This window comes from Rhodoferax sediminis, assembly GCF_006970865.1.
GTDB lineage: Bacteria > Pseudomonadota > Gammaproteobacteria > Burkholderiales > Burkholderiaceae_C > Rhodoferax_A > Rhodoferax_A sediminis.
The window spans coordinates 780,860-835,824 of the sequence record NZ_CP035503.1 but is presented as its reverse complement, the minus strand read 5'-3'; the positions used below and the strand labels follow the sequence as shown (position 1 = coordinate 835,824).

Genomic DNA, 54,965 nt, shown 5'->3' with positions numbered 1-54,965 from the left:
AAAGTCTCCAGCTCAGTGCGCGGCGAAGGTGATGCGAGCCGGCACCGGCTTGGGCGTACCCAGGCGGCTCCACCACGGCATCAACAGGAAAAAGCCGAAGTAATAAAACGTTCCTGTCTGCGAAATAAGATTGAGTGTGGGCGACGGCGGTACGGTCCCGATGTAGGCCAGCACCGCAAAGTAGACGACGAAGACCGCATATACGTACTTGTGCCAGCCCGGACGGTAGCGAATCGACTTGACGGGGCTACGGTCCAGCCAGGGCAGGAAGAACAGGATGACGACCGCGCCGCCCATGACCATGACACCCCAGAACTTGGCGTCGGTGTTCAGCATCGCGGCCACCAGGCCGGCGGCCACCAGCACGAGGATGCCCTTGAACAGCGCAGGCATTTTGGTCTTGATGACGCCAAACGCCGCACCCGCTACCACGCAGGCCATCAGCGCATACACCATCTCGCTGGTGACGGAGCGCAGCATCGCGTAGAACGGCGTGAAGTACCACACGGGCGCAATCTCGGCCGGCGTTTGCAGCGGGTTGGCGGGAATGAAGTTGTTGGCTTCCAGGAAGTAGCCGCCGACCTCCGGCGCAAAGAAGATGATGGCGCTGAACACCATCAGGAACACGCTGACGCCGAAGATGTCATGCACGGTATAGAACGGATGGAACGGAACGCCATCGAGCGGGTGGCCGTTGGCATCCTTGGGCGCGTTCGGGCCCTTGATTTCCACGCCATCCGGATTGTTCGAGCCGACTTCATGCAGCGCGATGATGTGCGCCACCACCAGCCCGAGCAGCACCAGCGGCACGGCGATCACGTGGAAGCTGAAGAAGCGGTTGAGCGTGGCGTCGCCGACCACGTAGTCGCCGCGAATCCACAGCGCCAGGTCAGGGCCGACAAACGGGATGGCGGAGAACAGGTTCACGATCACCTGGGCGCCCCAGTAGCTCATCTGGCCCCAGGGCAGCAGGTAGCCCATGAAGGCCTCGGCCATCAGGCACAGGAAAATCGCGCAGCCGAAGATCCACACCAGCTCGCGCGGCTTGCGGTAGGAGCCGTACAGCAGGCCGCGGAACATGTGCAGATACACCACGACGAAGAACGCCGAGGCACCCGTGGAGTGCATGTAGCGGATCAGCCAGCCCCACGGCACGTCGCGCATGATGTACTCGACCGAGCCAAACGCCAGCGCGGCGTCGGGCTTGTAGTTCATCACCAGGAAAATGCCGGTAACGATCTGGATCACCAGCACCAGCAGGGCCAGCGAACCGAAGATGTACCAGAAATTGAAATTTTTCGGCGCGTAGTACTCGCTCATGTGCTCTTTGAAGAGCTTGGTCGCCGGGAACCGGTTGTCGATCCAGTTCATCAGCTTTTCGCCAGCGCCGGCATTGGGGGAAACTTCCTTGAATTCAGCCATGTTGTGCTCCGGGTCCCGCGGGTTCAGGCTTTTTTGTCCTGGCCGATCAGCAGCTTGCTGTCGGAGAGGAACATATAGGGCGGCACTTCCAGATTGTCCGGTGCCGGCTTGTTCTTGAACACGCGCCCGGCCAGATCGAAAGTCGAGCCGTGGCACGGGCACAGCCAGCCGCCGCGCCAGTCCTCCGGCAACGAAGGTTGAGGCCCCGGCGTGAACCGGTCCGACGGCGAACAGCCCAGATGCGTGCAAATGCCCACCAGCACGAGGATTTCGGGCTTGATCGAGCGCCATTCGTTGCGCGCGTACACGGGGGTGAATTCGTCTTGGTGACGCTCCGACTTGGGGTCAGCCAGTTCCGGGTCGTTCTTCGACAGGCCCGCCAGCTCCTCGGGGGTACGCCGGACAATCCAGACCGGCTTGCCACGCCACGCCACGGTCATTTTTTCACCGGGTTTGAGGCCGGAAATATCGGCTTCCACAGCGGCACCGGCGGCTTTGGCCTTTTCCGAAGGCTCGAAACTCTCCACAAACGGGACGGCCGTGCAAACGGTGCCCACGGCACCAGCGCATCCGGAAGCAATCAGCCATGTTCTTTTACTGGTGTCGACTTGGGTCTCACTCATGGGAATCCTCAATATACATCGCAACTTGGGGGGTTAGCCGACGATTGTAGCTGACCGTCTCCGGCCATTTCTACGCCAAAGCGGCACTTGACAGCCCGATTCGATAGGGAATACTGCTTCCTGTTCAATCCACCAAGAAAGCAAAGCCATGGGCATGATGCAGGAATTCAAGGAATTTGCCGTCAAGGGCAACGCGATGGATCTGGCGGTCGGTGTCATCATCGGCGCCGCCTTCGGCAAGATCGTCGATTCGATCGTGGGCGACCTGATCATGCCGGTCGTCAGCAAGATTTTCGGCGGGCTCGATTTCTCCAGCTACTACATCGGCCTGTCGGGCCAGGCGGCCGGGCTCTCGCTGGCCGACGCCAAGAAGGGCGGCGCGGTGTTTGCCTACGGCAACTTCATCACCGTCGCGCTGAACTTCATCATCCTGGCGTTCATCATCTTCATGATGGTCAAGCAGATGAACCGTCTCAAGAAAGAAGCCCCGCCCGCCGCGCCCGCCGCCACGCCGGAAGACGTGTTGCTGCTGCGCGAGATTCGCGACAACCTGAAAAAGTAAGCGCTGCTACGGGCTTCGTAGCAATCAGGCCTTACAGGCTATGGGCTTCAGGCATTTTTCATGCACAAAGCTGGCGCGCCATGTGGATCGCCGCGATCAGGCTGGCCGCATCGGCCGCGCCGCTGCCGGCAATGTCGAAGGCGGTGCCGTGGTCCGGGCTGGTGCGCACCAGCGGCAGGCCGAGTGTGACGTTCACGCCCTTGTCCACGCCAAGGTACTTGACCGGGATCAGGCCCTGGTCGTGGTACATCGCCAGCACCACGTCGAACTCGCCCGGCTGGCCGTCCCTGGCACGCGCCCGCATGAACACCGTGTCGGGCGCAAACGGCCCGCTCGCGTCGATCCCGTCCCGGCGCGCCGCGGCAATCGCCGGCGCAATGATGTCGATCTCTTCACGCCCGAACAGCCCGCCCTCGCCGGCGTGCGGATTCAGCCCCGCAACGCCGATACGCGGCCTGCGGTGTCGCGTCGACCCAACAGGTCCGCGCACGAATTGGTGGGTCAGCCGCAAGGTTTGCAGCACGTTGTCGAAGGTCACCGCCTCGATCGCGGCGCGCAGAGAGACATGAATGCTGACCAGCACGGTGCGCAATTCGTCGTTGGCGAGCATCATGCGCACCGGCACGTCCTGCACGGGTTTGCCCAGAAAAGCCGCCGCCTCGGCCTGGAGCAGCTCGGTATGCCCGGGGAACGCGATGCCCGCGGCGGCCAGCGCCTCCTTGTGCAGCGGTGCAGTAACCAGGGCCGCGATCTCGCCGCGCAGCGCCGCGCGCGCCGCCCAGGTGACGCAATCGGCCGCGAACTTGCCAGCCGCACCGCTCACCCGCCCCAACGGGACGGGCCCGGACAGGCTTGAGATTTGCAGCACCGGGATGCAGCGCGGCGGCGCAAGCAAGGCCTCTGACGGCGCCTCGATCACGGCCACCGGCAAGGCAACCTGCCCCGCGCCGCTGATGAAGGACACCGCACGGCGCAGCGTCGCCACGTCGCCGGCGACAAAGCAGCCGCGCGTCGCGTGCGGCGCGTCGCGGAACGCCTTGGCAATGATTTCGGGGCCGATGCCGGCCGCGTCGCCCAAGGTGATAGCTATCGGTTTGTTCATGCCGGGTTGTCGATGTCGATGAACTCGTGCGCCAGGCCGAACTGCGCGGCCACGTGCGCCGCCACCGCCGGCGCGCCATAGCGCTCGCTGGCGTGGTGGCCGCAGGCCAGGTAGGCCACGCCGCACTCGCGCGCGTAGTGCGCCTGGGGTTCGGAAATCTCGCCGGTGATGAAGGCATCGGCCCCGGCCGCAATGGCCGCCTCGAAATAGCCCTGCGCGCCGCCGGTGCACCATGCTATTTTTTTTATAGTGCCCGGCGAAGCACTGACAAGGACTACCGGCCGATTGAGCACATGCTGGAGGTAATCGGCGAGACTGCGGGCGCTGCCAAAGCTGCCGCCTTCCACGCGCCCGCCCAGAAAACCCAGGTCCTGCTCGCCAAAGCGGCCCGCAACGCCTTCCAGCGCCTGCAATCCGAGCTGGAGCCCGAACTGCGCGTTGTTGCCCAGGAGCGGATGCGCGTCCAGCGGCAGATGATAGGCGAACAAGTTGATGTCGGCCCCCAGCAGCAGCGCCAACCGCTGCTTCATCCAGCCAGTCACCGTGCCGTCCTGGCCGCGCCAGAACAGCCCATGATGCACAAAAATCGCATCGGCCCGGGCCGTGATGGCGGCCTCGATGAGGGCCCGGCTGGCCGTCACGCCCGAGACGATTTTGGCGACGCTGGCGCGGCCCTCGACCTGCAGGCCGTTCGGCCCGTAGTCCTTGAAGCGCGCGGGCTCCAGCAGGGTGTCGAAGGCGGCGAGCAGTTGGTGGCGGTGAATCATGCGGTGCATCAAAAGGGACAGGGTTTTGCCATGATTGTGGGCCAAAGTACGGCCCGGTCGTGGACAATTGCGCCATGAAACGTTTTTGGCTCCTTTTTTCGCAAACCGTCACCGTGCTGCTGGCGGCCTACTTCGTGACGGCGACCCTGCATCCCGAATGGCTGGGCAAGACGGCCTCGGGCGGCGGCGCGGTGGCGGTGATCGAGGCGCCGGCGGCGAGTTCGTCACTTCCGGCGACCGGCAGCTTCAGCGCCGCGGCAAAGAAGGCCGCGCCGGCCGTGGTCAGCATCAACACCAGCAAGGCCGCCGAGAAGAATCCGAACGGCGACGACCCGTGGTTCAAGTTCTTTTTTGGCGACCGCGGCGACGAGCCGCAGACCAGCCTGGGCAGCGGCGTGATCGTCAGTCCCAGCGGCTACATCCTGACCAACAACCATGTGGTGGAGGGCGCCGACGAAATCGAGGTCATTCTCAACGACAGCCGCCACGCCCAGGCCAAGGTGATCGGCACCGACCCCGACACCGACCTGGCCATCCTGAAGATCGACCTGGATCGCCTGCCCGTGATCGTGCTGGGCAATTCGGATGCGCTGCAGGTGGGCGACCAGGTGCTGGCCATTGGCAATCCGTTCGGCGTCGGCCAGACGGTCACGGGCGGCATCGTGAGCGCGCTCGGGCGCAACCATCTGGGCATCAACACCTTCGAGAACTTCATCCAGACCGATGCCGCCATCAACCCCGGCAACTCGGGCGGCGCGCTGGTGGACGTCAATGGCAATCTGATGGGCATCAACACCGCCATTTTTTCGCGCTCCGGCGGCAGCATGGGCATCGGCTTCGCCATTCCGGTGTCGACCGCGCGCCAGGTGCTCGACAGCATCGTGAAAGACGGCCGCGTCACGCGCGGCTGGATCGGCGTGGAACCCAACAACCTGTCGCCCGAACTGGCGGAAACCTTTGGTTTGAAGCTGCCCAAGGACGGCAACCCGGATGCGCTGGCCGGCGTGATCATCACCGGCGTGCTGCAAAACGGGCCGGCGGCGCAGGCGGGCATCAAGCCCGGCGACGTGATCGTGAGCGTGGCTGGCAAGCCGGTGAGCAATGTGGGCGAGCTGTTGACCAGCGTGTCGGCGCTCAAGCCCGGCACACCGGTCAAATTCGCACTGCTGCGCCAGGAGGCCCGGATTGAACTCGACGTGACCCCCGGGTTGCGGCCCAAGCCCCGCAAGGAGGAGCGGTAGCCGCCTCGTCTGCTATCCGACAGATAGCTGACGGCGCATATTCCATAAGGGCGCGGGGGCTATTTCACTGAACTTCGGAAGCCTTGGCCTCCTCGTCGGGCGCCTTTGTGTGCTTGATGAAAATCTGGGCCGACCAGATGCCCACCTCGTACAACATGTACATGGGCAGCAGCAGCGCCAGCATGGAGACCGGATCGGGCGGCGTGACCAGACCGGCCACGCCCGCAGCGCCCACCAGAAAGTAGGCGCGCCAGGACTTGAGCTGCGCCACCGTCACGAGCCCCATGCGCGCCAGGATGACGACGATGACCGGCACTTCGAAGGCCACGCCAAAGGCCAGGAACATGGTGATCACGAAGTCCAGGTAGGCCTCGATGTCGGGCGTCACCGCCACCGAGTGGGGCGCCAGCCGCTGGATCGCCGGGAAGGCCTGGCCGAAGACAAAAAAGTAGCAAAAGGCGGTGCCCAGGTAGAACAGGATGGTGCTGGCGGTGACCAGCGGCAGGACCAGGCGGCGCTCGTGCTTGTACAGCCCCGGCGCCACAAAGGCCCAGATCTGGTACAGGATCCAGGGCAGCGCAATGCCCACGGCGACCAGCACGGACACCTTGATCGGCACCAGGAACGGCGACACCACACCCACCGCGATCATCTTGGAGCCTTCGGGCAAGGCCTTGACCAGCGGCATGGCCAGCAGGTCGTACAGACGGGACGGGCCCGGGTAGAAAAACAGCACCACCAGCACGATACCGACGCCATAGCACGAATACAGCAGCCGGTCGCGCAACTCGATCAGGTGCTGCACAAACGGCTGCTCGGTGCCAGCCAGTTCGTCTTCTTTACTTTTTTCGGGGTCGGACATGATGGGAATTGATTGGGATCACGCCCAACATACCTTGGAGCGAACAGGCGGCAGCAAACCGCCTGCAGTTAATTGAACTTGTGCGGCCGGTAGCGGGCCACGCGCGCTGCGCCGGACAGAGCCTTGGTGCGGATGCCCGCACGCGCCTTGTACCACTGCGGCGTAGCGCCCTGCTTCAGCCGCCATTTCTTGCCCGGATGGCGATACTGCGGATAGCTGGGTGCGACATCGCCGGCGAGGCTGGACGCCGGCGTGTCGCTGGTGGCATCCGACCACTGTTTTTCGAACTCGCTGGCCCCGGTCTTGATGGATTGGCCGACATCGCGCGCCGCGTCTTCCATCGTTTCCTTCATCTTCTTGAGCTCGTCCAGGTCCATCGAACGGCTCACCTCGGCCTTCACGTCCGCCACGTAGCGCTGCGCACGCCCCATCAGGGTGCCGATCATGCGCGCCAGCCCCGGCAGCCGCTCGGGGCCGATCACTACCAGCGCGATACCGCCAATGATGGCGAGCTTGGTGACGCCAATATCGAGCACTTACGCAGCCCCCCGTGGTGCCTGCATTTCAGCTCTTGGTCTTGGCTTCGACGTCGATGGTCTCTTTGCCCACCGGCGCGGCGGAGCCGACCTGCTGTGTCACCGCTGCGGTGGCCTCGGCAGGCTTGTCGGCCGTGCCGTCCTTCATGCCGTCCTTGAAGCCCTTGACCGCCCCGCCGAGGTCGGAGCCGATGTTTCTGAGTTTCTTGGTGCCGAAAATCACGATGATGATGACCAGAAAAATAAGCAGATGTGTAGTCGATAGTCCCATGAGTTTCTCCTGACGAATAACGTTGATTTTAGATGGTGCAATGCCCGGGGTAAACCAGGCAGTCCCGATTGACCCCACTCAGCCCCTGCGCCACGGCCGCGGCCCGCCGATCACGTGCATGTGCAGGTGGTGGACCTCCTGCCCGCCCTGCTCGCCGGTATTGACCACGATCCGGAACCCCCCTTCGGGATACGGCTGGCAGCCCGCCTGCAGCGCCAGCTGCGGCGCCAGCACCATCATGCGCCCCAACAGGCCGGCGTGCTCGGGGCCGACCTGGGCCATCGACGCAATATGCAGCCTGGGCACCATCAGGAAATGCACGGGCGCCCACGGGTGGATATCGTTGAAAGCAAAGAGTTCCTCATCTTCATAGACCTTGGTCGAGGGGATCTTGCCCTCGATGATCTTGCAGAAAAGGCAATTCGGGTCGTGTGTCATAGGGTATTGCCAACCGGCTGGCTGTCGTTCATGGCCACCATGCCGCGCACGATGCGGTACAGGAACCAGATGGAAATAAGGCCCCAGGCGATCCAGCCCGGCACGACGAACAGCAGCCACAACGGGATCGTGATCACATACAAAATGCCGGCCCACAGGACGGAGCGGATGCGCCACGAGAAATGGCTGGCCTGCCAGCTACCCCCAGCGTCGCCCTTTTTGACCAGGTCGATCACCAGCGCCACCAGCAGCAGGGCCAAGCCGACCTGTGCACCCGGAATCACGGCACCGATCGCCACGATGAGGTGCAGGATATAGCTGACCCAGCCCACGGTCTTGAGCGATTCGGCCTTTTCTTTATCGCTCATATTGGCATCGATGATGTCGTTCATGGCTTTCTCCCTGGTGCAACGGCACTCGCTTCATGTTCTCGCGCGCGCACCTTGCGCAGTGCCTTTTCCTCGATGCCGCTGGTGCCTTCGCGGCGCTCCAGTTCGGCGATCACGTCCGCGGGCGCCAGGCCATAGTGGGCCAGCGCGATCAGGCAGTGAAACCACAGATCGGCCACCTCGCCCACAATTTTGGACGGGTCGCCGCCATGCTCGGCATCCTTGGCCGCCATTACCACTTCGGTGGCTTCTTCGCCGATTTTCTTCAGGAAGGCGTCCGGCCCGCGCTCCAGCAGGCGCGCCACATAGCTTTTTTCGGGGTCGCCGCCATGGCCCGGTTTGCGGCTTTCAATCACGGCGGCGAGCCGCGCCAGCGAATCGTTCGAGCTCATGGCACCCTATTTGTAGATGGATTCGGGGTCTTTCAAGACCGGCTCGGTGACCTGCCAGGTGCCATCCTTGTAAAGGCTGAAAAAGCAGCTGTGCCGGCCAGTGTGGCACGCAATGCCCGGCGTGTGGCCGAGCTGCGTGACCTTGAGCAGGATCACGTCGTTGTCGCAGTCAATACGCAGCTCATGCACCGTCTGGATGTGGCCGGATTCTTCGCCCTTGAACCACAGCTTGGCGCGCGAGCGGCTGAAATACACCGCGCGGCCCAGTTCGGCCGTCTTTTGCAGCGCCTCGCGGTTCATCCAGGCGAACATCAGCACGTCGCCGCTGCCCACCTCCTGCGCGATCACCGGGACCAGCCCCTGGGCGTCCCATTTCACTTCGTCAAGCCAGTTCATGAGGAGATTGTCGGGTATTTCGGGATGCTATGAAATTCATAGTCATCAAGACCCCAGCTACGAGGACTTGGGGTGGAAAAGCTTTAGAGACGCACCGGAATGCCGCGCGCCGCCATGTGCCGCTTGGCTTGGCCCACGGTGTACTCGCCGTAGTGGAAGATGCTGGCGGCCAGCACCGCATCGGCGCCGCCGATCTGGATGCCGTCGGCCAGGTGATCGAGGTTGCCGACGCCGCCCGAGGCGATCACCGGCACGCTGACCGCGTCGCTCACCGCGCGCGTGAGGGCCAGATCGAACCCCGACTTGGTACCGTCGCGGTCCATGCTGGTGAGCAGGATCTCGCCCGCGCCGCGGCGCGCCATCTCGCAGGCCCAGGCCACGGCGTCCAGGCCGGTGTTCTTGCGCCCGCCGTGGCTGTAGACGTCCCAGCCCGGGCCGCGCGTCCTGGCGTCTTCCCCGGAGCGCCGCTTGGCGTCGATCGCCACCACGATGCATTGCGCGCCGTATTTGGCCGAGGCCGCCTCGATCACATCGGGATTGGCGATCGCCGCCGAGTTGAAGCTGGTCTTGTCGGCGCCCGCGTTCAGTAGACGCCGCACGTCATCCACGGTGCGCACGCCGCCGCCCACGGTCAGCGGAATGAAGACCTGGCTGGCCACCGCCTCGATGATGGGCAGGATCAGGTCGCGCCCGTCGCTGGTGGCGGTGATGTCCAGAAAAGTCAACTCGTCGGCGCCCTGCTCGTTGTAGCGCGCGGCGATCTCGACCGGGTCGCCGGCATCGCGCAACTCGACGAAATTGACGCCCTTGACCACGCGCCCGCCGGTGACGTCGAGGCAGGGAATGATGCGTTTCGCTAACAAGATTCGCTACCAACAAAAGCCAGGTTTTGCCGCCGGGCCGCCCCAAGGCAAAATGCGGTCCCCTCGGGGGGCAGCGAAGTACACGAAGTGACGAGCGTGGGGGCCATCATTTCATCCGTTGAACTCGTCAGCCAAGGTCTGGGCGCTGGCGAAGTCGAGGTCGCCGCTGTAGATGGCGCGCCCGCAGATCACCCCCTCGATGCCCTGGTCTTCGACTTCACACAGTTGCTCGATGTCGGCGATGCTGGACAGGCCCCCCGAGGCGATCACGGGCACCGTGAGCGCCTGTGCCAGCTTGACCGTGGCGTCGATGTTGATGCCTGTGAGCATGCCGTCGCGGCCGATATCGGTGTAGATGAACGACTCGACGCCGTAGTCTTCGAACTTCTTGGCCAGGTCGACCACCTCGTGGCCGGTGAGTTTGCTCCAGCCGTCGGTGGCGACCTTGCCGTCCCTGGCGTCGAGCCCGACGATGATGTGGCCGCCGAATGCGGTGCAGGCGTCCTGCAGGAAACCGGGATTCTTCACGGCGGCCGTGCCGATGATCACGTAGCGCAGGCCGGCGTCGAGGTAGCGCTCGATGGTGTCGAGGTCTCGGATGCCGCCGCCGAGCTGCACGTCGATCTCGCCGCCTACTTCGCGCAGGATCTTGCGGATGGCGAGCTCGTTCTTGGGTTTGCCCGCGAACGCGCCGTTCAGGTCCACCAGGTGCAGGCGCCGCGCGCCCTTGTCGACCCAGCTGCGGGCCATTAGGGCGGGATCTTCACCAAAGGTGGTGGACTGGTCCATGTCGCCTTGTTTGAGGCGCACACAGTGGCCGTCTTTGAGGTCAATTGCGGGGATCAATAACATGACTGGGAAGAAACGTGATGCCGTGGGCAGCGGAGAAGAACTAGGGATTCCAGTACAGGAAGTTGCGGTACAGGGCGAGGCCGTGGTCGGCGCTTTTTTCGGGGTGGAACTGGGTGGCGAAAATATTATCGCGTGCAATCGCCGCCGTAAAGCTTCCGCCGTAGTCCGCCACGCCCGCGCTGTGGCGCGCATCCGACGGTCGGACGTAGTAGCTGTGCACGAAATAGAAGTAGCTGTTGTCGGGCACGTCGCCCCAGATCGGGTGCCGCCCGGTGCCCGGGTCCAGCTGGTGCACCTGGTTCCAGCCCATTTGTGGCACTTTGTAACGGCTGCCGTCGGGCTGCAGGCGCCCCGCCAGCTCGAACTTGATGACGTCGCCATGGATCAGCGCGAGGCCCGGCGTGTTGCCTTCGTCGCTGCGATCCAGCAGCATCTGCATGCCCACGCACACGCCGAACAGCGGCTTGCCGGCGGCGGCCTCCAGCACCGACGCCTGCAGGCCCGATTCGCGCAGCTCGCGCATGCAGTCGGGCATGGCGCCCTGCCCCGGCAGCACCACGCGCTCGGCCGCGCGCACCTCCTCGGGGCGCGACGTGATGATGACCTTGTAACCGCTGCCCTGCGCCGCGGCCTGCACGGCCTGCGACACCGAGCGCAGGTTTCCCATGCCGTAGTCGACGACGGCGACGGTCTTGTTTGCTACTGAATTCATAGCTGATTACGCCCTATGGACGCCGGCTGGAGGCCACTTTGTCATGAAACCCGCTCAGAGCGACCCTTTGGTGGAAGCAATGGTGCCGGCCGCGCGCGGGTCGATCTCGAGCGCAAAGCGCAGCGCCCGCGCAAACGCCTTGAACACCGTCTCGGCCTGGTGGTGCGCGTTCTCGCCCTTCAGGTTGTCGATGTGCAGCGTGACGAACGCATGGTTCACGAAGCCCTGGAAGAATTCGTGTGCGAGCTGGCTGTCGAAGGTGCCGATCATGCCGCTCTTGAACGGCACGTTCATGACCAGGCCGGGGCGGCCCGAAAAATCGATCACCACGCGCGACAGCGCCTCGTCGAGCGGCACGTAGGCGTGGCCGTAGCGGCGGATGCCTTTTTTGTCGCCCACGGCCTTGTACACGGCCTGGCCAAAGGTGATGCCCACGTCTTCTACCGTGTGGTGGCCGTCGATGTGCAGGTCGCCCGCGGCCTGGATGTCGAGGTCGATCAGGCCGTGGCGCGCGATCTGGTCCAGCATGTGGTCGAAAAAGCCGATGCCGGTGGCCAGATGCGACACACCCGTGCCATCCAGGTTGAGCTTGACGGTGATCCGGGTCTCGGCCGTTTTGCGGGAGACTTCGGCGGTGCGTGCAGTGGGAGGCGAGGTGGTCATAGTGATTCTTTGAGCGCTGCCAGCATTTTGACGTTTTCCTGCGCCGTTCCGACGGTCAGGCGCAAACAATTCGCCAGCAAGGGGTGCATTTTAGAAACGTTCTTGACCAGCACGCCCCGCGCCTTCATGCCGTCAAACGTTTGGGCGGCCCGATCGCCCTCGCCCAGCACGCGCACGAGGATCATATTGGCGTCGCTGGGCCAGGCTCTAATGCCCGGCAAATCCTGGAGCACTTCAAAAAGAATAGCGCGCTGCGCACGCAGGTCAAGGGCTTGCGCCGCAAATACTTCAGAATGTTCAAGCGCAAACAAGGCGCACTCGTAGTTCAGCACGCTGATGTTGTAGGGCGGACGCACCTTGTCGATCTCGGCAATCAGCGCCTTCGGCCCCATCATGTAGCCCAGCCGCACACCCGCCAGGCCGAACTTGGACAGCGTGCGCATCAGCAGCACGTGGCCGTGGTGATTGACGCGGTCGATGTAGCTCTTGCTGGAAAACGGCTGGTAGGCCTCGTCCAGCACGACCAGGCCGCCCTGACGGCCCTGCGCCACGACGATCTTCTCGATTACCGCGTCGTCCCACAGGTTGGCCGTCGGGTTGTTCGGGTAGGCGAGATACACGATGGACGGCCGGTGCTCGCCAATGGCCGCCAGCATCGCGGCCTCGTCGAGCTCGAAGTCGGCCGTGAGCGGCACGCCGTGGAAGGCCATGCCCTGCAGCTGGGCGCTCATGGCGTACATCACGAAGCCCGGCACCGGCGCCAGGATGCTGGCCCCCGGAATATCGCAGGCCAGTGCCAGCAGCGAGATCAGCTCGTCCGAGCCGTTGCCCAGCATGATGTCGAAGCCGTCGGGCATCTTCGCGTAAGCGGCCAGCGCGGCGCGCAGGTCGTTCACGCGGCCGTCCGGGTAGCGGTTCAGCGCCAGCGCGCCGAGCCGTTGGCCCAGTTCGGCCTGCAGTTCGGGCGGCAGGCGGTGCGGGTTCTCCATCGCGTCGAGCTTGACCATGCCCCTGGCGTCCTGCACGGCGTAGGCGTGCATGGACTGGATGTCCTGGCGGATACGATTTTTGGGTTGGGAATCAAGCGCTGTCATATAAGTGGTTTCAGCCGTTCAGGGCCGGCGTCGAAAGGGGTGATGACCTGCACGGTGTCGCTTGGGACTATAGCAAGAGCGTCGCGCCGCACAAATTTAGTGTCTGTGTCAATTCAGCGCCGCCGTCCTCGCCCGAGCCCGCCCGCCGCGGGCCGAAAACCATGGTATTTTCCACGGGCACTCCAGACAACCGATTGAAAGACTCCCATGGCATCAGGCAAATCGAAAATCATTTACACCCTCACCGACGAAGCGCCGTATCTGGCCACGTGTGCTTTTCTGCCCATTGTTCGAAGCTTCGCGGCGCCGGCCGGCATCGAGGTCGCCGAGAGCGACATCTCGGTGGCGGCGCGGATCCTGGCCGAGTTCCCGGAATTCCTGAGCGACGCGCAGAAGGTCCCCGACAACCTGGCCGAGCTCGGCCGCCTCACGCTGGCGCCGGACACCAACATCATCAAGCTGCCCAACATCAGCGCCTCGGTGCACCAGCTCGTCAGCGCGATCAAGGAATTGCAGTCGCGCGGCTATCCGGTGCCCGACTACCCCGAGGATCCGAAGACGGATGCGGACAAGGCGATTCGCACCCGCTACTCGAAGTGCCTGGGCAGCGCCGTGAACCCGGTCCTGCGCGAGGGCAACTCCGACCGGCGCGCGCCCAACGCCGTGAAGAACTACGTGCGCAAGCACCCGCACAGCATGGGCGAGTGGAGCATGGCCTCGTGCACCCACGTGGCGCACATGAAGCACGGCGACTTCTACCATGGCGAAAAATCCATGACCCTCGACAAGGCGCGCGACGTCAGGATGGAGTTGGTCACCCCTGCTGGCCGGACCATCGTGCTCAAGCCCAGGGTGTCGCTGCTGGACGGTGAAATCATCGACAGCATGTTCATGAGCAAGAAGGCCCTGCTTGAGTTCTACGACGAACAGATGGAAGACGCGCGCAAGACCGGCATGATGTTCTCGCTGCACGTGAAGGCCACCATGATGAAGGTCTCGCACCCCATCGTGTTCGGCCACGCCGTGCGCGTGTTCTACAAGGAAGCCTTCGAAAAGCACGGCAAGCTGTTTGATGAACTGGGCGTGAACGTCAACAACGGCCTCGTCAACCTTTATGACAAGCTCGAAACCCTGCCCAGCAGCAAGCGCGAGGAAGTCATCCGCGACCTACACGCCTGCCACGAGCACCGGCCCGAACTGGCGATGGTGGACTCGGCCAGGGGCATCTCCAACCTGCACGCCCCGAACGACGTGATCGTCGATGCCTCGATGCCGGCCATGATCCGCCTCGGCGGCAAGATGTGGGGTGCCGATGGCCGCCCGAAGGACACCAAGGCGGTGATCCCGGAGAGTACCTTCGCGCGCATCTACCAGGAGATCATCAACTTCTGCAAGACCAACGGCAACTTCGACCCCGTAACCATGGGCACCGTGCCCAATGTGGGCCTGATGGCCCAGCAGGCCGAGGAATACGGCTCGCACGACAAGACCTTCGAAGTGGCCGAGGCCGGCCACGCCAACATCGTCGACATCGCCACCGGCGAAGTGCTGCTGTCGCAGAACGTGCAAGCCGGCGACATCTGGCGCATGTGCCAGGTCAAGGACGCGCCGATTCGCGACTGGGTCAAGCTGGCCGTGAACCGCGCGCGCAACTCGGGCATGCCGGCGCTGTTCTGGCTCGACCCGTACCGCCCGCACGAGGCCGAGCTCATCAAGAAGGTGCAGCGCTACCTGAAGGACCACGACACCAGCGGCCTGGACATCCAGATCATGTCGCAGACCCGCGCCATGCGCTACACGCTGGAGCGCGTGATCCGCGGCCTGGACACCATCTCGGTCACCGGCAACATCCTGCGCGACTACCTGACCGACCTGTTCCCCATCATGGAACTCGGCACCAGCGCGAAGATGCTCTCCATCGTGCCGCTGATGGCCGGCGGCGGCATGTACGAGACCGGTGCAGGCGGCTCCGCACCCAAGCACGTCAAGCAACTGGTCGAGGAAAACCATCTACGCTGGGACTCGCTGGGCGAGTATCTGGCGCTGGCGGTGTCGCTGGAGGACTTGGGGCTCAAGACCGGCAACACCAAGGCGAAGATCCTGGCCAGGACCCTTGATGAGGCCACCGGCAAGCTGCTCGACAACAACCAGTCACCGTCGCCACGCACGGGCGAGCTGGACAACCGGGGTAGCCAGTTCTATCTGGCGCTGTACTGGGCGCAGGCGCTGGCCGCGCAGACCGAAGACACGGCGCTGCAGGCGCATTTCGCCGCGCTGGCCAAGGCGCTCGGCGACAAGGCGCCGCAAATCATCGGTGAGTTCAAGGCCGTGCAGGGCAAGCCCGTGGACATTGGCGGCTACTACCTGCCCGACCTTGAAAAATGTACGGCGGTGATGCGCCCCAGCCCGACCTTCAACGCCGCCCTCGAAGCCGCAAAGGTTTAAGCCGCAGTTCGCAGCGCCGCAGCCGGATTATTTGAGCCGCATCTCGGCAGCGCGCGCATGCGCCTGCAGGCCTTCACCGTAGGCCAATTCGGCGGCTATTTTTCCAAGAATCTGCGCGCCCGCTTCGCTGACCTCGATCAGGCTCGAGCGTTTCTGGAAGTCGTAGACGCCCAGCGGGCTGGAAAAGCGCGCCGTGCCGCTGGTCGGCAGCACGTGGTTCGGGCCGGCGCAGTAGTCGCCCAGCGATTCGCTGGTGTAGGCGCCCAGGAAGATCGCGCCCGCGTGTTTGAGCAGCGGCTCCCAGCGGTGCGGCTCGCGGCTGCTCACTTCCAGGTGCTCGGGCGCGATGCGGTTGCTGAGGGTGCAGGCCTCTTCCATGCTGCGCGTGTGGATCAGCGCACCGCGGCCGGTCAGGCTCTTGGCGATGATTTCCTGGCGCGGCATCTCGGGCAGCAGGCGGTCGATTTCGCGCTGCACGGCGTCGATATAGGCCGCGTCGGGGCACAGCAGAATGCTTTGTGCGAGTTCGTCATGCTCGGCCTGGCTGAACAAATCCATCGCCACCCAGTCGGCGGGTGTGCTGCCGTCGGCGAGCACCAGGATTTCGCTCGGCCCGGCGATCATGTCGATGCCCACCGTGCCGAACGCGCGGCGCTTGGCGGCGGCCACGTAGGCATTGCCGGGGCCGGTGATCTTGTCCACGCCCGCCATGCTTTGCGTGCCGTAGGCCAGCGCCGCCACGGCCTGCGCGCCGCCGATGGTGAAGGCGCGGGTCACGCCGGCCACGAAGGCGGCGGCCAGCACCAGCGGGTTTTTCGCGCCCTGCGGCGTCGGCACCACCATGATGATCTCGCCAACCCCCGCCACATGGGCCGGAATCGCGTTCATCAGCACCGACGACGGGTACGCCGCCTTGCCACCCGGCACGTAGATGCCGACGCGGTCCAGCGGCGTGACCTTCTGGCCCAGGAGCGTGCCGTCCTCGTCGCGGTACGACCAGCTTTCGCCATTGGCCTTCTTCTGCGCCTCGTGGTAGCTGCGCACGCGCGCTGCGGCGGCCTGCAGCGCGTCGCGCTGGGCCGCGGGCAGGGACTCGAACGCCGCTTTCAGTTCGGACTGCGTGAGTTCGAGCGCCTGCATCGACGCCGCGCCCAGGCCATCGAAGCGATTCGTGTACTCGAGCACGGCCGCGTCGCCACGCTCACGCACATCGGCCAGGATGCCGGCCACGCGCTGCTCGATCGCGGCGTCGTCCTGCGCCGACCAGTGCAGCCGCGCCTTGAATTCGGCCTCAAAAGTGCTCGAGGCCGTTGACAGACGGGCGGGAGAAGCTACTAAATTCATAGTAATCCAGAAAATAACCTACTGGGCGACGGCGGTGGCAAACGCGTCAATGATCCGGCGGATCGGCGCCTGCTTGAGCTTGAGCGCCGCTTGGTTCACCACCAGACGAGCGCTGATGTCCATGATGCGCTCGACCTCCACCAGGTGGTTGGCCTTGAGGGTGTTGCCCGTGGAGACCAGGTCGACGATCGCGTCGGCCAGCCCGGTCAGCGGCGCCAGCTCCATGCTGCCGTAGAGCTTGATCAGGTCCACGTGCACGCCCTTGGTGGCGAAGAAATCGCGCGCGATGGCCACGTACTTGGTCGCCACCTTGAGCCGGCTGCCCTGCTGCACGGCGTCCAGGTAGTCGAAGCCCTCGCGCACCGCGACGCTGATGCGGCATTTGGCAATCTGCAGGTCCAGCGGCTGGTACAGGCCCAGGCTGCCATGCTCGAGCAGCGTGTCCTTGCCGGTGATGCCCAGATCTGCGCCGCCGTACTGCACATAGGTCGGCACGTCGGTGGCGCGCACCACCAGCACGCGCACGTCGCTCTGGTTGGTGGCGAGGATCAGCTCGCGCGATTTTTCCGGGTCGCCCCGCACCTCGATGCCGGCCGCGCGCAGCAGCGGCAGGGTCTCGTCGAAGATGCGGCCCTTGGAGAGCGCCAGCGTGATCATTTCACCCTCTCGATATCGGCGCCAATGCCGCGCAGCTTGGTCTCCATCTGGTCGTAGCCGCGATCCAGATGGTAGATGCGGTCGACCTGGGTTTCGCCATCGGCCACCAGGCCGGCGATCACGAGGCTGGCGGACGCGCGCAAATCGGTGGCCATGACGGTCGCGCCCGAGAGTTTTTCGACCCCTTCGACCATCGACACCTTGCCGTCGATCTGGATATTCGCACCCAGGCGAATCAGTTCGTTGACGTGCATGAAGCGGTTCTCGAAAATCGTCTCGGTCGCCAGGCTCGGGCCCTGCGCGATGCAGTTGAGCACCATGAACTGGGCCTGCATGTCGGTCGGAAAGCCCGGATATTCGGTGGTGCGGAAACTCTGGGCCTTGAGGCGGCCTGAACCGGCCCCCGGCGACTGCACGCGGATGCCGCCCTCCATGGCCGTCACGCTGACGCCGGCGTCGCGCAGCTTGTCGATCACCGCATCCAGATGGTCGGCGCGGCCGTGCTGGAGCAGCACGTCGCCGCCGGTGGCCGCGACCGCGCACAGGAAGGTGCCGGCCTCGATGCGGTCCGCCACCACCTGGTGCGTGCAGCCATGAAGTTTTTCAACCCCCCCGATGCGGATGCGGCTGCCGCCCTGGCCGTCGATCTGCGCGCCCATCTTGATCAGCATCCCGGCCAGATCGGCAATCTCGGGCTCCTGCGCGGCGTTCTCCAGAATCGTCTCACCCTCGGCCAGCGTCGCCGCCATCATCAGGTTCTCGGTGCCCGTGACGGTCACCATGTCGGTGGTGATGCGCGCGCCCTGCAGGCGCGTGCGGCCCTGGGGCAGTCTGGCGATCATGTAGCCGTGCTCGACCACGATTTCGGCGCCCATCGCCTGCAAACCCCGGATGTGCTGGTCGACCGGGCGTGAGCCGATGGCACAGCCCCCGGGCAGCGACACCGTGGCTTCGCCAAAACGCGCCAGCAGCGGCCCGAGCGCGAGCACCGAAGCGCGCATGGTCTTGACCAGCTCATACGGCGCTTCGGGCTTGATCGGTGCGGCTGCCTGGAGCGACAGGCCGCCGCGCTCGCCATGCGTCTCGGTGCGCACGCCCATGTTGTCGAGCAGCCGGCGCATGGTCGCCACGTCGTGCAGGCGCGGCACGTTGAGCAGGTTGACGGTCTCGTCGGTCAGCAAGGTGGCGCACATTTCGGGCAGCGCCGCGTTCTTGGCGCCGGAAATCCGCACTTCGCCGTGGAGCTGGCGGCCCCCGCGAATCAGCAATTTGTCCATGAAAGAATCAGTGTGGTTCGACGGCCCACTCGGCCGGCGTGAAGGTTTTCATCGACAAGGCGTGGACCTCGTCGGTGAGCATTTTCGCACCCAGCGCGGCATACACCCGTTGGTGGCGCTGGATGGCACGCCTGCCCTCGAACTCGGCTGACACGATGGTGGCGTACCAGTGGCGGCCGTCGCCTTCGAGCTCGATGTGGTCGCAGGGCAGCGCCGCGGCAATGAGGGATTGGAGTTCTTCGGCAGTCATGTGTTGTGTTCCTTTCAGCCCCGGATTTTGTAGCCTATGCGCAGCAGATGCACGGCCAGCGTGCTGACCACCACCAGCGCCGCGCCCACGATGCCCAGGCTGAGCCACGGCGAGACATCGCTGACGCCGAAAAAGCCGTAGCGAAAGCCATCGATCATGTAGAAGAACGGGTTCAGGTGGCTGACGATCTGCCAGAACGGCGTCAGCGAATGAATCGAGTAAAACACCCCGCTCAAAAACGTCATGGGCACGATCACGAAGTTCTGGAACGCCGCCATCTGGTCGAATTTTTCGGCCCAGAGCCCGGCGATCACACCCAGCGAGCCCAGGATCGCTGCGCCGAGCACGGCGAACGCCACCACCCACAGCGGTGCCACGACGCCCGGGTGGATAAAAAACACCGTCGCGATGAACACGCCGACGCCCACTGCCAGCCCGCGCACCACGGACGAGCCCACATAGGCCACATACCAGCTCCAGTGCGACAGCGGCGTGAGCAGCACGAACACCAGGTTGCCCATGATCTTGCTCTGGATCAGCGACGACGAACTGTTGGCAAACGAGTTTTGCAGCACGCTCATCATGACCAGCCCGGGCACCAAGAACGCCGTATAGCTGACCGTGCCGAACACCTTGACGCGGCCTTCGAGCACATGGCCGAAGATCAGCAGGTACAAAATCGCGGTCAGCACCGGCGCCGCAACGGTCTGGAAACCGACTTTCCAGAACCGCAGCACTTCCTTGTACAGCAGGGTCTGCCAACCGTTCATGCCACTCCCATGCCGGCCGCTTCGCGCACCGTGCTGTCGGCCTCGTCCGGTACCGGACCGTCGGTATTCAGGACCGCCGCTCCCGCGGACTTGCCGGCCATGACGTTCAGGAACACGTCTTCCAGGTCGGCCTTGCGGATTTCGATGTCTTCGGCGTGCAGCCCGGCCTCGCGAATGGCGCCCAGGTATTGCTCGATCTCGAAGGCGTTGTGCGCGGGGAACTGCACGATGCGGCCCGTAATACGCGCCTTGTCGGCCAACGCCTTGGGGAGTTCGCTATCAATTTTGAAGCGAAGCACATTGCTGGAGGCCGACTTGAGCAACTCGGAGGTTGGCGCCAACGCCACCACACGGCCGTTTTGCAGCATCGCAATGCGTCCGCACAGGGCCTCGGCCTCTTCCAGGTAGTGCGTTGTGAGCAGCACGGTGTGCCCCTGCTTGTTGAGTTTGGCGACAAACTGCCACAGGGTCTGGCGCAGCTCCACGTCCACGCCGGCGGTGGGCTCGTCGAGCACGATGACGGGCGGCTTGTGCACCAGCGCCTGCGCCACCAGCACGCGGCGTTTCATGCCACCGGACAGCTGGCGCATATTTGCATCGGCCTTGTCGGCCAGGCCCAGGCTGGCCAGCAGCTCGTCGATCCAGGCGCCGTTGTTCTTGACGCCAAAATAGCCCGACTGGATGCGCAGGGCTTCAACCACGCTGAAAAACGGGTCGAACACCAGTTCCTGCGGCACCACGCCGAGCTTGCGGCGCGCCTGCGCGTAGTCGGCCTGCACATCGCAGCCCTGCACCAGCACCTTGCCGCCGGTAGCGCGCGACAGGCCGGCCAGGATGCTGATGAGGGTGGTCTTGCCGGCGCCATTGGGGCCGAGCAAACCGAAGAATTCACCATCTTCGATGTCAAAGCTGACCTGGTCCAGTGCCTTGAGCTGACCGTGTGCCAGGGAATAGGTTTTGGAGACGGACTGAAAGGAGATGGCGGGCATGGGAGCCGGTGATTTTAAGGCCTGGGCCCGCTGCCTGCTTTTTCCGCCGCCAGCAGCCCCACAGGGGCGGACAGCACACGGCACGCTGCGCAGGAAAGTCAGGGCGTGGCCGGCAGCAACTCACCCACACCATAGAGTGCCGCGAGTTCGCGCAGGCGCGGATGCAGATGCTTCACGCCAAACGTCTTGCCCGATGCGTGCGCCTGGCGCCGACATTCCAGCAGCACGGCCAGCGCCGACGAGTCGAACGAGGTCAATGCGGCGGCATCGGCCACCACGACCGCATCAGGCTGCGAGCGCAGCCCCTGCACCAGCATGTGCAGGCAGGCCGTCGCCTCGCGCTGCATCAGCTCGGAGGGCAATACAAGCATGTTCAGCTTTTCTTGGCGTTCGCCTTGTTGCGCTCGGTCAGCGTGGCAATCAGGCCGTCGATGCCCTTGGCATTGATTTCCTGCGCAAACTGGCTGCGATAGGTTTCAACCAGCCATACGCCCATCACGTTCAGGTTGTAGATTTTCCAGCCAAAGCCCTGGCCCGGCGTTTTCTCCAGCCGGTAATCGAGCTGGATCGGGTCGCCGCTGCCCCTGACCTGGGTGCGCACCACCACGTCGCTGCCGTCGGCGCCGGCGCGCAGCGGCTGCACGACGATGGTCTGGTCGTTGCTGACCTGCGACAGCGCGCCCGAGTAGGTGCGCACCAGCAGGGTCTTGAACTCGTCCTGCAGCTTCTGCTGCTGCTCGGGCGTGGCCTGGCGCCAGCCCGGGCCGACGGCCGAGGCGGTCATGCGCTGGAAGTTCACGTTGGGCATGATCTTGCTGTCGACCAGCGCCACGATCTTGGAAATATCGCCAGCCTGAATGGACTTGTCGGCCTTGATGCTGTTCAGGACGTCGGTGGACAGGCGCTTGACCAGCGCGTCGGGCGCTTCGTCGGCGGCATGCGCCACGAGTGCACCGGTGGCCGCAAAAACCGCCACCAGCGACACCGCAAGTTGGCCCAGAAAACGTCGATTCATGGTTTTTCCTTTTTAAAGGGGGCCCATTGACCCCATATCTTAATAACGTGTTGGGAGGCGCTGGCGCCGACGGGTTTCGTCAACGGCAAGTCACCCCATGAAACGGTCTGCAACGGCATGGTCCGCATGGGTCAGCGCGACAAGCCCGGGAAACTCGGGAAATTCCATTTGAACAAGGGCACATTCTGGTTCTGCTGGGTCGGGTTCTGATCGGTATCCGCGTCCGGCCCGCTGCCGACCCTGCCACCCCGGACCTGCAGGAAAATATCGCGCGTGAAGCTGTATTTGTCGAGCGCAGCCTCATCCAGCAAGGCGCTGGCCCGGAGCAAACTCGCACGCGTCGACACCGTTTGCAACAGATAAAGCTCATTGCGGTCGGTGGCGGGGTTCACGCGCGATATCAGATTGCCCTGCCAGTCGACCGGCAGGGCGGCCGTGTCGCGCACGGTGGACGGCCCGAGCAGCGGCAGCACCAGATACGGCCCGGTCGGCACGCCCCAGCGCGCCAGCGTGCGGCCGAAATCTTCCTTGTGCCGGGGAATGCCCGCTTCGCCGGCAATGTCCAGCAGGCCGCCCAGGCCGAACACGGTGTTGAAGGAAAAGCGCATCGCGCTTTCAGCCGCATCCTGGCCATGCAGTTGCAGCACGCTGTTCACGGCCGACCAGGCGTCGCCCAGGTTGCCGAAAAAATTACTCACGCCGGTACGCGCCACGGCAGGCGTGACCTTGACATAGGCCGTCGCGACCGGTTTCAGGACGGCGTCATCGACCGCATCATTGAATTTGGAAACGCTGCGGTTGAAGGGCTCGAACGGATCGCGCGGATTCGCACTGGGGCCGGTGGCACACCCCGATAACAAGGCGAACACTGCCAACGCCCCTGCCCACGCTGCACGGGCAGCTCTTCTTTTCATAGCGGCCGACGGGTACTCACACGCATTCATTTTTTATTGGCTGCCCCCGGGGAAGAAGGCCCTTCGGCCGCCTTGCTGTACAAAAACTGGCTGATCAGATTTTCCAGCACCACGGCCGACTGGGTACTGGTAATGGTATCGCCGGCGGCCAGCATTTTGGCGTCGGCACCGGCTTCGATGCCGATGTATTGCTCACCCAGCAGGCCGCTGGTGAGGATTTTCAGCGAGCTGTCCTTGGGGAAAGCGTAGCCGCTGTCCATGGACAGCGTGACACGTGCCTGATAAGACTTGTCATCAAACGTAATCGATTCGACGCGGCCGACGACCACACCCGCGCTCTTCACGGCCGCCTTGGGCTTGAGGCCGCCGATATTGTCGAATTTCGCGCTCAGCCGGTAAGTGGACTGAAAATTCAGCGACAGCAGGTTGGCCGATTGCAGCGCCAGAAACAGCAGCGCCGCGGCGCCGATCAAGACGAACAATCCGACCCATAAATCACTTTTGGAGCGTTGCATGGCATCCTTCCCAATCAAATACTGAACATCAGCGCGGTCAGAACGAAGTCCAGACCCAGGACCGCCAAAGACGCCACCACCACCGTACGCGTGGTGGCGCGCGAAACTCCCTCGGGCGTCGGCTGCGCCTCGAACCCCTGCAAGAGCGCAATGAAGGTCACGGTAAAGCCGAACACGATGCTTTTGAGCACGCCATTGCCCACGTCGGCCCAGACATCCACACCGCCCTGCATCTGGCTCCAGAACGAACCTGAATCGACGCCGATCATCAGCACCCCGACAACCCAGCCGCCAATGATGCCGACCGCGCTGAACACCGCCGCCAGCACCGGCATGGCAATCACGCCGCCCCAGAAACGCGGCGCCAGGATGCGGCTGACCGGGTCCACCGCCATCATCTCCATGGCCGAGAGCTGCTCGCCCGCCTTCATCAGGCCGATGCCCGCCGTGAGCGAGGTGCCGGCACGCCCGGCAAACAGCAAGGCGGTGATGACCGGCCCGAGCTCGCGCACCAGGCCAAGCGCGACCAGCAGGCCCAGCGCGTCCGACGAGCCGTAGCGCTGCAGCGTGTAGTAGCCCTGCAGCGCGAGCACGAAGCCGACGAACAGGCCCGACACGGTGATGATGGCCAGCGAGTAGTTGCCCAGAAAATGGATCTGGTCGCGAATCAGCCCGAAGCGCCGAAAGCTCGGTCCGGCCAGGGACAGCAGGCGCACAAACAGGCGCGCGGCGCGGCCGATGTCGGCGAGCTTGCTGCGCACCGCGAACCCCACATCGGACGGCTTGTACCAGCTCATCGCCGTGCTCCCTGCGAGGCGCCGCCGGGGCCGTCGCCAAAATCCTGCGCGATGGACGGGCCGGGATAATGGAAATGCACGGGGCCGTCGGGCAGCGCATTCACGAACTGGTGCACCAGCGGGTCCTGGCTGCGGCGCACCTCGTCGGGCGTGCCCTGCGCGGCGATCTTGCCGTTGGCCAGGATGATGACCTGATCGGCGATGCGAAAGGTCTCGTCCAGATCGTGCGACACCACAATGCTAGTGAGCCCCATGGTGTCGTTGAGCTGGCGGATCAGGCGCGCTGCCGTGCCGAGCGAAATCGGGTCGAGCCCCGAGAACGGCTCGTCGTACATCACCAGTTCGGGGTCGAGCGCAATCGCGCGGGCCAGCGCCACGCGGCGCGCCATGCCGCCGGACACCTCTGCGGGCATCAGGTCGCGCGCGCCGCGCAGGCCCACCGCATTGAGTTTCATCAGCACGATGTCGCGGATCAGGACCTCGGGCAGGTCGGTGTGCTCGCGCAGCGGGAAGGCGACGTTGTCGAACACGTTCGAATCGGTGAACAGCGCGCCAAACTGGAACAGCATGCCCATGCGCCGGCGCGCGGCGTACAGCGCCGCCCGGTCCATCTTGCCGACGTCCTGACCATTGAGCAGCAACTCGCCGCGCTGTGCCCGGTACTGGCCGCCGATCAGGCGCAGCACCGTGGTCTTGCCGCCGCCCGAGGCGCCCATCAGCGCCGTGACCTTGCCGCGCGCAATGGTCAGCGAGATGTCGTCCAGAATCACGCGCTCGCCATAACCAAAGGTCAGGCCGCGGATGTCGATGAGGGATTCAGGGTTGGGTGCAGTCATAAAACACAAAAGCCGGATTCACCCCGGCTTTTGCATGATAAGGGATAACACCCATAAGCGAATTTCAGCGTGGCAGCTCGCTAAACCCCATCAGAAATTCATCCACGGCGCGCGCGGCCTGCCGGCCCTCGCGAATCGCCCACACGACCAGGCTCTGGCCGCGGCGCATGTCGCCTGCCGCAAACACGCCGGGGACGTTGGTGGCGTAGCCGCCGACCGCTTCCGTGCCGGCCCTGGCATTGCCCCTGGCGTCTTTTTCCACGCCGAAGCCCTCCAGGATGCTGCCCACCGGCGCGGTGAACCCCATGGCCAGCAGCACCAGATCGGCCCTCAAGGTCTGCTCGGAGCCGGGCACTTCCAGCATCTTGCCGTCCTTCCATTCGACGCGCACCGTGGTCAGCCCCGTGACCTTGCCCTTGTCCCCGACCAAGGCCTTGGTGGAGATGGCGAATTCGCGCTCGCAGCCCTCCTGGTGCGAGGAGGAGGTGCGCAGCTTGATCGGCCAGTAGGGCCAGGTCATGGGCCGGTTTTCCTCGATCGGCGGCTGCGGCAGCAGTTCGAACTGCGTCACGCTCGCGGCCCCGTGGCGGTTGCTGGTGCCGACGCAGTCGGAACCGGTGTCGCCGCCGCCGATCACGATGACGTGCTTGCCGGCAGCGGAAATCTGGCCCTTGACCTTGTCCCCCGCGTTGACCTTGTTTTGCTGCGGCAGGAATTCCATCGCGAAATGAATGCCATCGAGGTCGCGCCCCGGCACCGGCAGGTCGCGCGACTGCTCGGCACCGCCCGTCAACATCACCGCATCAAAGTCCTTTTGCAACTGCTCGGGCGTGATGGTTGCCGTGGCCCAGTTGATGACCTTCGAGTCTTTCGGCAACTGCCCGATCATCACGCCGGTGCGAAACGTGACGCCTTCCTTTTGCATCTGCCCGATGCGCCGGTCGATGTGCTTTTTCTCCATCTTGAAGTCGGGAATGCCGTAGCGCAGCAGGCCGCCGATGCGGTCGTTCTTCTCGAACAGTGTCACGTCGTGGCCGGCACGCGCGAGTTGCTGCGCCGCCGCCAGGCCCGCCGGGCCGGAGCCGACCACCGCCACTTTTTTGCCGGTCTTGTGCACGGCCACGCGCGGCACGACCCAGCCCTCGGCCCAGGCGCGGTCGATGATGGCGTGCTCGATCGACTTGATGCCCACCGCGTCGTCATTGATGTTGAGCACACAGGCCGCCTCGCACGGCGCCGGGCAGATGCGGCCCGTGAACTCGGGAAAGTTGTTGGTCGAATCGAGCACCGCGAACGCGTTCTTCCAGTCGCCCCGGTACACCAGGTCGTTGAAGTCGGGAATGATGTTGTTGACGGGGCAGCCGCTGCTGCAAAACGGCGTGCCGCAATCCATGCAGCGCGCGGCCTGGATCCTTGAATGTGCGTCATCGAGTCCGATGACGAACTCCTTGTAGTTCTTGACGCGCTCGGCAACGGGCTTGTAGCCCTCCTCGATGCGCCCGAATTCCATAAAGCCGGTGATTTTTCCCATGATTCCTGTCCTGTCGATTCTTATTTGGCTGCGATTGCTTCTTTTTTAATAGCTGACTGTGAAGGTTTGGTATGGGTTTCAACCGATTTTGATGCATCAAGCCGAGCCTGCGCGGCGCGTGCCGCGATTTCCGACAGCGCACGCTTGTATTCGTTCGGGAACACCTTGACGAATTTCGTGCGCGCGTGCGCCCAGTCGTCCAGCAGTTCGCGTGCGCGCTTGCTGCCGGTCCAGCGGTTGTGGTCCTCCAGCAATGCCTTCAGCTGCACCTCATCAAGCTGCCCCCGGTGCCACAGCGCCGCGTCCACGCCGGCCTGCTGCTCGGCCGCGGTCAGCACCTTGTCCAGCGACACCATGGCCGGGTTGCAGCGTTTGGCGAACTGGCCGTCTTCGTCATACACATAGGCCACGCCGCCGCTCATGCCGGCGGCAAAGTTGCGCCCGGTCTTGCCCAGCACCGCCACGGTGCCGCCGGTCATGTATTCGCAGCCGTGGTCGCCCGTGCCTTCCACCACCGTGGTGGCGCCCGACAGGCGCACTGCAAAGCGCTCCCCGGCCACGCCGCTGAAGAAGGCCTCGCCCGTGGTCGCGCCATACATCACGGTGTTGCCGACGATGGTGTTTTGCGTGGCCGCGCCGCGGAAATCGATGCTCGGGCGCACCACGATGCGCCCGCCCGACAGGCCCTTGCCGGTGTAGTCGTTGGCATCGCCAATCAGGTACAGCGTGATGCCCCGGGCCAGGAACGCGCCGAACGACTGCCCGCCCGTGCCCTCCAGCTGGATGCGGATGGTGTCGTCGGGCAGGCCTTCGGGGCGCACCTTGGTCAGCGCGCCCGAGAGCATGGCGCCAAGCGAGCGGTTCACGTTGCGCGCCACCTCGATGAACTTGACCTTCTCGCCGCGCTCGATGGCGGCCTTCGACTTCTCGATCAGCAGGTTGTCGAGCGACTTCTCCAGCCCGTGGTCCTGCGCCTCAACGTGGTGGCGCGGCACGTCGGCCGGCACTTCGGGCTGGGCAAACAGGCGGTGGAAATCGAGGCCGGCGGCCTTCCAGTGTTCGATCCCCTTCTTGGTGTCGAGCAGGTCGACGCGGCCGATCAGGTCGTCGAACTTGCGGATGCCGAGCTGCGCCATGATCTGGCGCACTTCCTCGGCAATGAAGAAGAAGTAGTTGACCACGTGCTCGGGCTTGCCCGTGAACTTCTTGCGCAAGGTCGGGTCCTGCGTGGCCACTCCCACCGGGCAGGTGTTGAGGTGGCACTTGCGCATCATGATGCAGCCCTCGACCACCAGCGGCGCGGTGGCGAAGCCGAACTCGTCGGCGCCGAGCAGCGCGCCAATGGCGACGTCGCGGCCGGTCTTCATCTGGCCATCGGCCTGCACGCGGATGCGCCCGCGCAGGCGGTTCAGCACCAGCGTCTGCTGGGTTTCGGCCAGACCGATTTCCCACGGGCTGCCCGCGTGCTTGATGGACGACCAGGGCGAGGCACCGGTGCCGCCATCATGGCCGGCGATCACCACGTGGTCGCTCTTGCACTTGGCCACGCCGGCCGCCACGGTGCCGACCCCTACCTCGGACACCAGCTTGACGCTGACGCTGGCATGCGGCGCCACGTTCTTCAGGTCGTGAATCAGCTGCGCGAGGTCTTCGATCGAATAGATGTCGTGGTGCGGCGGCGGGGAGATCAGGCCGACGCCGGGCACGCTGTGGCGCAGCCGGCCGATGTACTCGGACACCTTGCCGCCGGGCAACTGGCCACCCTCGCCGGGCTTGGCGCCCTGCGCCATCTTGATCTGGATCTGGTCGGCCGAGGACAGATACTCCGCCGTCACGCCGAAGCGGCCCGAGGCGATCTGCTTGATGCGCGAGCGCAGCGAGTCGCCGGCGTTCAGCGTGTATTCGGCCTCGGTCACGTCGGTGCCCACGATATCGCCCAGCGTCTGGCCCTGCTGGATCGGGATGCCCTTGAGCTCCTGGCGGTAGCGCGCCGGATCTTCGCCGCCCTCGCCGGTGTTGCTCTTGCCGCCGATGCGGTTCATCGCGACGGCCAGCGTGGCGTGGGCCTCGGTCGAAATCGAGCCGAGCGACATGGCGCCGGTGGCGAAGCGCTTGACGATTTCCTTCGCGGGCTCGACCTCTTCCACGGGAATGGCGCGAGTGGGATCGATCCGGAACTCGAACAGGCCGCGCAGCGTCATGTGGCGGCGCGACTGGTCGTTCACCAGTTGCGCATACTCCTTGTAGGTGGTCCAGTTGTTGGCACGCGTGCTGTGCTGCAGCTTGGCAATCACGTCGGGCGTCCACATGTGCTCCTCGCCGCGCGTGCGCCAGGCGTACTCGCCACCAGCGTCCAGCATGTTGGCGAGCACCGGGTCGTCGCTGAAGGCGGCCTTGTGCATGCGGATGGCCTCCTGCGCGATCTCGAACACACCGATGCCCTCGACGCGACTGGAGGTGCCGGTGAAGTACTTGTCGATCACGTCGCTGTTCAGGCCGATGGCCTCGAACAGCTGCGCGCCGCAGTAGCTCATGTAGGTGGACACGCCCATCTTGGACATGATCTTGGACAGGCCCTTGCCGATCGCCTTGACGTAGTTGTAGACCGCCTTGTCGGCGCTCAGTTCGCCCGGCAGGCCTTGCGCCATGCTGGCCAGCGTTTCCATCGCCAGGTAGGGATGCACGGCTTCCGCGCCGTAGCCCGCCAGCACGGCAAAGTGATGCACCTCGCGCGCCGAACCGGTCTCCACCACCAGGCCGGCGGTGGTGCGCAGGCCGGTCTTGACCAGGTGCTGGTGAATGGCCGAGAGCGCCAGCAGCGCCGGAATGGCGATCTGCGTGCTGCTTACGGCGCGGTCGCTGATGATCAGGATGTTCTTGCCGCCCTTGATCGCGTCCACGCTCTCCGCGCACAGCGAGGCCAGCTTGGCCTCCACGCCCTCATGACCCCAGGCCAGCGGGTAGGTGACATCGAGCGTGTAGCTCTTGAACTTGCCCTGCGTGTGCGCGTCGATGTCACGCAGCTTTTGCATGTCGGCGCTGTTCAGCACCGGCTGGGCGACTTCCAGCCGCATCGGCGGATTCACCTGGTTGATGTCCAGCAGGTTCGGCTTGGGGCCGATGAAGGACACCAGCGACATCACGATGGCTTCGCGGATCGGGTCGATCGGCGGGTTCGTCACCTGCGCAAACAGCTGCTTGAAGTAGTTGTACAGCACCTTGTTCTTGCCCGAGAGGACGGCCAGCGGGCTGTCGTTGCCCATCGAGCCGGTGCCCTCCTCGCCGTTCACGGCCATCGGCGACATCAGGAACTTGATGTCTTCCTGCGTGTAGCCAAACGCCTGCTGGCGATCGAGCAGCGCAGGCGACTCCATCAGGCCCGAGCTGGACGACATGGTGGTGCTGTCCTCGTCCGAACCCATGCGCGTGCCATCGGTCGGCTCGGTCAGGATCGAGTTGTCCTGCACGTCGTCGAGCCGGATGCGCAGGTTCTCGATCCACTGCTTGTAGGGCTTGCTGTTGGCCAGCGTGGCCTTGATCTCCTCGTCGTCGATCATGCGGCCCTGCTCGAGGTCGATCAGGAACATCTTGCCGGGCTGCAGCCGCCATTTGCGCACGATCCTGTTCTCGGGCACCGGCAGCACGCCTGACTCGGACGCCATGATCACCAGGTCGTCATCGGTCACGCAGTAGCGCGCGGGGCGCAGGCCGTTGCGGTCCAGCGTGGCGCCGATCTGGCGGCCGTCGGTGAACACGATGGAAGCCGGCCCGTCCCACGGCTCCAGCATGGCGGCGTGGTACTCGTAGAAGGCGCGGCGGCGCTCGTCCATGGTGGTGTGCTGCTCCCACGGCTCGGGGATCATCATCATCACGGCCTGGCTGATCGGATAGCCGGCCATGGTCAGCAGCTCCAGGCAGTTGTCGAAGGTGGCGGTGTCCGACTGGCCCGGGAAGGTGATGGGGTACAGCTTTTGCAGGTCGGCGCCGAGCACCGGCGAGCTCATCACGCCCTCGCGCGCCTTCATCCAGTTGTAGTTGCCCTTGACGGTGTTGATCTCGCCGTTGTGCGCCACGTAGCGGTACGGGTGCGCCAGCGGCCACTCGGGGAAGGTGTTGGTGGAAAAGCGCTGGTGCACCAGGCCCAGGGCCGAAACGCAGCGCGGGTCCTGCAGATCCAGATAGTAGGTACCGACTTGACCCGCCAGCAACAGGCCCTTGTAGATGACCGTGCGGCTGGACATGCTGGGCACGTAATACTCTTTGCTGTGCTTGAGCTTGAGGTTCTGGATGTGCGCGCTGGCCGTCTTGCGAATCACGTAGAGCTTGCGCTCGAGCGCGTCCTGCACGATCACGTCGTTGCCGCGGCCGATGAACACCTGACGCAGCACCGGCTCCTTGGCGCGCACGGTCGGCGACATCGGCATCTCGCGGTTCACCGGCACGTCGCGCCAGCCCAGCAGCACCTGGCCCTCGGCCTTGATCGCGCGCTCCATCTCCTGCACGCAGGCCAGCCGGGAGGCGTTCTCCTTGGGCAGGAAGATCATGCCCACGCCGTATTCGCCGGGCGGCGGCAGCACCACGCCCTGCCGGGCCATCTCTTCGCGGTACAGCGCATCGGGCAGCTGGATCAGGATGCCCGCGCCGTCGCCCATCAGCTTGTCGGCACCGACGGCGCCGCGGTGATCGAGGTTTTCCAGGATCTGGAGCGCACTCTTGACAATCTCGTGCGACTTGTGACCCTTGATGTGCGCCACGAAGCCGACGCCGCACGAGTCGTGCTCGTGGCTGGATGAATACAAACCGTGTTGTTGGAGATGCTCAATCTCGGCAGCCGTTGTCATGGCGCGCTCCTTCAGTGTTTCGCAAAGAAACCGAGTTTAGTGCAGCGCAGCAATAATTCCAAGAAAAATAATTGGGGTCAGATTCCAATTAACTACCTAACGACCAATTCAATCAATAAATAGGGACAAATCAAAATTAATAGCAATATATGCTGATGAAATAATGGCCAGGTGCATTTCTCAGGGAGAATCCGGCTTGCTCACCGGCCGCCCGGCCTGCGCCTTGCTCACGCGCCGCCGAGTGCGCCTTTGCAGATCAGCCACGAAGTCGGGCTCGCCCAGTGCCCAGCCGCGCAAGGCCGACTCCGTCAACGCAGCCTGCTGCTTCGCATCGACACCCGCGCGCACCAGCTCGGCATACGCCGCCTCGCGCGCGAATGGCGTGTTGCCCAGCGCCCAGTACAGCGGATGCGGCGTGATCAGCCGGTCGGCACGCAACCCCACGTTGTGGGCGTGACTGGACCAGGGATAATCGCGCGCCTCGGCCACCAGCCCCGCGCGCACCGGATTGAGGTCGATATACACCATGCACGCCAGCAGGTAGCGCTCGGTCTGGATCAGGGTGGATCGGTAGCGCCCCTCCCACAGTGTGCCGCTGCGCCCTTGCGCATCGTTGAAATAACGCACATAACGCCGCCCCACGGCCTGCATCATCTGCGGCAGTGCGTCGGCCGACTCGGGCGTGGCCAGCAGATGGAAGTGATTCGTCATCAGCACGTACGAATGCAGCGCGACGCCGAACTTGCGCGCGTTGTCCTGCAGCAGGTCCAGCAGCATCTGGTAGTCGCCTGCAGACGCAAAAATGGCCTGGCGGTTGTTGCCGCGCTGGATCACATGATGCGGGTAGCCGGGAATGGTGAGACGGGGAAGGCGGGCCATGACGATGATGATGGGATGCGATCCGCGCCATCATAATTGGAATCTGACCCCCATTAAAAAACGCTACCATGGCGGCCACCAGATGGGGGAGATTTTCATGCGCCGTATTGCCCGATTTTTTGCCGCGCTGCTCGCCAGTGTCCTGCTTTGCAGTGTCGCGCTGGCGCAAGACAAGGTGGTCTACCACATCGACGACGCCCAGGCGCAAGCCACCAGGGCGCTACGCAATATCCGCAACCACCTCGACGTCGCCCCTGACACGAAGATCGTCGTTGTGACGCATGCCGAGGGCGTCGATTTCCTGATGGAGGGTGCGCGCGACAAAAAGAATCCGAACATCGACTACGCCGCGCTGGTCAGCGCACTGCGGGCCCGGGGCGTGACTTTCGAGGTCTGCGAGATCACGCTCAAGAACCGCGGCCTCAAGAAGGACCAGTTCATCCTGGATGCGGATTTCACGCCCTCCGGCGTGGTGCTGATCGGCCAGCTGCAGTACCGTGAGCATTACGCCTACATCAAGCCTTGAGCGGCCTTGAGCCCGGGCGTTCGGCAAGCGGGGCAGACTCAGGCGAGCTTGTCGAAGCGCACGATCTCGGGCGGCGCTGCCAGCAGCGAGCCGACCTTTGCCAAGGCGGCGCCGATATGCGGGGTCGTCATGTGCGCATCGGCCGCGGCCGCATCGCGCCATTCCTCGACGGTCTGGAACTGGGCCGGGTCGTCGCCACGCTGATACAGCGCGTAAGACACGCAACCCGCCTCCTTGCGCGAATGGCCAACGAGCTCCACGAGGGCGTCGCGCACCGCCGCGGCCGCCTGCGGTTGGGCCGTGATTTTGGCGAGAATGTGGATCATGCGGGTGTCTCCTGCGGGGATGAATGGTGCGGCCCAGTGTAGACAGGCTGCCCTCGGCTGGCAAGCTGCACCGTGACGCCAGGCGCTATAAATTAAATAGCTGACTGTGCCCGTGAATCAAGGGTTTAGCGGCATTATGACCCCGCTGTTGCGGCCTCCGATCCGGTGGACGACTGTTTGAACCGGGTCTCCAGCAAGGCCGTCAGACCAAACTCTTCCAGCACCGCGCGCAGCCGCTCGGCGGCGCTGCGCTTTTTCTGGCCGGTGTAGCGCGCGATGATGAGCTCGTTCTTCAGGCTGTGCTCCCAGCCCACCAGCTCGGTCACCGTGACCTGGTAGCCGCTGGCCTCCAGGTACAGGCAGCGCAGCACATTGGTGATCTGGCTGCCGAGTTCGCGCGTGTGCAGCGGGTGGCGCCAGAGTTCGGCCAGCGGCGTGCGCGCCAGCGCGAGCGCCTTGTTCTGGCGCAGGCAGCTCGCCACTTCGGCCTGGCAGCACGGCACCAGCACCATGAACTGCGCGTGCTTTTGCAGGCCGAAGGCGATCGCGTCGTCGGTCGCGGTGTCGCAGGCATGCAGCGCCGTGACCACGTCGATCCGCTCCGGCAGCTCGGCGGACTCGGCCGACTCGGCAACGCTGAGGTTCAGGAAATGCATGCGCCCGAAGCCCAGCCGTGCGGCCAGTTCTCGCGACTTTTGCACCAGCTCGGGCCGGGTCTCGATGCCGTAGATTTGCCCTAGCGCGAGCGTCTTGAAAAACAGGTCGTAGAGGATGAAGCCCAGGTACGATTTGCCGGCGCCGTGGTCGGCCAGCGTGATGCCCGCGTCCGACGCAGGCAGCTCCAGCAGCAGCTTCTCGATGAACTGGTACAGGTGGTAGACCTGCTTGAGCTTGCGCCGCGAGTCCTGGTTGAGTTTGCCCTCGCGCGTGAGGATGTGCAGCTCCTTGAGCAGTTCGAGCGACTGGCCAGGGCGGATTTCGGGCGCAATGGCGGACATAGCACCAGCGGGCGCAATTTTGGGAGGCTTCATGGCTTGATCTTGCCACGCGTGGGCCCGACGTCCAGCGCGTCCCAGCCCGCGTGGCCCAGTTTTTCGAGCGTTTGCATATTGGCCTCGTAAATCTGCCCGGCCTCGGGAAACGCGGCCACGGCGCGGTCCACGCTGTCTTCGCGCAGCAGGTGCAGCGTGGGGTATGGCGCACGGTTCGTGAAGTTGGTGATGTCGTCCACGTCGGTGCCGGCAAACCGGTACTGCGGGTGAAAACTGGCGATCTGGACGATGCCATCGAGTTCGAGCCGGAGCAGGGCCGCGTCCGCCTCGGCCAGAAAATCGTTGAAGTCGGCAAACTGCTGCAAGGCATGCGGCGCTATCAAAAGCGTAGTATCCCGCGCTTGTGGGTCCTGGGCTACAAGGTCTTTTAGCTCAAATTCCAGATCGACCAGCAACGCCTGTGGGTCGCGCGCCGCGCTCACTACGTAATGAACCTGCCCCTTCACATGCACCGCCTTGGCAAACGGGCACAGGTTCAGGCCAATCACGGCGCGCTCCAGCCAGCGGCGCATGCCCTGCTGCACGGTGGCGTGAAAGGTGGGCAAGTCCTGTGGCGTCATTGGTTTGTGATCGTCCATGTCAACGCTCCGGTTGCAGGAAGGAGGGTTCCAGGGATTGGACCAGCCGCCCGATCTGCCGCGCCAGCGCCAGGCCCAGCAGCGAACAGGCGCCCGTGACGGCCCAGGTCCATTGCCAGCCGCCGACGCGGCTGGCGACCAAGGCGACCAGTGGCGGCCCGACAAACTGGCCGAAGGACGACCACTGCTGCATCCAGCCGACCGTGGTGGAGACGGTGCGTTCGCTCGGCGCGAGCTTGACCGCGAGCGAGAACAGCGTGCCCGGAATCACGCCGCCGATCATCGAGAACAGCAGCACCGCCGCGTAGCGCAACAGCGGTGGCAGGCCGCTGCCGTGCAGCTCCGCAAAGGCAGCCACCGTGCCCAGCCCCATGGTGACGAAGCCGGCATACAGCAGCACGCGTGGGCGCACGCCGCGCTGCAACAGCCGGCCCGAGGCAATATTGCCCACCATGTTGATCGCCGCCGCCAGCGCCGTGAGCGCGCCGGTGGCGGCGCCCGAGAACCCGGCCTGCGCGTAGATGGAGGGTAAAAATCCGATCACGGCCAGCCACTGCCCCGAATACACGGCAAAACTGAGCGCCACCAGCCAGGGGCCGCGCGCCGTGAGCGTCTGGCGCAGGCGCTGTGGCCAGCCATGTTGTTGCCCCGCATGGGCAGCAGAACCGTGTCCGGCGGGTGCGCGGCGATGCCGGTCCGCCGGCACGGCCCACGCCAGCCACAGCGTCATGGCAAACGACGTGCCCGCCAGCAGCCACCACCAGGCCTGCCAGCTCGTCGCGCCAATGAACACCGGCCCGAGCAGCAGCGCCACGGCGGCGCCGAACGGCATGTAGGTGCCCCACAGGCCCAGCATGACGGGCAGGCGCCGCGGCGCCACCAGCAGGCGGATCAGGCTGGGCGCGGGCACGGTCGCGAGCAGAAAGCCAAAGCCCTCGATGGCGCGCAGCCCCAGCAAGGCGGAGGCGTCGTGCGCCCAGCCGCCCAGCGCACCGGCCGCCGACAGCACCAGCAGCCCGGCCACCATGCTGCGCTTGAGCCCCAGGCCGTCGGCCGCGAGCCCCACCGCCAGCCCCAAAGTCATGCCGGCCAGTTGCACCAGCGAGAGCAAGAAACCCGCCTGCACCAGCGTGACGCCGAGCGCATCGCGCAGCACCGGAATGGCGGGCGGCAGCTTGCCCACGTGCAGCGCCGCGCTCACCCCCGCCAGAATGACGATGAGCGCCGGGTCGATGCCCTTCCGTTGGCTCATTCGGAAACCTCCGCGCGACGCGCTGCGGTATTCGCCTTGGGAGCGGCCCGGCGGCTCATGCAAACAGCTTGCGGCCGGTCAACCGCTCATGCTCGTGCGCGGCAAAGCGGTCGGTCATGCCGGCGATGTAATCCGACACCGAGCGGAACGGGTCCCGCCGTGCCGCAAAGTCGGCCTGCATTTGCGCGGGATCCGCGCAGTACGCGGCAAACAGCTCGCGCACCACTTCCTGCGCCTTCGCGGTGGTCTCGACCACCTGCGGATGCCGGTAAAGGTTTTGAAACAGAAAACGCTTGAGCGCGGCCGAGCTCTGCCGCATGACGTCGCCAAAACGTACCAGCGGCGCATCCAGCCGCACCTCGTCCACGCTGTGCGGGTGCGCCACCTGCAGCGCCGCGCGCGCGGCATCGATCACGTCGTAGACCTGCGCGCTCAGCATGCGCCGGATGGCCTCGTACAGCAGGCGCCGGCCCTGCAGCTGCGGGTATTCGCGCAGCGTTTGCACACGGTAGCCGTCGAACAGCGCAACCTCCTGCAACTGCTCGAGCGTGATCAAGCCCGAGCGCACGCCGTCGTCGATGTCGTGCGCGTTGTAGGCGATCTCGTCGGCCAGGTTGCACAGCTGCGCCTCCAGGCTGGGCTGGGTGTGTTCCAGGAAGCGCCGCGCGACGCCGCCCGGCTCTTGCGCCTCGAGCCGCTGCGCATTCGCGCGCGAACAATGCTTGAGGATGCCCTCGCGCGTCTCGAACGTCAGGTTGAGTCCGTCGAAGGCCGGGTAGCGCTCCTCGAGTTGATCGACCACGCGCAGGCTTTGCAGGTTGTGCTCAAAGCCGCCGTGATCCACCATGCAGTCGTTCAGCGCGTCCTGCCCGGCGTGGCCGAACGGCGTGTGGCCGAGGTCGTGCGCCAGCGCGATCGCCTCGACCAGGTCTTCATCGAGGCCGAGCGAGCGCGCAATCGAGCGCCCCAGCTGCGCCACTTCGAGCGAATGCGTGAGCCGCGTGCGGAACAGGTCGCCCTCGTGGTTCAGGAACACCTGCGTCTTGTAAACCAGCCGGCGAAACGCCGTGGAGTGCACGATGCGGTCGCGGTCGCGCTGGTATTCGGTGCGCGTGGGCGCGGCCGCCTCCGCGTGGCGGCGCCCGCGCGAGCGGGCCGGATCGCAGGCATATGGCGGCCGCTCAAATTTTTGAGTCAAATCAGCCTCTAGCCCTTTCCACATCTTCGCAGACAGCTCCATTTTTAATAGCGAACGCGGGCCGGCATCATCAGGCGCAGCAGGCGTCCACCACGGCGCGCACCAGCGCGTCGGGCGCGCTGCGCAGCGCGGCGCTGCCGGGCGCGGCAATCACCACGAACCTGATCTCGCCGGCCTCGGCCTTTTTGTCCACGCGCATCAACTCCAGATAGCGGCCCGCGTTGTCGGTGCTCGCCAGTTTCGGCCCCTGCACGGGCAAACCGGCGCTGCGAATCAGCGCGGTCAGCCGCTGCACGAACGCCTCGTCCACCAGACCGAGCCGCTGCGACAGCGTCGCCGCCATCACCATGCCGCAGCCAACGCCCTCGCCGTGCAGCCACGCGCCGTAGCCCAGGCCCGCCTCGATGGCGTGGCCAAACGTGTGGCCAAAATTGAGCATGGCGCGCAGGCCCACATCGCGCTCGTCTTGAGCGACCACGCGCGCCTTGATCTCGCAACTGCGCTTGACGGCATGCGCCAGCTTTGCGGGTTCGCGCGCCAGCAGCGCCGGCAGGTTCGCCTCGATCCAGCCGAAAAAAGCCATGTCGGCAATCGGCCCATACTTGATGATCTCGGCCAGTCCGGCGCTGAGCTCACGCGCCGGCAACGTCTGCAGCGTGTCGAGGTCGCACACGACGAGCTGCGGCTGGTAGAACGCGCCGATCATGTTCTTGCCTAGCGGGTGGTTGATGGCGGTTTTGCCGCCGACCGATGAGTCGACCTGCGCCAGGAGCGTGGTCGGCACCTGCACAAAGGGCACGCCGCGCATGTAGCTGGCTGCGGCAAAGCCCGTCATGTCGCCCACCACGCCGCCGCCCAGCGCGAACAGCACGGTCTTGCGGTCGCTGCCGTGCTGCAGCAGCGCGTCGAAAATCAGGTTCAACGTGGCCCAGGTCTTGAATTCCTCGCCGTCGGGCAGCACCACGGTGTGGATCACGCCATAGCGGCCCGCCAGGGCGGCTTGCAAACGCTGTGCATACAGGGGTGCAACGGTGGTGTTGGTCACGATCAGGGCAGTAGCAGCGCGCGGCAGCGCCGACCAGGTGGCGGGGTTGTCCAGCAGGGCGGTGCCAATCGCAATCGGGTAGCTGCGCTCGCCCAGGCGGATTTGCACCTGCGCAAGGGGCGCGGCGGCGGTAACGGTGGTGGCTTGCATAGACCCCGAGTTTAGCGACCGGTGCGATCGCCCCGGCGTGGCGAATTGCAGCGACCGCTAGTGTGGCGGAACGATGCCGGCCAGTTCCAGCTGCATCACGATCATGTTGACCAGCGTGACCACCGAGGGGCGCCCGGTTTCGATCACGAAGTGCGACGCTTCGCGGTACAAAGGGTCGCGCACCGCATACAGCTCGCGCAGGCGGCTCAAGGGGTCGTCCACCTGCAGCAGCGGCCGGTTCACATCGCGGCGCAGGCGGCGAAACACCTCCTCGGGCGCCGAGTGCAGGTACACCACGTGGCTGCGCGTGCGCAGCCGCTCGCGGTTGGCGGCGCGCAGCACCGCGCCGCCGCCGGTGGACAGCACGCCGGCGTGGGTCTGCGTCAGCTCGTCGAGCACCGCCTCTTCCACGTCGCGGAAGCTCTCTTCGCCCTCGCGCTCGAAATACGCACGGATCGAGCAGCCCAAGCGGCGCTCGATCACCGGATCAGAGTCGATAAAGGGAAGCTGAAGCCGCCGGGCGAGTTGCCGCCCGACGGTGGATTTGCCGGAGCCGGGAAGGCCGACAAGCGCTACGCCCTGCACGGCATTGTCAGCGTGCCGCGTTGCGGTCGGTGATCATTTTCGGCGTGATGAACACCAGCATTTCCTGCTTGTTGGAAACGCGCGAATTGGTCTTGAACAGATTGCCCACCACCGGAATATCACCCAGCAGCGGCACCTTGTCGGTGTTGTTGGTCTCCGTCAATGTGTAAATACCACCGATCACCACGGTGCCGCCGTTCTCGACCAGCACCTGGGTCTTGACGTGCTTGGTGTTGATCGCAAAACCGGCCGAGGTGGCCTGGCCCACGGAGTCGTTGCTCACATCCAGGTCCAGGATGATGTTGCCTTCGGGCGTGATTTGCGGCGTGACTTCGAGCGACAGGTTGGCCTTCTGGAAGGCGATCGAGGTGGCGCCACTGGAGGTTGCCGTCTGGTAGGGCAGCTGGGTGCCCTGCTCGATGATGGCCTTGGTCTGGTCGGCCGTGACGACGCGCGGGCTGGACACCACCTTGCCCTTGCCATCGGCCTCTAACGCTGAAATCTCCAGGTTCAGCATGCGCGAAACACTGGAGTTGAACAGCGACAGCGCGAACGTGCCGGGTGAATTGCTGTCGTTCGACGTGGCCGGCAAATTGATGAAGTTGCCGTTGTTGAACAGCGGGTTGGTGGCTGTTGCCGTTGACGTCGTGATCCCGCCGGTATTCGTGACGGAGTAGGTCGTTGTGGCAAGACCGGGAGGCGGGCTGCCCGTCGGTGTGGTGCCGAAGGAGGATCTTCCATTGATGATGCCCCCGCCCAGCCTGACGCCCAGCGACTTGCTGAAGGTGTCGGTCGCCTCTACGATGCGCGCCTCGATCAGTACCTGGCGTACCGGAATATCGAGCTTGCTGATGAGTTGCTGCACCTGATCCAGCTTGGAGGCGATGTCGGATACGAACAGCTGGTTGGTACGCGGCTCGGCAATGACGCTGCCGCGCGGGCTCAAGATGCGCGCACTGCCGGTACCGCCGGCCGCGCCGCCACCGCCACCGCCGGCTCCGGCAATCCCGACACCATTCAACTGCCCGGCAATGGTGACCGCCTTGGCGTAGTTGAGCTGGAACGACTGGGTCCGCAAGGGCTCCAGCCCCTGGATGGCGGCCTGCGACTCCAGATCGCGCTTTTCCTTGGCGTCGAGCTCATCCTTGGGGGCGATCCACAGCACGTTGCCGTTCTTGCGCATGCCCAGGCCCTTGGCCTGCAGAATAATGTCCAGCGCTTGGTCCCACGGCACGTCCTTGAGCCGCAGCGTCAAGGAGCCCGTCACCGAGTCGGAGGTGACCACGTTGAAGTTGGTGAAATCAGCGATCACCTGCAGCAGCGCGCGAACTTCGATGTTCTGGAAATTCAGCGACAGCTTTTCGCCGTTGTAACCGGGGCCCTGGGTCAGTTTGGTCGGGTCGATTTTTTGCGGCCGGACTTCTACGACAAACTGGTTGCCGCTCTGGTAGGCACTGTGCTCCCAGGCGCCTTTGGGTTCGATCACCATACGCACCCGGTCGCCCGACTGGAACGTGGTGATGGTCTGCACCGGCGTGCCGAAGTCCGCCACGTCCAGCCGGCGGCGCAGCCCCTCGGGCAGCGACGACTTCATGAACTCCACCACGAGGGTCTGGCCCTGCTGGCGAATGTCGACCCCGACCTGGTCGTTCGCCAGGTCCACCACGACCTTGCCGGTGTCGCCCGTGCCGCGCCGGAAATCGAGGTTTTTGATAGGCAGGGTATCGCGATTGCCGTTTTCGGCGAAAGTGGACGTTGCGGCCACGGCCGGGCCTGCAGCGGCGGTCGACTCCAGCGAGATCAGCAGCGACTTGCCCTGAATTTCGGTCTTGTAGGCCGCGATCCGCTTGAGGTTGAGCACCACCCGCGTGCGCTCTCCCGCCTGCACGACATTGACAGACTTCAGGTTGCCCTGGTTGATGTCCACGGTGGAGCGGCCCAGGCCGTTCGTCACCCCCGGAAAGTCGAGCGCGATTCTGGCCGGCACCTGGATCGAGAACCCTGTGGGGACCGCCGCCAGCGGTTGCGTCAAGTCGATCCGGATCACTTCGGTGCCGCCCTGGATCGAGCCGGTGACGGCTTCGATCGCATTTTGCGCATACGCGGACAGCGAGATCAGCGCGGCCCCCAGGGCTACCCCGATGTAGCGCAACGCCCGGTATGCCGTCATATTCTGGTGATCCATTTATTTTGACCTCTCTTGCAGCTGCAACGTGGCAACGCGTTCAATCCATTCGCCAGCGGCGTCCTGCACAATTTCGCGCAAAGTGACTTCTGTTTCGGTGATCTTGGTGATCCGTCCATAGTTCTGCCCCAGGTAGTTGCCCTGGCGAACCTGGTACAGCAGGTTGTCGACCCGCACCAGCGCCACCGGCTTGCCCGCCTTGTCCATGCTTCCGACCATGACCATGGCGTCCAGCGGAAACGCCTCCAGCGGCTCCTTGCGGCGCGCCAGCTCGGGGGCCACCAGCGCTGCATTGGAGGCGCCCTGGCCGGACTCGCGCTTAAGTGCCTGGGTCAGCTTTTGCAGGCTGAAGGGGTCTATCACACCGGCTTCGGTGTAACTTTGCGGAATGAACTGCTTGGGCTCGGAAATAGGAGTGATGCGGGGATGCGCGGCGTTGCGCTGCGCGGTCATCCACTCCTGCAACTCTTCGTGGTCGGAGGCACCGCAGCCCGCCAGCACCAGCGTGGCCAGGCAGACCAGAGCCATGCGCGCGACTGTCATTTCTTGGCTCCCTTGGGCGCAGCGGCCTTGCGCTGGGCTTCAATCTCATCCTGGTCGAGGTAGCGGAAGGTCTTGGCGGTGGCATCCATGGACAGCGCGCCATCTTTCCCCGGCACGATGCTCAGGTTGTTCAGGGTCACGATCCGCGACAGGTTGGCGATGTCGGAGGCAAAGGCGCCGATATCGTGATAACTGCCCGTCACCCGCACCGCGATGGGCAGTTCCGCGTAGTAATCCCTGACCACGACCTGCCCGGGACGGAACAGGTCGAACTGCAGGCTGCGCCCGAGGCCCGCCTGGTTGATGTCCGACAACAAGGCGTCCATCTCGGCCTTGCTGGGGAGCTGCTTTTCCAGCTGCGTCACATACTGCAGAACCTGTTCGCGCTGCTTCTTCAAGGCATCCAGATTCACGGCCTGCGCCACCTTTTTCTGGTAATCCGCGCGCAGCGTGACTTCCTGGGCGCGATCTGCCTCCAGTTCGGCGTCGGAGTTGTTGAGCCAGACGAACCACAAGATAACAACCACCAGCAGCGCCACCGCCGCCGCCAGCAGGTTGCGCGGCAGGGCGGGCCATGAGGAGGGATCGTTTGGATTCAGGCCGCGGAATTGCGATTGCAGCCGGGCCAGATGGGCCGACAGGTCAGGGCTGATTTTGGATTTGGTGGCCATGGCGCGTGTCCGTTACGGCTTCGCCGGCGTTGCAGCGGGCGCAGCGGGATGTGGCGCAGCAGCACTGGCACCGGATGCAGGTTTGGAAGGATCACTGGGTCGCTTCAACGCCACGCTCAGCGTGAAATTCGATACCCGGCGCTGGTCTCTGGCACTGAGCGCCACCGTGCCCGCCACAATTTCCACCAGTTCGGGGTGGTCCAGCCAGGGGCTGCTGTTGGACAGGTTGCGCAGCAGTTCGGAAACACGTTCGTTGGATTGCGCCACGCCCTTCAGTGTCACTTTCTGCTTTTCCTGGACCATGCTGGTGATGTACACGCCATCCGGCAACTGCTTGGCAAGTTCGTTGAGCAGGTTCACCGGCAGGTTGCGGTCCGATTGCAGATCTTCCACTGCCTGCTGGCGCGCGCGCAGCGCGGCAATCTCGGTCTGCAGGCTGGCAATGTCCTTGATTTGGCTGTCGAGCCGCTTGTTTTCGGCCTGCAGGTAGTTGTTCTTGCTCTGCTGGCTGGAAATTTGGGCCTGGTACCAGAGATAAATTCCGCCCGACAGCAGCCCCCCGATCAGTGCGGCGGCTCCCAGTGAGGCATAAAACGCATCGCGCCGCTGCTTGCGTGCCGCCTCCCGGTGCGGCAGCAGGTTGATCAGGATCACTGCAGAAACCTCCGCATCGCCAGCCCGCACGACGTCAGGTACGAGGACGCTTCGCGCAGCATTTTCCTCTCGCGCACACCGTCACCAATTTCCATGCCGTCAAAGGGATTGAGCACGCTGCAGGCAAATGAGGTGTGTTGCGTCACGGCTTCGGTCAGCCCCGGCAAGGCCGCCGAGCCGCCGGCCAGCATGATGTAGTCCACCCGGTTGTGCGGCGTGCTGGTGAAGAAGAACTGCAGCGCGCGCCCGATTTCCTGGGCCATGCTCTCCACGAAAGGCGTCAAGACCCCATCGATATAGTCATCGGGCAGATCGCCATTGCGTTTTTTGGCTTCGGCCTCCTCGGGCGAAAAACCATACTGGCGCACGATCAGTTGCGACAACTGGGCGCCGCCAAAGGCCTGGTCGCGGTCGTACAGCACCTCGTCGTTGCGGATGACCTGCATGCTCGTGGTGAAGGCCCCCACTTCGAACAGCGCCACGATGGTATCGAGCCCCTTGTTGGGCAGGTTCTCGATCAGCCGCCCGGTTGCGAGGCGGGAAGCGTAGGACTCGACGTCGATGATGACGGGCTTGAGGCCGGCCGCTTCGGCTAGGCCTTGCCGGTCCTGGACCTTTTCCTTGCGCGAGGCGGCAATCAACACCTCGACGTCGCCAGCCGATGAGGCACTGGGCCCGACCACGCAGAAGTCCAGGCTGACCTCATCGAGAGAGAAAGGAATGTACTGATTGGCTTCGGATTCAACCTGAATCTCCAGTTCCGGCTCGGACATGCCGCCCGGCAGGACGATTTTCTTGGTGATGACGGCGGACGGCGGCAAGGCCAGCGCCACGTTCTTGGCGCGGGTGCCGCTTTTCTTGACGACGCGGCGCACCGCTTCGGCGACCTCGTCGAACTTTTCCACATTGCCGTCGGAGATCCAGCCGCGCTCGAGCGGTTCCATCGCGCAGCGCTCGAGCACCAGATTGCCCTCCTTGTCACGGCCCAATTCGACCAGCTTGACGCTGGACGAACTGATGTCCAAACCGAGCAAGGGTGCGGGCTGGCGGCTAAATAACGATCCCAATGAGATCAAGACAGTCCCCTGTAACCAGTTGTAAAACAACTGAACTAGCGTAAGAATCCTTGTGAATGCTATCAGCAAGACCTCTGTGCAACCAAGAGATTCCCAAAATCGGCTTCTTCCAACCGTTGTCAAAAGCCGACGTTTCATGCGCAGCAGCGCTTGCTCGGGGGATTTGGAGCGCACAAGGCCTTACACGAGTAACGGCCGCGAGGAGCCTCAAACCCACGCTCCGATTTCTATAATGGGGACGCGACATCACATGGACTTTTATGCCCGCCCGATCCGAATCCGACAAAGCCCCCAAACCTCCGAAAGTCATTGAAAACCGGCACCCCGCCTGGCTGCGCTGGGTCTGGCGCCTGGCCTTGTGGGGCGCGGGTCTGGCCGTTGCCGGCGTGGTGGCTCTGCTGATGGTGATCGCCGTGGCGCTGGCCGTGGCCTATCCGAACTTGCCCGACATCGACGCGCTCTCGGATTACCGTCCCAAGCTGCCGCTGCGGGTATTTACCTCGGAGGGCGTGCTGATCGGCGAATACGGCGAGGAGCGTCGCAACCTGACGCCGATCAAGGACATTCCCGCGATCATGAAGGAGGCGGTGCTGTCCATCGAGGACGCGCACTTCTACCAGCACGGCGGCGTCGACTACCCGGGCGTGATTCGGGCTGCACTGGCCAACCTCGGGCATGCCAAGAGCCAGGGCGCCTCTACCATCACCATGCAGGTCGCGCGCAACGTGTACCTGTCCGCGGAGAAAAGCTACACCCGCAAGATTTATGAGATCCTGCTGACGTTCAAGCTCGAGCACCGCCTGACGAAAGACCAGATCCTCGAGATCTACATGAACCAGATCTATCTGGGCAACCGCGCCTATGGTTTTGCCTCCGCCTGCGAAACGTATTTCGGCAAGCCGCTGAAAGACATCACCATTGCCGAGGCTGCCATGCTCGCCGGGCTGCCCAAGGCGCCCTCGGCCTATAACCCGATCAACAACCCGACCCGGGCGCGCTCCCGCCAGCTCTACATCATCGAGCGCATGCAGGAAAACGGCTACATCACGCAGGCGCAGGCCGACGCCGCCAAAAAAGAGGAACTGGACGTCAAATCCGGCCCCGAGGAGGGGCGAGTGCATGCCGAATACGTGGCTGAAATGGTGCGGCAACTGATGTTTGCGCAGTATGGCGACGCCACCTACACGCGTGGCTTGGATGTCTACACCACGCTGAATGCGGCCGACCAGACCGCGGCCTATCAGGCGCTGCGCAAGGGCATCATGGACTTCGAGCGGCGCCAGATTTACCGCGGCCCCGAAGAGTTCATCGACCTGCCGGCCGACCCGAAGGAGGCCGAGGACGTGATCGATGATGCGCTGGTCGACCACCCCGACAACGATGACCTGATGGCGGCCGTGGTGCTGCAGGCGAGCGCGAAGAAAATCACGGCCATCCGCCAGAACGGCGACACCATCGAGATCACCGGCGACGGCCTGCGCCCGGCCCGGGCGGGGCTCTACGACAAGGCGCCGTCCAACGTCAAGATCAGGCGCGGCGCCGTCATCCGCGTGATCCAGACCCCCAAGGGCACCTGGGAGGTTACCCAGCTGCCCGAAGTGGAAGGCGCGCTGGTGGCGATGGATCCGCGCAACGGCGCCGTCAAGGCGCTGGTGGGCGGCTTTGACTTCAACAAGAGCAAGTTCAACCACGTCACCCAGGCGTGGCGCCAGCCCGGCTCCAGTTTCAAGCCCTTCATCTATTCGTCGGCCCTCGAAAAGGGCTTTACCCCGGCGACGATCATCAACGACGCGCCGCTGTTTTTCGATGCCGGCGTGACCGGGGGCCAGCCCTGGGAGCCGAAGAACTACGAGAACACGTTCGAGGGGCCGATCTCGCTGCGGCGCGCGCTGGCCAAGTCCATCAATACCGTCTCCATCCGCGTGCTGCAGGCCGTGGGCCCGCAGTACGCGCAGGACTGGATCACGCGCTTTGGCTTCGATGCCGACAAACATCCGGCCTACCTGACCATGGCTCTGGGCGCCGGCTCGGTCACACCGCTGCAGATGGCAACGGCCTATTCGGTGTTTGCCAACAGCGGCTACCGCGTGAACCCCTACCTGGTGACGAAGGTGACCGACCACCGGGGCAAAGCGCTGGCAGAAGCTGTGCCGCCCGTCGCCGACCGCTCCGCCCGCGTCATCCCCGCGCGCAACGCCTTTGTGATGCAAAGCCTGCTGCAGGAAGTCACGCGTTCCGGCACGGGTGCATCGGCGCAGCGCATCCTCAAGCGACCCGACATCTACGGCAAGACCGGAACCACGAATGACTCCCTGGACGGCTGGTTTGCGGGCTACCAGCCGACACTGACGGCCATTGCCTGGATGGGGTTCGACACGCCGCGCAGCCTCGGCGACCGCGAAACCGGCGGCGGTGTGGCGCTGCCGATCTGGATCAACTTCATGCAAAGCGCACTCAAGGGGGTTCCGGTGGCCGAGACCCCGGTACCCGAAGGCGTCGTCAACGTCGCGGGCGAGTGGTATTACGACGAGTACGCCAAGGGAGCCGGCGTGAGCAGCGTGGGGCTGCCCAACCAGCCTGCGCAGAACGCGGGGGGCGCACCGCCCACGCCAGCGTCACCGCCTGCGCCCAGCGAGCGGCAGCGAATCCTCGATATGTTCAAAAGCTGAGTTCAGGCGCCGAAGCGCAGCGCGGTGCCGGCCTGCTCGCTGGCGCTGCGCGACAGGTTGGCGAGTAACTCGCCGCTGCCCTTGGTGTCGACCCAGTGCTGGCCGTCAAATTTGTAGTGGTGGCCACCCGACCTGGCCGCCAGCCAGATTTCATGCAGCGGCTTTTGCAGATTCACGACGATCTGGCTGCGGTTGGCAAAGGTGATGGTGATCATGCCGCCCACGCGCTGGTTGTCGATGTCAACCTCGGTTTCGTCGTTGATGCGGTCGCAACCCGACTCGATCTGCGCGAGCAGCGTTTCCGCCAGGTCCATGAATTGGGAGTCGGTCATTACAATTTGCGGATGTTGTTCATTACCAAAATTCTAGCCCGGGCCAGCGATCTTGCGCGCGCCGGTGCAGCGCTGAACCCGTTGGCGGCCTTGACTTTAACGGTATTGTTGACTTTGTCCGCCTGCGGCCAAAAAGGCGCCCTGTTTTTGCCCACGGAGCCTGCCGCCGCACAGCGCGCCACGCTAATCCAGACGCTGCGACCCGGTCCACCCGCCCAAGCCCCCGCGCCTGTCTCTGCAGCCTCTGCCCCCGCCTCTAGCGCCTCCTCGCCCGCCACCACCCCATGACTTCACCCACAACTCCGGCGTCCCTGCCAGGCCAGCCCCACTTTGCCTATCGTGACGGCGAGCTGTTTGCCGAGAACGTGCGCCTGGCCGATCTCGCGCGCGCGCATGGCACACCCCTGTTCGTCTATTCAAAGGCCGCCATGCTGGCGGCGCTGGCAGCCTATCAGCGCGGCTTTGCGGGCCGCAACGCGCAAATCTGCTATGCCATGAAGGCCAACTCGTCGCTGGGTGTGCTGCAGGTGTTTGCGCAGGCCGGTTGCGGCTTCGACATCGTCTCGGGCGGCGAGCTCGAGCGCGTGCTGGCCGCGGGCGGCGACGCCGCACGGGTGATTTTTTCCGGCGTGGGCAAAACGCGCGCCGAGATGCGCCAGGCGCTCGACGCGGGCATCGGCTGCTTCAATGTGGAGAGCGAGGCCGAGCTCGAGGTGCTGAACGAAGTGGCACTGGCAACGGGCAAGCCTGCGCGCGTGAGCATCCGCGTGAACCCGAACGTGGACCCCAAGACGCACCCTTACATTTCCACCGGCCTCAAAGGCAACAAATTTGGCGTGGCCCATGAGCGGGCACTCGGCGCCTACCAGCGCGCCGCCGCGCTGCCGGGCCTGCAAGTGGTAGGCATTGACTGCCACATCGGCTCGCAGATCACCGAGGCAACACCCTATCTGGACGCCATGGACCGGGTGCTGGATCTGGTCGAGGCGATCGAGGCCGCGGGCATTCCCATTCAGCACCTTGACTTTGGTGGCGGCCTGGGCATCGACTACAACGGAGAAACCCCGCCGCCCGCGGACGCGCTGTGGGCGCAGCTGCTGGCCCGGCTCGACGCGCGCGGTTTTGGCCAGCGCCGGCTCATGATCGAGCCCGGCCGCTCGCTGGTCGGCAATGCCGGCGTGTGTCTCTCGGAGGTGCTGTACCTCAAGCCCGGGGAAGAAAAGAACTTCTGCATCATCGATGCCGCCATGAACGACCTGCCGCGTCCCGCCATGTACCAGGCCTTTCAACAAATCGTGCCCCTGTCGCTCCGCGACCCGGACACGCCGCAGCGCGACGCTGGCGCGCCTGCGCCGACCACCTGGGACGTGGTGGGCCCGGTGTGCGAAAGCGGCGACTGGATTGGCCGTGACCGGGCGCTGGCGCTACAGCCGGGCGACCTGCTGGCAGTGCTGTCGGCCGGCGCCTATTGCATGAGCATGGCGAGCAACTACAACACGCGCGGGCGCGCCGCGGAGGTACTGGTCGATGGCGACCAGGCCTCGCTCATCCGCCGGCGCGAGAGTGCCGCGGACCAGATGCGCGGTGAAAATTTGCTGCGCTAGCGTCAATCGCCTGGTGCTGGACCCCTAGGCAATTACTATTGTTTTGATAGCTGCCTGCGCATAACCAGCATGGGCAAGGGGCGTTTTTTCCTTAAGAACTGGAGCAGGCGCCAGCCCAGCAGCGCGCTCACGATGGCGCCATACACCGCGACCTCGGCAAAGTTATGCTTGCCCGCGCGCATCCAGAAGAAATGCAGGATGCCCAGCCCCGCAATCAGGTACACCAGCCGGTGCAGGGCCTGCCAGCGCCTCGCACCCAGCGCCCGGATGGCACGGTTGAACGAGGTGGCGGCCAGCGGCGTGAGCAGCACAAAGGCCGAGAAGCCGACCAGGATGAACGGACGCTTGGCGATGTCCTTCGTGATGTCGGCGACATCGAAGCCCTTGTCGAACCAGCTGTAGCTCAACAAATGCAGCACCACGTAAAAATAGACGAACAGTCCCAGCATGCGGCGAAAGCGCGCCAGCGCAGGCAGATGGGCCATCACGCGCAGCGGCGTGATGGCCAGTGTCAGGCACAGGAAACGCAGCGTCCAATCGCCCGTGGCATGGAGCAGGTACTCCGCCGGATTCGCTCCCAGACCGTCGGTGAACGCGCCGACCACAAGCCATGCGAACGGCAGCAGTGCCAGCACAAACAGCAATGGCTTGGCCGCAGGATGCAGCAACAGTCTGGGCAGCACCGCCATCAGATGTATTTCTTCAGGTCCATGCCGGCATACAACTGCCCGACCTGGGCCTCGTAGCCGTTGAACATCAGCGTCTTGCGCCGCTTGGCGAACAGGCCATCCTCGCCGATGCGGCGCTCGGTGGCCTGGCTCCAGCGCGGGTGATCAACGTTGGGGTTGACGTTGGAATAAAACCCGTATTCATTGGCCGCGGCCTTGTTCCAGGCGGTGGCCGGCTGCTTGTCGGTAAAGCGGATCTTGACCAGGCTCTTGGCGCTCTTGAAGCCGTATTTCCACGGCACGACCATGCGCACCGGCGCGCCGTCCTGGTTGGGCAGCACTTCGCCGTACAGGCCGAAAGTCAGCAGCGCCAGCGGATGCAGGGCCTCGTCCATGCGCAGGCCCTCCACATACGGCCAGTCGAGCACGCGCGAGCCGACGAAAGGCATCGTCTTGGGATCGGCCAGCGTCACAAATTCCACGTACTTGGCGCTGCCCAGCGGCTCGACCTTCTTGATGAGTTCGCTCAGCGAGTAGCCGACCCAGGGAATCACCATCGACCAGCCTTCGACGCAGCGCAGACGGTAAATGCGGTCTTCCTGGGGACTCAGTTTGAGCAGGTCTTCGAGCGTGTATTTGGCGGGCTTCTTGACCAGCCCTTCCACCTCCACCGTCCACGGTGTGGTTTTCAGGGTGTGGGCATTTGCGGCCGGGTCGCCCTTGTCGGTGCCGAACTCGTAGAAATTGTTGTAGCTGGTGATGTCTTTGTAGCTGGTGAGCTTTTCCAGGGTCACGGCGCCCGGCACGTTCGACGGGATGCCGGCCAGCGCCGCCAGTTTGCCGGGGCGCGCCGCCGCCTCAGCCCGCGCATCGCGCACGGCCATGGATGCCATGGCCGCCCCTGCCACGCCGGTGGCCATGAGCTTCATCAGATCACGGCGCCCCTCATAGACGCGCTGCGGCGTGATCTCGCCGGGTGCCGGGTGGCTAAAGCCGTCTTTGTGAGACTTGATCAACATGGCAGTATCCTTGTGTTCCCATGGGTCGTGGGACAGCCGCCATTCTTACAAAGTTCCCTACAGCGTGCCGTAGCTGTGCAGCCCGCTCAGGAACATGTTGACGCCCAGGAAGGCAAACGATGTGACCGCCAGCCCCGACAGCGCCCACCAGGCCGCCACGGTGCCACGCAGTCCCTTCACCAGGCGCATGTGCAGCCACGCGGCGTAGTTGAGCCAGACAATCAACGCCCAGGTTTCCTTCGGATCCCAGCTCCAGTAGCCGCCCCAGGCTTCAGCCGCCCACAAGGCGCCGAGCACAGTGGCAACCGTGAAAAAGGCAAAGCCGACGGCAATCGACTTGTACATCACGTCGTCCAGCACCTCGACGCGGGGCAGGCGCTGTGCAATCCGCTTGCGGCCCAGCAGGATGCCGGCGGCGATCAGCGCGGCGACCAGCGCGTAGCCGACCCAGTAGCTGCCGCCCGCCTGGGCCACGCCGCGCTCGCGAAAGGCAATCGGCACGAAGCACAGCGCGATGCCCAGCAACCAGATCGGCGTCAGCTTGTACCAGCGGGTCTCGGTGGCCTGCTTCTTGATCAGGTAGGCGAACGCCACCATGGCCGACAGGGAGAACGAGCCATAGCCGATGAAGTTGGCCGGCACATGCAACTTCATCCACCAGCTCTTGAGCGCGGGCACCAGCGGTTGAATTTCGCTCGCGCCGCGCACCACCGAATACCACAGCAGAAAGCCCACGGCCGCGCTGACCACCAGCATCACGAAGGCGCCCATCGCGCGCGTCTTGTACTGCGCTTCGAAGTACAGGTAGAACGCCGTCGTGAGCCAGGAGAACAGCACGAACACTTCGTACAGGTTGCTGACCGGAATGTGGCCGACGTCCGCGCCGACCAGATAGCTCTCGTACCAGCGCACCATGGTGCCGGTCAGCGCCATGGTGATGGCCACCCAGGCAATGCGCGAGCCGATCAACTCCATCGTGCCGCCTTGCACTTTTAGCGCGGCCTCACCCTTCTGCGCGTTGATCGCGCCCCCGTGCGTGGCACCCGCTTCACCGCCTTGCCCGCCGCCGAACATACCGAGCCAGTAGAACGTGGTGCTCATGAAGAACAGCAGGCTCATCCACAGGATGGCCGACTGGCTGGACAGGAAATACTTGAGCCAGAACACGTTTTCGGCCTGCGCCAGATGCGCCTGCCCGTCCACCTGATACGACGCAATCGCCAGCAGCGAGAGCGCCACCACCACCATCATCAGCACGCGCACCGGGCGCCAGAACCAGCCCAGCCAGATGGCCGCCGGCATGGCAGCGAACAGGATGCCTTTCTCGTACACATCCATGTAGGCGCCGTAGCGCGACAGGGCAAACAGGCCGCCCGCCACGACCAGTGCGGCAAACAGCCAGTCGAGCCAGTTGCGCCGGGCAAAGAAACCTTCATGCAAGGTCAGGGTGATGCTGCTGGTAGCCGTATTCATGCTATGTCCTTAGTCCTTTGCACCAATCAGTTTGTGCTTCAAATGATCGAACTCGCGATCGCCGTCCATGGTCTTGCGATTGGTCGACAGCGCCATGGTCGCGTGCGCCTTGTCGCCCTGCGGCGTGATCCAGACCCAGAGCCGGCGTTCACGCACGTAGAGCATCGAGAACACGCCAAAAATCAGCAGGGCGCAGCCCAGATACACAATATTCTTGCCGGGCGCGCGGGCCACCTGGAACACGCTGGCCTGCACCTGCTTGAAATCCTTCAGCGCAAACGCCATGGGCGCAGGATACAGCTGCGCATCGCTCAGCGAAAGCACCGCCTGCGTCATGAAACTCTGCGTCTTCTCGCCAGGCACCAGCGCCGGCAAGCCGGCGCGCTCGCGCGTGATCTGTTCCAGCTCGAACAAGGTGCCATTCAGAATGCGGATCAGCACTTCGCCGGCGCGGGCGCGCTCCGCCTGGGGCACATTGGTCTCGATGAAGTCGGACACCGCCTGCAGGCCGCCGCGGTGGCCGTCCGGGCCGCCATTGACGTTGACCGCGCCTGCGAACAGGGTGAGCGCGCGCGAGGCCGACGCCGCCAGCTGGCGCGCCAGCTCCGGCTTGGACGGGTCCACGGCCTGGGCCGCATAGCGCTGCACGGCCTCCTCGCGCAGCACCGGGTCGGCCAGCGCGGCGCGCAACTGCATGAACCCGTCCATGCTGCTGTGGTCATCGGCCGGCACGCGCAGGTAGCGGTAGGGTTCATCGGGCGTGTCGCGCACGCCCAGCAGGAAGACCGGCACACCGTCGCCCATGTCGACCGGCAGCATGTAGTTCTGGAATTCCCGGGCCTGGCCGGACGCATCGCGCAGCCGGTAGGTCACGCTGGGGCCGACGTTGCGCAGCGCCTTGTTGGTGGCCGACTTGTTGGCCGCCCCCAGGCTCGAATCGAGGGAGGTGCGCAAATTCACCTTGCGCACGTCGGTGCCGGTGCCGCCATCCGCCCCGTCGCCAAAATTCTCCACGTTGATCACGCGCAGGCCGGTGTACTCCAGCGTGAGCTTGTCGTTGCCCTGGCCCTGGCCTTTCGTGAGCTGGGACGAGCCGCCGATCACGCCCTCGATCTGGAACGGCTTGGTGGCCGCATTCATGGGCAGCGCCTGCAGCTTGACGCTGGAGCCGCCATCGTCAAAGCTGGACTGGTAGATCTCGACCCCGTCGTACTTGAACGGGTGATTCACCTCGATGCGGGCAGGCGTGGTCTGGCCCGTGGCCTTGTCGCGAATCACGACATCGCTGGCAAACAGCTTGGGCATGCCGGTCGAGTAGTACTCGACGATGAATTTCTTCAGCTCGATCGCAAACGGCAGGTCCTGCAGCACGATGCCATCGGCCTGGTTGATGACCGCGGTGCTAGCCTGCTGGCCCTCGGCCACCAGCAAATTGCCGCGAAACGCCAGATTGTCGGAGGGCAGCCGGTGCTGCGGCTTCACGTCGGCAATCAGCCCGCCGCCGGTGTACAGCGACTTGCCGGCCATCCACATCTGGGCCCGCACGACCAGGTCGCCATCGAGCAACCCGCCCACGCACACCAGCACGATGGCGCTGTGGGCCGCGATGTAGCCCAGCTTGTTGATGGAGCCGGCCTTGGCCGCCACCATCCAGCCATTGCTGCGCTGTTGCAGCTTGACCTTCCAGCCGCCGCCCGCCAGCGTTTTGCCGACGCGTTGGGCCGCCGCTTCGGGCCCCTCGTCCAGCGCCGCTTCGGCCCGGTGGCCGAACGCCTGCAGGCTCTGCTCGCGGATATCTTCCTTGTAGACCTTGAGGTCGGCCAGGATCTTCGGGGTGTTGCGGGCAATGCACAGCGAGGTGCTGATCACCAGAAAGGCCAGGATCAGCAGGAACCACCAGGCGCTGTAGACCGAGTAAAGATTGACCGCAGCAAAGACTTCGGCCCAGAACGGGCCGAATTGATTGACGTAGTTGCCGATGGGTTCGTGCTGCTTGAGCACGGTGCCGATGACGGACGCGATGCAGATGATCGTCAGCAGCGAGATCGAAAAGCGCATCGACGACAGCAACTCGACCGCAGCGCGCAGCACGGGCGAGCGGGTCTTGACACGAAGTCCGTGGGTGGAAACTGACATAGAAGTGGATTGTCGGTGACTCAAGCAGCAAGGGCGAGGCTATCCGTAGATAGGCCCGCCCTCGTCAGGGTTTGTTATTGGATGGCGACATATCGCCATAGGTTCCGGCAGGACGTCAGCGAATCGTTCAACCCAAGAACAATTCGCCCGCTCCCATCATCAAAAAATCAACGCAGGCCGGCAATATAGTCGGCCAGCGCCTTGATTTCGCGGTCATTGAGCTTGGCGGCGACCTCGGACATGGGCAGGCTGTTCTTGCGCACGCCATCGCGAAACGCCGTGAGCTGCGCCGCGGTGTAGTCGGCTTGCTGGCCGCTCAGGCGCGGGTACTGGGAGGGAATGCCGGCGCCGTTGGGGCTGTGGCAGCCGGCACACGCCGGGATATGGCGGTCGGAATTGCCGCCGCGGTAAAGGTGCTCGCCGATCGCCACCAGATCCTTGTCCTTGGCAAAACCCGGCTTGGCCTTGTTCGAGGTGAGCCAGTAGGCGATGTTTTTCATGTCGTCATTGGACAAGGTGGACGCCATGCCCGACATGATGGCGCTGGCGCGCTTGCCGGATTTAAAGTCCTGCAACTGTTTGACCAGATATTCGGGATGCTGCTGCGCCAGCTTGGGGTTGGCGGCAATGCTCGAATTGCCGTCGGCACCGTGGCAGGCCGCGCACACCGCCCCAAAACTGGCCGCGCCCTTGACCAGATCGGGCTTGGCGACCGCTGCGGTGGCCGCCGCGGGAGCGGCAGGCGCGTCGTCCGCAGCGAAGCTGGAAAGAGCGGGTGCTGCCAGCACGGCAGTCATCAACAGGGAGGCGAGCAACTTCATATTGGGAGGTCTGTTTATTTGCGCAAAACTGGCTGATTCTACAATGAGGGTGCGTCTGTCCTTCCGGGCGGCCCCTCAAGATCGATGACTACTACCTCCACACCGCACGCCCCCAAGGCCGCCGCGGGCCGCCCCGGCCCGCCTCCCCTGCTACCGG

Annotated in this window: 57 protein-coding genes (1 of these 57 cut by a window edge); 8 read left to right on the top strand and 49 right to left on the bottom strand. The window is 64.4% G+C overall.

The annotated features are described in order from the left end of the window. Positions 1 to 12: 12 nt before the first annotated feature. Positions 13 to 1,422: a cytochrome b gene (locus tag EUB48_RS04020; RefSeq protein WP_142817726.1), complete on the bottom strand. Its 1,410-nt coding sequence runs from the start codon at positions 1,420 to 1,422 to the stop codon at positions 13 to 15. Between the two features lie 23 nt (positions 1,423 to 1,445). Continuing rightward, positions 1,446 to 2,045: a ubiquinol-cytochrome c reductase iron-sulfur subunit gene (petA, locus tag EUB48_RS04015; RefSeq protein ID WP_142817725.1), complete on the bottom strand. Its 600-nt coding sequence runs from the start codon at positions 2,043 to 2,045 to the stop codon at positions 1,446 to 1,448. A gap of 148 nt (positions 2,046 to 2,193) precedes the next feature. On the opposite strand from petA, the gene mscL reads away from it, so the two are divergent. Next, positions 2,194 to 2,607, top strand: coding sequence for a large conductance mechanosensitive channel protein MscL (gene mscL, locus EUB48_RS04010; RefSeq protein ID WP_142817724.1), 414 nt, complete (start codon positions 2,194 to 2,196; stop codon positions 2,605 to 2,607). A 58-nt stretch (positions 2,608 to 2,665) separates the two neighbouring features. Here the strand turns inward: mscL and pdxA are convergent, their stop codons facing one another. Continuing rightward, entirely contained in the window at positions 2,666 to 3,709 is a 1,044-nt protein-coding gene (gene pdxA / locus EUB48_RS04005) for a 4-hydroxythreonine-4-phosphate dehydrogenase PdxA (RefSeq protein ID WP_142817723.1), read from the bottom strand. Further along, positions 3,706 to 4,476, bottom strand: a complete 771-nt coding sequence (locus EUB48_RS04000) for a Nif3-like dinuclear metal center hexameric protein (RefSeq protein WP_142817722.1) — start codon at positions 4,474 to 4,476, stop codon at positions 3,706 to 3,708. Before EUB48_RS04000 ends, pdxA begins: the two co-directional genes overlap by 4 nt. 74 nt (positions 4,477 to 4,550) lie before the next feature. Between EUB48_RS04000 and EUB48_RS03995 the strand changes: the two genes are divergently transcribed. Next, complete coding sequence (locus EUB48_RS03995; RefSeq protein ID WP_142817721.1) at positions 4,551 to 5,717, top strand: S1C family serine protease; 1,167 nt, start codon at positions 4,551 to 4,553, stop codon at positions 5,715 to 5,717. 64 nt (positions 5,718 to 5,781) lie between these two features. Here EUB48_RS03995 and tatC read toward each other — a convergent pair whose 3' ends face one another. The 12 genes from tatC to hisC form a co-directional block, all read right to left on the bottom strand. Continuing rightward, the gene (tatC, locus tag EUB48_RS03990) at positions 5,782 to 6,579 is read right to left on the bottom strand and encodes a twin-arginine translocase subunit TatC (protein WP_077563125.1); all 798 of its coding nucleotides are present in this window, start codon (positions 6,577 to 6,579) and stop codon (positions 5,782 to 5,784) included. 68 nt (positions 6,580 to 6,647) lie between these two features. Next, entirely contained in the window at positions 6,648 to 7,115 is a 468-nt protein-coding gene (tatB, locus tag EUB48_RS03985) for a Sec-independent protein translocase protein TatB (RefSeq protein ID WP_142817720.1), read from the bottom strand. A gap of 28 nt (positions 7,116 to 7,143) precedes the next feature. Then, positions 7,144 to 7,386 (bottom strand): Sec-independent protein translocase subunit TatA, encoded by a 243-nt coding sequence (gene tatA, locus EUB48_RS03980; RefSeq protein ID WP_142817719.1) that lies wholly within the window; start codon positions 7,384 to 7,386, stop codon positions 7,144 to 7,146. Positions 7,387 to 7,464: 78 nt separating this feature from the next. Further along, entirely contained in the window at positions 7,465 to 7,824 is a 360-nt protein-coding gene (locus EUB48_RS03975) for a histidine triad nucleotide-binding protein (RefSeq protein WP_142817718.1), read from the bottom strand. After that, positions 7,821 to 8,216: a DUF4870 family protein gene (locus EUB48_RS03970; protein WP_142817717.1), complete on the bottom strand. Its 396-nt coding sequence runs from the start codon at positions 8,214 to 8,216 to the stop codon at positions 7,821 to 7,823. The genes EUB48_RS03975 and EUB48_RS03970 overlap by 4 nt, the downstream gene beginning before the upstream one ends. Further along, positions 8,213 to 8,605 (bottom strand): phosphoribosyl-ATP diphosphatase, encoded by a 393-nt coding sequence (locus tag EUB48_RS03965; RefSeq protein WP_142817716.1) that lies wholly within the window; start codon positions 8,603 to 8,605, stop codon positions 8,213 to 8,215. The genes EUB48_RS03970 and EUB48_RS03965 overlap by 4 nt, the downstream gene beginning before the upstream one ends. Positions 8,606 to 8,611: 6 nt before the next feature. Continuing rightward, positions 8,612 to 9,001, bottom strand: coding sequence for a phosphoribosyl-AMP cyclohydrolase (gene hisI / locus EUB48_RS03960; RefSeq protein WP_142817715.1), 390 nt, complete (start codon positions 8,999 to 9,001; stop codon positions 8,612 to 8,614). An 83-nt stretch (positions 9,002 to 9,084) separates the two neighbouring features. After that, entirely contained in the window at positions 9,085 to 9,864 is a 780-nt protein-coding gene (hisF, locus tag EUB48_RS03955) for an imidazole glycerol phosphate synthase subunit HisF (protein ID WP_142817714.1), read from the bottom strand. A 111-nt stretch (positions 9,865 to 9,975) separates the two neighbouring features. Then, on the bottom strand, positions 9,976 to 10,716 hold the full coding sequence (hisA, locus tag EUB48_RS03950) for a 1-(5-phosphoribosyl)-5-[(5-phosphoribosylamino)methylideneamino]imidazole-4-carboxamide isomerase (protein ID WP_142817713.1): 741 nt from the start codon (positions 10,714 to 10,716) through the stop codon (positions 9,976 to 9,978). Positions 10,717 to 10,756: 40 nt separating this feature from the next. Then, on the bottom strand, positions 10,757 to 11,428 hold the full coding sequence (gene hisH, locus EUB48_RS03945; protein WP_142817712.1) for an imidazole glycerol phosphate synthase subunit HisH: 672 nt from the start codon (positions 11,426 to 11,428) through the stop codon (positions 10,757 to 10,759). 54 nt (positions 11,429 to 11,482) lie between these two features. Beyond that, positions 11,483 to 12,091, bottom strand: coding sequence for an imidazoleglycerol-phosphate dehydratase HisB (hisB, locus tag EUB48_RS03940; protein WP_142817711.1), 609 nt, complete (start codon positions 12,089 to 12,091; stop codon positions 11,483 to 11,485). Next, on the bottom strand, positions 12,088 to 13,185 hold the full coding sequence (hisC, locus tag EUB48_RS03935) for a histidinol-phosphate transaminase (RefSeq protein WP_142817710.1): 1,098 nt from the start codon (positions 13,183 to 13,185) through the stop codon (positions 12,088 to 12,090). Before hisC ends, hisB begins: the two co-directional genes overlap by 4 nt. Before the next feature lie 207 nt (positions 13,186 to 13,392). On the opposite strand from hisC, the gene EUB48_RS03930 reads away from it, so the two are divergent. Beyond that, the gene (locus EUB48_RS03930; RefSeq protein WP_142817709.1) at positions 13,393 to 15,630 is read left to right on the top strand and encodes an NADP-dependent isocitrate dehydrogenase; all 2,238 of its coding nucleotides are present in this window, start codon (positions 13,393 to 13,395) and stop codon (positions 15,628 to 15,630) included. A 27-nt stretch (positions 15,631 to 15,657) separates the two neighbouring features. Here EUB48_RS03930 and hisD read toward each other — a convergent pair whose 3' ends face one another. The 15 genes from hisD to EUB48_RS03855 all read right to left on the bottom strand — a co-directional run bounded on the left by hisD (position 15,658) and on the right by EUB48_RS03855 (position 32,245). Further along, positions 15,658 to 16,974, bottom strand: a complete 1,317-nt coding sequence (hisD, locus tag EUB48_RS03925) for a histidinol dehydrogenase (protein ID WP_142817708.1) — start codon at positions 16,972 to 16,974, stop codon at positions 15,658 to 15,660. An 18-nt stretch (positions 16,975 to 16,992) separates the two neighbouring features. Then, positions 16,993 to 17,631 carry an ATP phosphoribosyltransferase gene (gene hisG, locus EUB48_RS03920; RefSeq protein WP_142817707.1) on the bottom strand — a complete coding sequence of 213 codons (639 nt, stop codon included), beginning with the start codon at positions 17,629 to 17,631 and terminating at the stop codon, positions 16,993 to 16,995. Then, positions 17,628 to 18,908, bottom strand: a complete 1,281-nt coding sequence (gene murA / locus EUB48_RS03915) for a UDP-N-acetylglucosamine 1-carboxyvinyltransferase (protein WP_142817706.1) — start codon at positions 18,906 to 18,908, stop codon at positions 17,628 to 17,630. The genes hisG and murA overlap by 4 nt, the downstream gene beginning before the upstream one ends. Positions 18,909 to 18,915: 7 nt before the next feature. After that, a complete protein-coding gene (locus tag EUB48_RS03910; protein ID WP_077563152.1) occupies positions 18,916 to 19,158 on the bottom strand; it encodes a BolA family protein in 243 nt (80 codons plus the stop codon). 14 nt (positions 19,159 to 19,172) lie between these two features. Beyond that, positions 19,173 to 19,928, bottom strand: coding sequence for an ABC transporter permease (locus EUB48_RS03905; RefSeq protein ID WP_142817705.1), 756 nt, complete (start codon positions 19,926 to 19,928; stop codon positions 19,173 to 19,175). Beyond that, positions 19,925 to 20,917, bottom strand: a complete 993-nt coding sequence (locus EUB48_RS03900; RefSeq protein ID WP_142817704.1) for an ABC transporter ATP-binding protein — start codon at positions 20,915 to 20,917, stop codon at positions 19,925 to 19,927. Before EUB48_RS03900 ends, EUB48_RS03905 begins: the two co-directional genes overlap by 4 nt. A 98-nt stretch (positions 20,918 to 21,015) precedes the next feature. After that, positions 21,016 to 21,288: an STAS domain-containing protein gene (locus tag EUB48_RS03895; protein WP_077563158.1), complete on the bottom strand. Its 273-nt coding sequence runs from the start codon at positions 21,286 to 21,288 to the stop codon at positions 21,016 to 21,018. Positions 21,289 to 21,290: 2 nt separating this feature from the next. Beyond that, the gene (locus tag EUB48_RS03890; RefSeq protein WP_142817703.1) at positions 21,291 to 21,932 is read right to left on the bottom strand and encodes an MlaC/ttg2D family ABC transporter substrate-binding protein; all 642 of its coding nucleotides are present in this window, start codon (positions 21,930 to 21,932) and stop codon (positions 21,291 to 21,293) included. A gap of 131 nt (positions 21,933 to 22,063) precedes the next feature. Next, the gene (locus EUB48_RS03885; RefSeq protein WP_142817702.1) at positions 22,064 to 22,846 is read right to left on the bottom strand and encodes an MlaA family lipoprotein; all 783 of its coding nucleotides are present in this window, start codon (positions 22,844 to 22,846) and stop codon (positions 22,064 to 22,066) included. Positions 22,847 to 22,872: 26 nt separating this feature from the next. Continuing rightward, complete coding sequence (mlaD, locus tag EUB48_RS03880; protein ID WP_142817701.1) at positions 22,873 to 23,361, bottom strand: outer membrane lipid asymmetry maintenance protein MlaD; 489 nt, start codon at positions 23,359 to 23,361, stop codon at positions 22,873 to 22,875. A gap of 14 nt (positions 23,362 to 23,375) precedes the next feature. Continuing rightward, entirely contained in the window at positions 23,376 to 24,158 is a 783-nt protein-coding gene (gene mlaE / locus EUB48_RS03875) for a lipid asymmetry maintenance ABC transporter permease subunit MlaE (RefSeq protein ID WP_142817700.1), read from the bottom strand. Next, on the bottom strand, positions 24,155 to 24,994 hold the full coding sequence (locus EUB48_RS03870) for an ABC transporter ATP-binding protein (protein WP_142817699.1): 840 nt from the start codon (positions 24,992 to 24,994) through the stop codon (positions 24,155 to 24,157). Before EUB48_RS03870 ends, mlaE begins: the two co-directional genes overlap by 4 nt. Before the next feature lie 64 nt (positions 24,995 to 25,058). Continuing rightward, the gene (locus EUB48_RS03865) at positions 25,059 to 26,525 is read right to left on the bottom strand and encodes a glutamate synthase subunit beta (protein ID WP_142817698.1); all 1,467 of its coding nucleotides are present in this window, start codon (positions 26,523 to 26,525) and stop codon (positions 25,059 to 25,061) included. 20 nt (positions 26,526 to 26,545) lie between these two features. Further along, positions 26,546 to 31,366, bottom strand: coding sequence for a glutamate synthase-related protein (locus tag EUB48_RS03860; RefSeq protein ID WP_142817697.1), 4,821 nt, complete (start codon positions 31,364 to 31,366; stop codon positions 26,546 to 26,548). A 180-nt stretch (positions 31,367 to 31,546) separates the two neighbouring features. Then, positions 31,547 to 32,245: an REP-associated tyrosine transposase gene (locus EUB48_RS03855; RefSeq protein WP_142817696.1), complete on the bottom strand. Its 699-nt coding sequence runs from the start codon at positions 32,243 to 32,245 to the stop codon at positions 31,547 to 31,549. Between the two features lie 97 nt (positions 32,246 to 32,342). Between EUB48_RS03855 and EUB48_RS03850 the strand changes: the two genes are divergently transcribed. Continuing rightward, complete coding sequence (locus EUB48_RS03850; RefSeq protein ID WP_142817695.1) at positions 32,343 to 32,771, top strand: DsrE family protein; 429 nt, start codon at positions 32,343 to 32,345, stop codon at positions 32,769 to 32,771. Between the two features lie 38 nt (positions 32,772 to 32,809). Here EUB48_RS03850 and EUB48_RS03845 read toward each other — a convergent pair whose 3' ends face one another. The 12 genes from EUB48_RS03845 to EUB48_RS03790 all read right to left on the bottom strand — a co-directional run bounded on the left by EUB48_RS03845 (position 32,810) and on the right by EUB48_RS03790 (position 44,086). After that, entirely contained in the window at positions 32,810 to 33,097 is a 288-nt protein-coding gene (locus tag EUB48_RS03845) for a putative quinol monooxygenase (RefSeq protein WP_142817694.1), read from the bottom strand. Between the two features lie 134 nt (positions 33,098 to 33,231). Then, positions 33,232 to 34,128, bottom strand: a complete 897-nt coding sequence (locus EUB48_RS03840) for a class I SAM-dependent methyltransferase (protein ID WP_142817693.1) — start codon at positions 34,126 to 34,128, stop codon at positions 33,232 to 33,234. Then, positions 34,125 to 34,709, bottom strand: a complete 585-nt coding sequence (locus EUB48_RS03835; protein ID WP_142821079.1) for a DUF1415 domain-containing protein — start codon at positions 34,707 to 34,709, stop codon at positions 34,125 to 34,127. The genes EUB48_RS03840 and EUB48_RS03835 overlap by 4 nt, the downstream gene beginning before the upstream one ends. Before the next feature lie 19 nt (positions 34,710 to 34,728). Then, the gene (locus EUB48_RS03830; protein ID WP_142817692.1) at positions 34,729 to 35,979 is read right to left on the bottom strand and encodes an MFS transporter; all 1,251 of its coding nucleotides are present in this window, start codon (positions 35,977 to 35,979) and stop codon (positions 34,729 to 34,731) included. A gap of 55 nt (positions 35,980 to 36,034) precedes the next feature. Further along, positions 36,035 to 37,177, bottom strand: coding sequence for a deoxyguanosinetriphosphate triphosphohydrolase (locus tag EUB48_RS03825; protein WP_420821430.1), 1,143 nt, complete (start codon positions 37,175 to 37,177; stop codon positions 36,035 to 36,037). 70 nt (positions 37,178 to 37,247) lie between these two features. Next, complete coding sequence (gene aroB, locus EUB48_RS03820; protein WP_142817691.1) at positions 37,248 to 38,372, bottom strand: 3-dehydroquinate synthase; 1,125 nt, start codon at positions 38,370 to 38,372, stop codon at positions 37,248 to 37,250. 57 nt (positions 38,373 to 38,429) lie between these two features. Further along, the gene (locus tag EUB48_RS03815; protein WP_142817690.1) at positions 38,430 to 38,957 is read right to left on the bottom strand and encodes a shikimate kinase; all 528 of its coding nucleotides are present in this window, start codon (positions 38,955 to 38,957) and stop codon (positions 38,430 to 38,432) included. Between the two features lie 7 nt (positions 38,958 to 38,964). Next, on the bottom strand, positions 38,965 to 41,142 hold the full coding sequence (locus EUB48_RS03810; RefSeq protein WP_142817689.1) for a type IV pilus secretin PilQ: 2,178 nt from the start codon (positions 41,140 to 41,142) through the stop codon (positions 38,965 to 38,967). Then, the gene (locus EUB48_RS03805; RefSeq protein WP_142817688.1) at positions 41,143 to 41,685 is read right to left on the bottom strand and encodes a pilus assembly protein PilP; all 543 of its coding nucleotides are present in this window, start codon (positions 41,683 to 41,685) and stop codon (positions 41,143 to 41,145) included. Beyond that, on the bottom strand, positions 41,682 to 42,356 hold the full coding sequence (locus EUB48_RS03800; protein WP_142817687.1) for a type IV pilus inner membrane component PilO: 675 nt from the start codon (positions 42,354 to 42,356) through the stop codon (positions 41,682 to 41,684). The genes EUB48_RS03805 and EUB48_RS03800 overlap by 4 nt, the downstream gene beginning before the upstream one ends. A 12-nt stretch (positions 42,357 to 42,368) precedes the next feature. Next, a complete protein-coding gene (locus EUB48_RS03795; RefSeq protein ID WP_142817686.1) occupies positions 42,369 to 43,010 on the bottom strand; it encodes a PilN domain-containing protein in 642 nt (213 codons plus the stop codon). Continuing rightward, positions 43,007 to 44,086 (bottom strand): pilus assembly protein PilM, encoded by a 1,080-nt coding sequence (locus EUB48_RS03790; protein WP_142821077.1) that lies wholly within the window; start codon positions 44,084 to 44,086, stop codon positions 43,007 to 43,009. The genes EUB48_RS03795 and EUB48_RS03790 overlap by 4 nt, the downstream gene beginning before the upstream one ends. Before the next feature lie 260 nt (positions 44,087 to 44,346). Here EUB48_RS03790 and EUB48_RS03785 point away from each other — a divergent pair, with 260 nt between their 5' ends. Further along, positions 44,347 to 46,755, top strand: coding sequence for a penicillin-binding protein 1A (locus EUB48_RS03785; RefSeq protein ID WP_142817685.1), 2,409 nt, complete (start codon positions 44,347 to 44,349; stop codon positions 46,753 to 46,755). A gap of 2 nt (positions 46,756 to 46,757) precedes the next feature. Here EUB48_RS03785 and cyaY read toward each other — a convergent pair whose 3' ends face one another. Then, on the bottom strand, positions 46,758 to 47,087 hold the full coding sequence (cyaY, locus tag EUB48_RS03780) for an iron donor protein CyaY (protein ID WP_077563190.1): 330 nt from the start codon (positions 47,085 to 47,087) through the stop codon (positions 46,758 to 46,760). 12 nt (positions 47,088 to 47,099) lie between these two features. On the opposite strand from cyaY, the gene lptM reads away from it, so the two are divergent. Further along, positions 47,100 to 47,375, top strand: a complete 276-nt coding sequence (lptM, locus tag EUB48_RS21985; protein ID WP_420821429.1) for an LPS translocon maturation chaperone LptM — start codon at positions 47,100 to 47,102, stop codon at positions 47,373 to 47,375. After that, entirely contained in the window at positions 47,372 to 48,691 is a 1,320-nt protein-coding gene (lysA, locus tag EUB48_RS03770) for a diaminopimelate decarboxylase (protein WP_142817684.1), read from the top strand. The genes lptM and lysA overlap by 4 nt, the downstream gene beginning before the upstream one ends. A gap of 35 nt (positions 48,692 to 48,726) precedes the next feature. Here the strand turns inward: lysA and EUB48_RS03765 are convergent, their stop codons facing one another. The 5 genes from EUB48_RS03765 to EUB48_RS03745 form a co-directional block, all read right to left on the bottom strand. Continuing rightward, positions 48,727 to 49,371, bottom strand: a complete 645-nt coding sequence (locus EUB48_RS03765) for a protein-methionine-sulfoxide reductase heme-binding subunit MsrQ (protein ID WP_142821075.1) — start codon at positions 49,369 to 49,371, stop codon at positions 48,727 to 48,729. Positions 49,372 to 49,379: 8 nt separating this feature from the next. Continuing rightward, positions 49,380 to 50,378 carry a protein-methionine-sulfoxide reductase catalytic subunit MsrP gene (msrP, locus tag EUB48_RS03760; protein WP_142817683.1) on the bottom strand — a complete coding sequence of 333 codons (999 nt, stop codon included), beginning with the start codon at positions 50,376 to 50,378 and terminating at the stop codon, positions 49,380 to 49,382. Positions 50,379 to 50,435: 57 nt separating this feature from the next. Then, a complete protein-coding gene (ccsB, locus tag EUB48_RS03755) occupies positions 50,436 to 51,851 on the bottom strand; it encodes a c-type cytochrome biogenesis protein CcsB (RefSeq protein WP_142817682.1) in 1,416 nt (471 codons plus the stop codon). Between the two features lie 9 nt (positions 51,852 to 51,860). Beyond that, positions 51,861 to 53,987: a cytochrome c biogenesis protein ResB gene (locus EUB48_RS03750; protein WP_142817681.1), complete on the bottom strand. Its 2,127-nt coding sequence runs from the start codon at positions 53,985 to 53,987 to the stop codon at positions 51,861 to 51,863. A gap of 167 nt (positions 53,988 to 54,154) precedes the next feature. Next, positions 54,155 to 54,808 (bottom strand): c-type cytochrome, encoded by a 654-nt coding sequence (locus tag EUB48_RS03745; protein ID WP_142817680.1) that lies wholly within the window; start codon positions 54,806 to 54,808, stop codon positions 54,155 to 54,157. An 84-nt stretch (positions 54,809 to 54,892) separates the two neighbouring features. Between EUB48_RS03745 and yihA the strand changes: the two genes are divergently transcribed. Further along, on the top strand, positions 54,893 to 54,965 hold the beginning of the coding sequence (gene yihA, locus EUB48_RS03740; protein ID WP_142817679.1) for a ribosome biogenesis GTP-binding protein YihA/YsxC. The gene runs 698 nt beyond the window's last position; only the first 73 of its 771 coding nucleotides appear in the window; its start codon is at positions 54,893 to 54,895; the stop codon falls past the right edge of the window.

What these genes read in the sequence shown, in the direction of transcription:
- EUB48_RS04020 (WP_142817726.1), bottom strand. Translation starts at nt 1,422, where the DNA reads ATGGCTGAATTCAAGGAAGTTTCCCCCAATGCCGGCGCTGGCGAAAAG.
- petA (WP_142817725.1), bottom strand. Translation starts at nt 2,045, where the DNA reads ATGAGTGAGACCCAAGTCGACACCAGTAAAAGAACATGGCTGATTGCT.
- mscL (WP_142817724.1), top strand. Translation starts at nt 2,194, where the DNA reads ATGGGCATGATGCAGGAATTCAAGGAATTTGCCGTCAAGGGCAACGCG.
- pdxA (WP_142817723.1), bottom strand. Translation starts at nt 3,709, where the DNA reads ATGAACAAACCGATAGCTATCACCTTGGGCGACGCGGCCGGCATCGGC.
- EUB48_RS04000 (WP_142817722.1), bottom strand. Translation starts at nt 4,476, where the DNA reads ATGATTCACCGCCACCAACTGCTCGCCGCCTTCGACACCCTGCTGGAG.
- EUB48_RS03995 (WP_142817721.1), top strand. Translation starts at nt 4,551, where the DNA reads ATGAAACGTTTTTGGCTCCTTTTTTCGCAAACCGTCACCGTGCTGCTG.
- tatC (WP_077563125.1), bottom strand. Translation starts at nt 6,579, where the DNA reads ATGTCCGACCCCGAAAAAAGTAAAGAAGACGAACTGGCTGGCACCGAG.
- tatA (WP_142817719.1), bottom strand. Translation starts at nt 7,386, where the DNA reads ATGGGACTATCGACTACACATCTGCTTATTTTTCTGGTCATCATCATC.
- EUB48_RS03975 (WP_142817718.1), bottom strand. Translation starts at nt 7,824, where the DNA reads ATGACACACGACCCGAATTGCCTTTTCTGCAAGATCATCGAGGGCAAG.
- EUB48_RS03970 (WP_142817717.1), bottom strand. Translation starts at nt 8,216, where the DNA reads ATGAACGACATCATCGATGCCAATATGAGCGATAAAGAAAAGGCCGAA.
- EUB48_RS03965 (WP_142817716.1), bottom strand. Translation starts at nt 8,605, where the DNA reads ATGAGCTCGAACGATTCGCTGGCGCGGCTCGCCGCCGTGATTGAAAGC.
- hisI (WP_142817715.1), bottom strand. Translation starts at nt 9,001, where the DNA reads ATGAACTGGCTTGACGAAGTGAAATGGGACGCCCAGGGGCTGGTCCCG.
- hisA (WP_142817713.1), bottom strand. Translation starts at nt 10,716, where the DNA reads ATGTTATTGATCCCCGCAATTGACCTCAAAGACGGCCACTGTGTGCGC.
- hisH (WP_142817712.1), bottom strand. Translation starts at nt 11,428, where the DNA reads ATGAATTCAGTAGCAAACAAGACCGTCGCCGTCGTCGACTACGGCATG.
- hisB (WP_142817711.1), bottom strand. Translation starts at nt 12,091, where the DNA reads ATGACCACCTCGCCTCCCACTGCACGCACCGCCGAAGTCTCCCGCAAA.
- hisC (WP_142817710.1), bottom strand. Translation starts at nt 13,185, where the DNA reads ATGACAGCGCTTGATTCCCAACCCAAAAATCGTATCCGCCAGGACATC.
- EUB48_RS03930 (WP_142817709.1), top strand. Translation starts at nt 13,393, where the DNA reads ATGGCATCAGGCAAATCGAAAATCATTTACACCCTCACCGACGAAGCG.
- hisD (WP_142817708.1), bottom strand. Translation starts at nt 16,974, where the DNA reads ATGAATTTAGTAGCTTCTCCCGCCCGTCTGTCAACGGCCTCGAGCACT.
- hisG (WP_142817707.1), bottom strand. Translation starts at nt 17,631, where the DNA reads ATGATCACGCTGGCGCTCTCCAAGGGCCGCATCTTCGACGAGACCCTG.
- murA (WP_142817706.1), bottom strand. Translation starts at nt 18,908, where the DNA reads ATGGACAAATTGCTGATTCGCGGGGGCCGCCAGCTCCACGGCGAAGTG.
- EUB48_RS03910 (WP_077563152.1), bottom strand. Translation starts at nt 19,158, where the DNA reads ATGACTGCCGAAGAACTCCAATCCCTCATTGCCGCGGCGCTGCCCTGC.
- EUB48_RS03905 (WP_142817705.1), bottom strand. Translation starts at nt 19,928, where the DNA reads ATGAACGGTTGGCAGACCCTGCTGTACAAGGAAGTGCTGCGGTTCTGG.
- EUB48_RS03900 (WP_142817704.1), bottom strand. Translation starts at nt 20,917, where the DNA reads ATGCCCGCCATCTCCTTTCAGTCCGTCTCCAAAACCTATTCCCTGGCA.
- EUB48_RS03895 (WP_077563158.1), bottom strand. Translation starts at nt 21,288, where the DNA reads ATGCTTGTATTGCCCTCCGAGCTGATGCAGCGCGAGGCGACGGCCTGC.
- EUB48_RS03890 (WP_142817703.1), bottom strand. Translation starts at nt 21,932, where the DNA reads ATGAATCGACGTTTTCTGGGCCAACTTGCGGTGTCGCTGGTGGCGGTT.
- EUB48_RS03885 (WP_142817702.1), bottom strand. Translation starts at nt 22,846, where the DNA reads ATGAAAAGAAGAGCTGCCCGTGCAGCGTGGGCAGGGGCGTTGGCAGTG.
- mlaD (WP_142817701.1), bottom strand. Translation starts at nt 23,361, where the DNA reads ATGCAACGCTCCAAAAGTGATTTATGGGTCGGATTGTTCGTCTTGATC.
- mlaE (WP_142817700.1), bottom strand. Translation starts at nt 24,158, where the DNA reads ATGAGCTGGTACAAGCCGTCCGATGTGGGGTTCGCGGTGCGCAGCAAG.
- EUB48_RS03870 (WP_142817699.1), bottom strand. Translation starts at nt 24,994, where the DNA reads ATGACTGCACCCAACCCTGAATCCCTCATCGACATCCGCGGCCTGACC.
- EUB48_RS03865 (WP_142817698.1), bottom strand. Translation starts at nt 26,525, where the DNA reads ATGGGAAAAATCACCGGCTTTATGGAATTCGGGCGCATCGAGGAGGGC.
- EUB48_RS03860 (WP_142817697.1), bottom strand. Translation starts at nt 31,366, where the DNA reads ATGACAACGGCTGCCGAGATTGAGCATCTCCAACAACACGGTTTGTAT.
- EUB48_RS03855 (WP_142817696.1), bottom strand. Translation starts at nt 32,245, where the DNA reads ATGGCCCGCCTTCCCCGTCTCACCATTCCCGGCTACCCGCATCATGTG.
- EUB48_RS03850 (WP_142817695.1), top strand. Translation starts at nt 32,343, where the DNA reads ATGCGCCGTATTGCCCGATTTTTTGCCGCGCTGCTCGCCAGTGTCCTG.
- EUB48_RS03845 (WP_142817694.1), bottom strand. Translation starts at nt 33,097, where the DNA reads ATGATCCACATTCTCGCCAAAATCACGGCCCAACCGCAGGCGGCCGCG.
- EUB48_RS03840 (WP_142817693.1), bottom strand. Translation starts at nt 34,128, where the DNA reads ATGAAGCCTCCCAAAATTGCGCCCGCTGGTGCTATGTCCGCCATTGCG.
- EUB48_RS03835 (WP_142821079.1), bottom strand. Translation starts at nt 34,709, where the DNA reads ATGACGCCACAGGACTTGCCCACCTTTCACGCCACCGTGCAGCAGGGC.
- EUB48_RS03830 (WP_142817692.1), bottom strand. Translation starts at nt 35,979, where the DNA reads ATGAGCCAACGGAAGGGCATCGACCCGGCGCTCATCGTCATTCTGGCG.
- aroB (WP_142817691.1), bottom strand. Translation starts at nt 38,372, where the DNA reads ATGCAAGCCACCACCGTTACCGCCGCCGCGCCCCTTGCGCAGGTGCAA.
- EUB48_RS03810 (WP_142817689.1), bottom strand. Translation starts at nt 41,142, where the DNA reads ATGGATCACCAGAATATGACGGCATACCGGGCGTTGCGCTACATCGGG.
- EUB48_RS03805 (WP_142817688.1), bottom strand. Translation starts at nt 41,685, where the DNA reads ATGACAGTCGCGCGCATGGCTCTGGTCTGCCTGGCCACGCTGGTGCTG.
- EUB48_RS03800 (WP_142817687.1), bottom strand. Translation starts at nt 42,356, where the DNA reads ATGGCCACCAAATCCAAAATCAGCCCTGACCTGTCGGCCCATCTGGCC.
- EUB48_RS03785 (WP_142817685.1), top strand. Translation starts at nt 44,347, where the DNA reads ATGCCCGCCCGATCCGAATCCGACAAAGCCCCCAAACCTCCGAAAGTC.
- cyaY (WP_077563190.1), bottom strand. Translation starts at nt 47,087, where the DNA reads ATGACCGACTCCCAATTCATGGACCTGGCGGAAACGCTGCTCGCGCAG.
- lptM (WP_420821429.1), top strand. Translation starts at nt 47,100, where the DNA reads ATGTTGTTCATTACCAAAATTCTAGCCCGGGCCAGCGATCTTGCGCGC.
- lysA (WP_142817684.1), top strand. Translation starts at nt 47,372, where the DNA reads ATGACTTCACCCACAACTCCGGCGTCCCTGCCAGGCCAGCCCCACTTT.
- msrP (WP_142817683.1), bottom strand. Translation starts at nt 50,378, where the DNA reads ATGTTGATCAAGTCTCACAAAGACGGCTTTAGCCACCCGGCACCCGGC.
- ccsB (WP_142817682.1), bottom strand. Translation starts at nt 51,851, where the DNA reads ATGAATACGGCTACCAGCAGCATCACCCTGACCTTGCATGAAGGTTTC.
- EUB48_RS03750 (WP_142817681.1), bottom strand. Translation starts at nt 53,987, where the DNA reads ATGTCAGTTTCCACCCACGGACTTCGTGTCAAGACCCGCTCGCCCGTG.
- EUB48_RS03745 (WP_142817680.1), bottom strand. Translation starts at nt 54,808, where the DNA reads ATGAAGTTGCTCGCCTCCCTGTTGATGACTGCCGTGCTGGCAGCACCC.